Origin of the sequence: Pseudoxanthomonas sp. CCNWLW251 (genome assembly GCF_037402255.1) — a bacterium.
GTDB lineage: Bacteria > Pseudomonadota > Gammaproteobacteria > Xanthomonadales > Xanthomonadaceae > Pseudoxanthomonas_A.
Map to the genome: position 1 here is coordinate 337116 of NZ_JBBEGA010000002.1, position 55938 is coordinate 393053.

A 55938-nucleotide genomic window follows, 5' to 3' on the forward strand; every position below is an offset into this window, starting at 1 on the left:
GCCTGCCTTGCAGCGCCACGCCGTCTGCGTTGACCACGGTGTGCGCGTCGCTGAAACGGCCATGGCAAGGCATCAGCACCACGCCACTTTCATCCAGCCGCTTGCGATAGCTGGCATGGATGCCGGCGATGTAGCGCTGGCGATGGACGATGAACTCCTTCCAGTCCAGCGTGGGCGGCGAGACATCGAAGCCCAGCGATGATGCCAAGGCGATCTTCTGCGACAGTTCGGCCGCCAGCCACATCGCCTTCTTGGGTACGCAGCCCACGTTGACGCAGGTGCCCCCCAGTTCCCTGGGTTCCAGCAACGCCACCTTCGCACCATGCGACGCCGCCCGGAACGCGCCGGCCAGGCCGCCCGAGCCGCCCCCCAACACGATCAGGTCGAATTCCTGCGGCTTCATGCAAATCGCTCCGGTCGGTAGGGCAAGGGATCGAGAGCCGGGGTGCGACCCGTCATCAGGTCGGCCATCAGCTGGCCGGTCGCCGTGCTCATGCTGATGCCGAGCATGCCGTGGCCCGCCGCCATCCACACGTGACGATGGCCGGGCGCGCGCCCCAGCAACGGAAGATCATCCCACGTCATCGGGCGCCACCCGTACCAGCGCTCGAGCACTTCGGCACCGAAGGGCTCACGCAGGAACTCGCGCGCGCCGCGTTCGAGAGCAGCCAGCCGCGTCTCGTTGAGGGTGTCGTCGAGGCCCGAGAATTCCATCGTGCTGCCCAACCGGAAGCCGCTTTCCCACACCGTCACGCAGACCGAGCGATCCTTCAGCACCATCGGGTGACGCGGCACGCGCAGAGGCCGCGCGTAGGTGATCGAATAACCCTTGCCTGGCTGGATGGGCGCCTTCAATCCCAGCGTGCGCGCGAACGCAGGCGTCCAGGCACCCAGTGCGATGACGGCATCATGTCCCGCGCGCGCGCCCTGCGTCGTTGCCAGCCGCACGCCGGTGGAAGTCGTTTCCAGCCTTTCCACGCGACAGTGTTCTTCGATGACACCCCCGCGCTCGCGCACCGCGCGCGCGAGTTCCGCCACATAACGGTCCGGACGCAGCCGCGCATCGCCGGGAAACCGGATGGCGCCCGCGACACCAGGCAGCATGGCGGGCTCCTCGCGCTCGTAATCCTTGCCGCCGAACACCTGCGTGGCAATGCCGAACTCCGCCAGTGCCGCGCATTCATCCACGTACCGTTGGAATCTGCGTGGATCGCGAAACACGTAGTCGAGTCCTTCCTCCTCGAACTCACACTCCAGTCGATAGCGGCTTACCCAGTCCGTCAGCCGGGCCCGCGCGTCATTGAGCAATGCGGCACGCGCCTGCGTGCTGCGACGCCAGTCGCGCAGGTTGCAACGGGCGGCGAAGCGCAGCAGCCAGTGCCACAGCGCGGGATCGACGCGGGGCTTGAGGTAGAGCGGCGCATCCGGCGTGAACATCCACCGCAATGCCTGTGCCACCACGCCCGGCGCGGCCAGGGGTGGCGCGTGACTGGGCGTGATGGTGCCGCAGTTGCCATGCGAGGCGCCGCCGCCGACGCGGGCGACGTCCAGCACGCGCACGCCCCGGCCTGCTTCGAGCAGTGCCAGCGCGGTCGCCAGGCCAATGGCACCGCCACCGATGATCAGGACGTCGTCGCGGGGAATATCCACCCTGTCAGTCTAGTCGCTATCACCCTGCGCGCAGCCGCAAAGGTTGCAGCTCCGCGTACGTCAGCGAACGCCACAGCCATTCGACGGGACCGAACCGGAACCGCGACAGCCAGAGCCGGCTCAACGCCACCTGCAGGCCGAACAGCACCACCGCGAACACCGGTTGCCATGCACGCGGCAACTGCTCGAAATGACCCAGGCCATAGCCGTAGAAGATCCAGGTGCACACCAGCGACTGCATCAGATAATTGGTCAGCGCCATGCGCCCCGCCGGCGCCAGCCAGGCGAACGGCCGTTGCCATGGCACCGAGGCCAGCGCACGCATCACCCAGGCCACATAGCCCAGGCACATCAGCAGGTTCGCCAGCATCTGCAGCGTGAACGCCGTGGACACCCGCAGGTTGAACGTGGCGAAATCCATCGTCGGTTCCAGCGCCACCGAACCCAGCATGGACAGCAACCCCAGCGGCCATGCCACCCAGCGCAGGGTCGCGTACATGCGCGGAAATTCTCCGGGCCGTGCGATGGCGCCACTGCGCACGAACCAGGCGCCCAGCAAAAACAGGCCGAACGCGATGAAGCCGAACATGGTGATGTTGCTGAGCGCCATGCCCGTGCTCTTCAGGCGTTGCCAGGTGGCATCGGCATAGCTGCCACTGCCGTACGCGATGCGCTCGCTGTCGATCAGCGCCCGCATCTGCGTGCCGATCTCGGTCATCGCCTTGTCCCAGCCCTCTGTGCCGTCCAACAGCGACCCCATGCCTCCCATCAGGAACATGAAGCCGATCGGCATGGCATATGCGACCAGGCCGAGGCCGACATACCAGCGGTATGGCATTGGCCGGAACGCAAGCAGCAGGAAGGAACACAGCGCGTACATCATCAGGATGTCGCCGGCCCAGATGAAAAGGGCATGGATCACGCCGAAGGCCAGCAGCACCAGGCCCCGTCGCCAGTACACGCCGGCGAACGGCCGGCCCGCCAGCTCGGCGCGCTGCGACATGATCGCGAAGCCCATGCCGAACAACAGCGAGAACAGCGTGTAGAACTTGCCCTGCACCAGCACATACACCAGCAGGTCGACGATGCGGTCGATCCCCGCAAGCGTCGGGTCCAGGCCGGTGCCCGACGCCATCACCGGCCCCACGAAGCCCTCCATGTTCATCAGCAGGATGCCCAGCAGCGCGAAGCCGCGCAGCACGTCCATCGCTTCGATGCGTTCGGCCACCGCGATGGGCGCCAGGTTATCGGTGATCGTCGCCGCCATTCCCATCCCCTGATGTCTTCGCTCCGATTAGACCATGCGCGGCCCGGGATCCCGCGCAGCCAAAAGAAACGGCCCGCTTTCGCGGGCCGTTCTGGAAGCAGGCATGCCGTGGATCAGTGGTGATGACCGCCGTCGCCGTGCACATGGCCGTGCTCGAGTTCCTCGGCGCTGGCCTCGCGCACTTCCACGATCTCCACGTCGAAGTGCAGGTCCTTGCCTGCCATCGGATGATTGAGGTCCACGTCCACCACGCTCATGCCGACCTTCTGGATGGTCACGGCGCGCGGGCCGAAGTTGGTCTGCAGCACGACCTGCTGGCCCGGCACCAGGCGCTGGTTGCCGAAGTGCTTCTTGGGCACGCGCTGGCTCAGACCGTCACGGCGCTCGCCGTAGGCGTCGGCCGCGGCCACGTCCACCCCGAAGCTCTCGCCGGCTTCGCGGTCCTGCATCGCGGTCTCCAGGCCCGGGATGATGTTGCCGTGGCCGATCAGGATCGCCAGCGGCTCGCGGTCCTTCGAGCTTTCGATCGGCTCCTGGCCGGCTTCGGACACGGTGTAATGGAAACGGACGACGCTGTCTTTTGCGATTTTCATGCGGGACTCTGGACGGGGCCTGCCGGCGGGCAGGACGGGCGCGGCTTGTGGACCGCAAGGGAATGCGGCGAAGATGCGCCGCGATGAAGGCCCGACATTATCCCGGCTTGACCCTGCCCGCGCCACTTCGGCGCTGGGCCGTCCTCCTGCTCTGCGCCGGTCTGATCGCCTTGGCCGGCTGTGGCGGCTCCAAGCCCCAGGTCCGCAAATCGCCACCGCCCCACGCGCAACGCGATTGGCCGGTGGTGCAGGCCGACGATCCCGCCGCCGCCACTTCGGTCCTGATGCGCGCCATCGGCCTGGTCGGCACGCCGTACCGGTACGGCGGCAACACGCCGGAATCCGGCTTCGACTGCAGCGGCCTGGTGACCTACGTCTATCGGGACATGCTGGATGTGCGTCTGCCGCGCACGTCGCGGGAACTGGCTCAGGTGCAGGGACCCAGGATCGAACCACGCCGCCTGGCGCCCGCAGACCTGGTGTTCTTCGGCAGTCGCGGCAACGTGACCCATGTGGGGATCTACGTCGGTGAAGGCCGGTTCGTGCATGCCCCGAGTACGGGCGGTACGGTCCGGCTCGATCATCTGGACGGCCCCTACTGGCGAGACCATTACAGCGGCGCAAAACGGGTCCTTCGTTAGGAATCGGTCAAGTCTGTGACGCGGAACGTTCACACTTAACAAATAAATAACGATTTCTGAACCAAATCGCTCCGATCAGCCGGCATTATCGCCTCTGACTTGTTAAACCCATCCCGCGCGTGACGACCGACGACGACCTGCCAACAGGCCAGCCTGCCGCCACCCACCGCCTGCCGCGGAGGGTTTCCCGACTTCTTGTGGGCCTTGGCCTGTGCGCCATGGCCGCCGTGGTGCAGGCCCAGACTGCCCCGGCCACCGTCGACGCCGCGTCAACGCCGGCGTCCAGTGATGTGGTGGTGGCCCCGGCCGCCAAATCCGTCACCACCAGCGTCAAGGAAAAGGCCGCAGAGGCCGCCACCGCCACCCTCTCCGCCCTGCTCCCGCGTCTGGCTGCCAGCGATACGCTGCCGCTGGTCGACCGCTCGGCCATGGTGGCCGGCGACATCAGCAAGTTGCTGGCCGCGTACGACCTGAGCAAGGAAGGCGTCGTGGCGCAGGAACAGCAGGGGGGCAAGGTACAAGTGGTCCTCCAGCGCGCCCTCGCGTTGATGGGCACGCCCTACCGCTGGGGCGGCACGTCGCCCGACAGTGGCTTCGATTGCAGCGGCCTGGTCGGTTATGTGTTCCGCACGGCACTGGGCATCGAGCTGCCGCGCGTGTCCCGCGACATGGCCGCCAAGGCCGACGCGGAAATGGTCGGCGCGCGCGAGGAGCTGCGCCAGGGCGACCTGGTGTTCTTCGGATTGAAGGGCCGGGTGAATCATGTAGGCATCTACGTGGGCGAAGGCCGCTTCCTGCATTCGCCCAGTCGTGGCAAAGATGTGCGCGTGGACAGCCTGCTCACGGGCTACTGGGCCAACCGCTACCTGAGTGCGCGTCGCGTCGCGATGTAACCGTACGGATGCCAGAGCAACGATGAAGAAGGCCGCCCCGCGCGGCCTTCTTCTTTTCCATCTTCTGTGCGCCGCAGCTTGCATCGCTCGCCGGCTTGCCTCCATCCTCCGACGATTGCGCCATTACCGCGCATCCCGTTTCTTCGCGCCGAAGGGGAGTCGTACGCGATGCAGGCATCACTGCTGACCAATCTGCTGCTGCCGTTGGCCCTGGGCATCATCATGCTGGGCCTCGGGCTGGGACTGACGCTTGAGGATTTCCGTCGCGTGGCGCGCTATCCGCGCGCCGTGCTGATCGGTCTCGCCCTGCAGACGCTGGTACTGCCCTGGGTCGCGTTCGGCCTGGCCCTGGGCTTCGGTCTGCCTGCGGAACTCGCGGTGGGCCTGATGCTGCTGGCCGCCTCGCCCGGTGGCGCCACCGCCAACATCTACAGCCACCTCGCGCGCGGCGATGTCGCGCTGAACATCACCCTGACCGCGATCAACAGCCTGCTCTGCCTGCTGACGCTGCCGGTGATCCTCAACCTTTCCCTGGAGTACTTCCTCGGTGCAGGCCAGTACGTGCCGCCACCGACGAAGAAAGTCGTCGAAGTCGCCGCCATCATCCTGCTGCCGGTTGCCCTCGGCATGCTCATCCGCGCCAAGGCCGCAGGGTTCGCGGCGCGCAGCGAGAAGCCCATCCGCCTGCTGTCGGTGCTGGTGCTGGCCTTGCTCGTGGTCGCAGCGGTGGCACAGGAGTGGAAGACGCTGACCACCTACTTCGCCATCGTCGGGCTGGCCTGCCTGCTGTTCAACCTGATCAGCATGGGCGCCGGCTATGCGGCGCCGCTGGCGTTGCGCCTGCCGAAGAAGCAGGCCATCGCCATCGCCATGGAGATCGGCATCCACAACGGCACGCTGGCGATCTTCATCGCACTCAACGTGCTGCAGAACGCGACCATCTCGGTGCCGGCGGCGGTCTACAGCCTGCTGATGTTCGTCACGGCGGGCGTGTTCGCGTGGTGGGTATCGCGGGACAAGGCCGCAACCGCCTAGGCTCCCCGGCGGCCATCGGCCACATAGGCCATGCTGACCGAGGCGGGCGCCGTTTCGGCGAACCCGAACCGGCTGTAGAGGTGTCTGGCGTCACCGTCGGCGATCAGCATGACGTAGGCGGAAGCGGGCGCATTCGCGCGCAGCCACGCATCCAGGGCGGCCATGATGCGCTTGCCCTGCCCCTGGCCCTGATGATCGGGCCGCACGGCGATGTCCACGACGGCAAACACCGTGCCGTTGTCGCCAATGACGCGCCCCATGCCGATCACGTCACCCGCCTTCACCAGGCTGACGCCGTACAGCGTGTTGGCAAGGCCGCGCTCGGCGGCTTCCTGCGTCTTGGGCGACAGTCCTGCTTCGACCCGGAGCCGACGATAGGTGGCTACATCGGGGAAGGAATCCACTAGTTGGATCGCATCGGCATTCATGGCGTCGAGGCGGCATCATCCCCGAGGCCGACATTGCTCGACGCGCTTTCGTAGATTTCGCGATCCAGCAGACCGGTTTCCTTCGCCACCAGCACCGGCACCAGCATCTGGCCGGTCACGTTCGTCATCGTGCGCATCATGTCCAGGATGCGGTCGATCGCCACCAGCAAGCCGATGCCCTCCAGCGGCAGGTTGGCCGCGCTCAGCACCAGCGTGACCATCACGGTCGCCGTGCCGGGTACGCCGGCCGTGCCGAAGCTGCCCAGCACCGACGCCAGCAGGATGACGAAGTACTGGTTCACCGACAGGTCCAGGCCGAAGTACTGGGCCACGAAAATCGAAGTCAACGCCGGATAGATCGCGCCGCAGCCATCCATCTTGATGCTGGCGCCCAGCGGCACCGCGAACGCGGCATAGTCCTTGTCCACGCCCAGATTGTGGGTGACGCTGCGCAACGCGACCGGCATCGAAGCGAAGCTGGACGAACTGACGAACGCCACCTGCATGCCCGGCGCGGCGCCGCGGAAGAACTTCCACGGGTTCAATCCGTGCGCCAGCAGCAGGCTGCCGTAAACGACGACGATGTGCAGCGCGCATGCCAGGTACAGCGCGCCGATGTAGCTGCCCAGTGGCAACAGTTTCTCGAAACCGTATGTGCCCACCAGCGCGCCGATCAAGCCGAACGTGCCCAGCGGCGTCATCTCCAGCACGAAGCGCGTGACCTGCACCATGGTGTCGCTGGCCTCGCCGGCCAGCTTGCGCAGGCCCGCACTGCGTTCACCCAGCTTGACCAGGGCGAAGCCCAGCAGGCCGGCGAAGAAGATCACCTGCAGGATCTTGCCCTCGGTGAGCGCCTTGAAAGGATTGGACGGCACTATGTCCAGCAGCACCTGCACCGGCGTCGGCACTTCGCGTACCTGGTAGTCCGGCGCCATCATCAAACCGGTCAGGCCCTTGCCGGGCTGCACTACCCAGCCCACCGCCAGGCCCACGCAGACGGCCATCGCCGCCGTGATCGCGAACCACAGGAACGTGCGTCCGCCCAGCGCAGCGACCGACTTCTGCCCGTGCAGGCTGGAGACGGCGTTGATGACCGCGAAGAACACCAGCGGCACCGCGATCATCTTGATGAGCGTGACGTACAGGTCGCCGAGGGGTTTGAGCCAGACCCCGGCCGCCGATCCCAGCCACCATCCCGCCAGCGCGCCCAGCACGAAGCCGGCGACGACGCGCTGCCAGAACGGAATCCTCAACCAGGCCGAGACCAGACTCATCCACCGCGACTCACAAAAACGGACGCGACACCTTAGCCCATGGCTCCGCGCGGGGCGACCATGCCGACGGAATGCCGGGTGTCATGAACAGGACACTGCGCGACCGTCATAATGGGCCGACTGTCCTCCACACGGCTCCTCATGTTCCTGCGTTCCCTCGTATCGCCGTTCGCTGGCTTGGCGTGGCTCACCGTCCTCGCCGGCTGCGCCAGCACCTCGCCCGCCACTCCTTCCCCGCTCGCCGTCGACGTCCCGCCCGTCGCGCACCCGCAGGGCGAGACACCGCAATGGTGGTACCGCAGCGGTGCCGCCAGGGCCGCAGCCAATGGCGCTATGCAGGGACGTGCGAAGAACGTGATCGTCTTCCTCGGCGACGGCATGAGCCTGACCACGGTCGCCGCCGCGCGCATCTTCGAGGGTCAGCGCAAGGGCATGCCGGGCGAGGAGAACCTGCTGAGCTGGGAGCGCTTCCCGCACACCGCTTTCAGCAAGACCTACAACACCGACTCGCAGACCCCCGACTCCGCGGGCACGATGACGGCGGTAGCCACGGGCGTGAAGTCGCACATGGGCGCCATCGGCGTGTCGGCCGGACGCAAGGGCGAATGCACGCCCGACGGCAGCAAGGACCTGCTCAGCTGGCTGACGCTGGCGGACAGCGCGGGACTGGCGACGGGTGTCGTCACCACCGCCCGCGTGACGCATGCGACCCCCGCCGCGACCTACGCGCATGTCTCGCATCGCGACTGGGAAAACGACAGCGACCTGCCAGCGGAAGCAGCCGACGCCGGCTGCAAGGACATTGCACAGCAATTGCTGGCCGCCGCACGCTTCGGACATGGCCCGTCGGTGGTACTGGGTGGCGGGCGCGGCGAGTTCCTGCCCGTGGACGTGCGCGATCCGGAAGAAGACGACAAGGTCGGCCAGCGCCTCGACGGCCGCAACCTGGTCGCCGAGTGGCAACAGGCGCATCCGCAGGGTGCCTATGCATGGAACACGCGGCAGCTGGAAGCCGCTGCGAATGCACCGCAGTTGCTGGGCCTGTTCGAGTACGACCACATGCAGTTCGAGCACGACCGTCGCAAGGACGACCAGGGCGAACCCTCGCTCGCCGACCTGACCCGCGCCGCGATCCGCACGCTCTCGCGCAATCCGGAAGGCTTCGTGCTGCTGGTGGAAGGCGCGCGCATCGACCACGCCAACCACTACGGCAATGCGTATCGCGCGCTCGATGAAACCGTCGCGATGTCGGATGCCGTGCGCGCCGCGACAGAGGCCACTTCACGCGACGACACGCTGATCGTGGTCACCGCCGATCATTCGCACACGCTCAACTTCGTCGGCTATCCCGTGCGCGGCAATCCGATCCTGGGCAAGGTGCGCGGCCAGGGCGGCGAAGACGACACGCCCGGCGACCTCGCGCGCGACCAGACCGGCATGACGTTCACCACGCTGACGTACGCCAATGGTCCCGGTTACACCGGCGCCAGCAACCGCCAGCCGGCAGGGCCGAAGCATTTCCTGCATTCTCCCAGCAGCGTCGAGCCGTCCGAAGGCCGGCCGGACCTGAGTCATGTCGATACCGAGCATCCCGACTACCTGCAGGAAGCCCTGGTGCCGCTGAAGTCGGAATCACACGGCGGCGAAGACGTCGGCATCTGGGCCATCGGTCCCGGCAGCGACGCCTTCCGCGGCACGCTGGAACAGAACGCGATCTACCACGTCATCGTGCAGGCCGCCCCCAAGCTGCGCGCGCGCCTGTGCGCGGCGGGTACGTGTGATGCGAATGGCGTGCCGGTGGAACTGCCGAAGCCGGTGGATTTCGAGAAGAAGTAGATCCTAGACCGGTCTGCGTGGAGGCATCCGGGACACGATGTGCTTCCACTGCCCAAAAAGCGATTGCCCCGAGGCGCCGCCGCAGTTCAAGCAGGTACGGCTACGGTGTCCGGCGCTGGCCGCTGAGGCCTGATCTCCTGCACGATGCGACCCTGCTCCATCATCAGCACGCGGTCGGCACTGGCGATGGTCTCGGGACGGTGGGCGACGATCACCTTGGTCAGGCTCAGGGCCTTGACCGCGTCGTTGACCAACCGCTCCTTCACCACGTCGAGATGGCTGGTGGCCTCGTCGAGGAACAGGAGCTTGGGATTGCGGTACAGCGCCCGGGCCAGGATCACGCGCTGCTTCTGCCCACCCGACAACGAACTGCCCATGTCGCCGATCAGGCTGTGGTAGCCCATCGGCATGGCCGCGATCTCGTCATGGACCGCCGCCAGTCTCGCCGCATGCTCGATGCGGACCTGGTCCACCTCCGGATCGAAGAAGCTGATGTTGTCGGCCACGCTGCCGGCAAACAGTTGGTCGTCCTGCATGACGGCGCCCACGATGGCGCGTACATTGCGTGGACCGATCTTGTGCAGATCGTGCCCGCCCACCCGGACGATGCCCTCCGTGGGTGGTAACAGGCCCAGCAGCACCTTGACCAGCGTGGTCTTGCCGCAACCGGAGGCGCCGACGATCGCCACCGACTCGCCCGTCTCGACCGTGAAGCTGCAGTCCTTCAGCACCCAGGGCTCACCGTCGCCGTAGCGGAACGAGAGGTTCTCTACCTCGATCCGGGTACTGGTCAGGGGCAACACCTCAGGCTGGGTGGCCTGCTCCTCCGGCGGCGTCAGCACGATGTCGGCCAAGCGTTCGCCATGCAGACGCAGCATGCGGAACTCGATCCACTTGTCGATCAGGGCTGCCATGCGTCCGGCGAACTGGTCCTTGTAAGCCAGATAGGCGATCAGCATGCCGACCGAGAACACGTTCTGCAGCGCGAGCGTGGCACCGATCCAGATCACTGCGATGCGCTCGATGCCGAACACCAGTTGGCTGGCACTGTTGAAGCCCAACCCCATCCACGCCAGCCTGACTTCCTGGTTGACGGTGTCGTGCATCAGGTTGTCGTAGGTACTGCGGCGCTGCGACTCCTCGCCCGCTACCTTCAGGCTCTGCATGCCGCGCAACGATTCCAGCAGGTGGGTCTGCTGCTTTGCGCCGGCGACCAGTTGCTGCTCGGTGCGATCCCGGACGGGACGATACGCGATGGCACGGATGCCCAGATACAGGATGACGGCCAGCAATGTCACCAAGGCCAGCTTCCAGCTGTAGAACAGCATCAGACCGAGCGTGACCACCGCCATCAGGCCATCGATGACGGCCTCAACAAAGCTGGTGGTCAGCGTGCGCTGGATGGCCTGCACCGACGACATGCGCGAGGTGATGTCGCCGAGGTGCCGCTTCTCGAAGTAATCCAGTGGGAGTCTGAGCAGATGGGCGAACACGTTACCCATCCATTGCAGCCCCAATCGCGACGACAGGTAAACCACCGACCAGCCACGCAGCAAGCCGATGCCAATCTGCAGCACCAGCGCCAAGCCGAAACCTAGCCCAAGTATCGTCAGCAGGTCGCGGTCGGCAGAGACCAGCACCTGGTCCACCACCCACTGCATGTAGAACGGCGCCAGCACCACGAACACCTGCAGCGCCACGGACAGCAGCAGTATCTGCGCCAGGGCGCGCCACAGGCCGCGTACCGGACCCGTAAGCTGCCTGGCCGTCACGGCGGGCGCCGCCTTCTGCGGCTTGAACTCGGCCGCTGGCGTCAATTCCAGCGCCACACCCGTGAAATGGTCAGACAACTCCTTGAGCGAGAGCTTCCGTTCACCAATAGCCGGGTCCAGAATCGTGACCTTGGACGAACCAACCTTCACCAGCACGACAAAGTGGTTGAAGTCCCAATGCAAGATGCAGGGCAGCGCGAGTCTACCTACGTCTTCTATCTCCAACCGCAGCGGACGCGTGGAGAAGCCAATCTCCTGGGCGATGTGGATCAGATGATTGAGCTTGGCGCCTTTAAGGGAAAGTGGAAAACGATGACGCAGCTCGGCCAAGCCAAAGCGCAGGCGATGGTAGCTAGCCACAATAGCCAAAGAAGCAAGACCGCACTCAGCGGCTTCTGACTGAATAACAACCTTCACACAGCAACCTTACTTTCGGCCAGCTATATACAAATATGAACCAAAAAAGCTCAAGTCAAAGCCTTTGATGATGTCAAACCAATTAAATACGGACTTTTAATAATATCTAAAGATAAAATGTACTAGAAATAATAATCCACAAACTACGAGCAGGAATCCGACCGTTATTTCTACCCTGAATCATATAAAACCTGATAATGCAACGCAACATACAAGTAAGTTATAAAAAATATGTATTGATGCAGACAGAATAACAGGCTTTCGACTGAAAAAATTACCTCCCCAAAACGGGGTGCTAAAAACGACAAATGGCAAGAAAACAAGCAAAGACTGAATCCATGAAAATATTCCGTGAAAAATAGCGATCAAGAATGCACTCAGAACGCAAGCATAAACCTTACTTCGCAAGACTTTTGATAAAGACATCGCCAATAACGACAGCATCAATGTTTCAATAATCGGCGCAATTACCAATATCCCAATGAAATCAATCACGCCAACGGGAGCTTCTCGCGCGTAAGCAGAGACGTCGCCAGCTGCCGACCTTATCGCAATAGCCGCCAATAGGCTTGAAGAGAATGAAATGAAAGCTGCAATAGGCACCCATTTGAATGTCGAAAACAGTCTACTGTAGTAAGCCATATCAACCCTCAACAACATATTCTCAGCTTCCACTTGGCATTACATGAAAAGCAGGCGACGCAGAACGCCGCCTGCCACCACTCAGACTGAAACTCTATGCACCATACACGTTTGCTACGACAGTAGGCTCACCATTCTGGAATGCTTCCCCTCCGCCCTCTCCGTCATCAGTAACGTAGTTATAGGCACCCTTGACACCACTGATAACAGCCTCCGCGACGGCGCTCCAGAAAACGGACCTCAGGCCGCCATCGACATCACAGATCTCAGCTGGGTTCAGCTCGCGCATTTGATTTTCTCCATTTGTATTAAGGCATTCCCTGCCTCTGGGGCCGAGGCACACTCGGCAATTCTATAAATCTCGCTTCGACACGCACGTTCTGCGGAGTGAGGATCAACGATCACTAATTTTTCCCCTGAGCGAGTACAAAGGCTCAAACGCCCATTCGGCCAGCCTCCTCCGCTCACCCAGCACATCCGCGTCCACCAACATCCCTGGCTTCAACGCTTCCGGCTTGCCATAGGCCGTGATCGCCTGTCGCGCCAGCGAGACCGTCACCCGATAGAACGGTTCGCCCTGCTGCCCATTTCCGATCAACGCACCCAGCTCACCGGGGTTCAACGCACTGCGACTGATCGCCGCAACATGACCTTCTTGATGACCGAACTTCTGATATGGAAACGCCTGATAGCGCAGCAGCACACGATCGCCGGGCTCGATGAAGCCGATCGCGCGGCTAGGCACCAACAACTCGGCTTCGAGGCGCCCATCGTCCGGCAATAACGTCATTAACGGCTGACTGGCCTGCACCGCTTGCCCCGGTTTGACCACCTGTGTCGCCACCATGCCCTCGACCGGCGCCTTGACCACCAGCGCACCGCTGGCCTGCGTCTGCACGCGCTCCTGTTCCAGCTGCGCCATTTCACGCTGGAGGCCTGCTTTGCTTGCCTGACCCTGCGCGGGCAGTTCGCGCTCCGCCTGGTGAAATTGCGCGATCAGACGGCGCGTGCCGATGGCCTGACGCTGCAGGGCCTGCATCTGCCCCGTGTATTCCAGCACCGCGGCTTCCTGCTGCTTGATCTGCAGCACGCTGACATACTGTCCACCCTCCAGCCTGCGCAGGCGTTCGAGTGTTTCGTTGGCGATACGAATCTGGTCCTGGCGGGTCGCCACTTCCGATTCGATCTGTACCAGTTCAAGTTGCGCGACTGCCAGTTGCTCGCGTGCACCTTGCGCTTGTGCCTGCAGCTGCCGCTGCTGCGCCTGCTGCGCAGACACGAGGCTCGCTTGCCGCTGGCCGAACTGCTGTTCCAGTGCGACCTGCGTGTCGCCTGATGCCAATGTCGCGCGAGGAACGGTGACCACCGCCAGCGCTGTGCCCATCCCAACACGGTCGCCCTCCACCGCATTCAGCCTGGCCACCACGCCGGTGGCCGGGGCCAGCACGGTGGCGAGTCCCTGCGAGGGCACCAGTTGACCGGTCACGGTGGAGCGACGCGTATAGGTGCCCAGCGTGACGAACAGGACGATGACCGTGGCTGCGGCGACCGCCGCGAGCGTCAGCACCCACAAATTGACCGGCTGCGCCAGCGAGATGCCACCCAACCAGCTGCCGCGCTTGGCTTCCAGGACTTCAGGGCGGAACAGCGGTTGCGTCATTGCGGTCTTGCGTCCTTGAGTACGAAAGGCGTCGACCCCCTCTGGAGCCAGAGCGCGTGGGGGATACCCTTGCGCCAGCCTTCGTCGTCATCCTCTAGCAGCCGCGCCGCCGCGAGCAACACGCGCTTCAGCGCCGCGCGTCAGTCCTGCTGACAGTCACATTTAGTCGACCCTTTCGCATCAATCGCTTGCACATGCACGTCAGCCAGGCTGTACAAGTTGACGTCAGTATCGCTGACGCAAAAATGTTAATTGCGTCCCGGAATCGGGCGGGCTAGCGTGGAGACCCCACAGCGGAACGAGCAACACGGCACATGAAGCTGTCCATGCGCATCCGGATAGCGCGCCAGCGCGCCAGGCTGTCCCAGGAGGCCCTGGCCTTGAACCTTGGGGTCACTCGCAGCGCGGTGGCCAACTGGGAAGGCGCGGACGGCGTTCTACCTGCTTCCGCGCGGCTGGTCCACATCGCCCAGCTGACCAACGTCAGCTTCGAATGGCTGGCCACCGGCCGCGGCCCTCTCGATCATGGCGGCAATGACGACACCCCTACCGTCGAGGGCGAGATGATCCATGACGAGTACGAGCGACGCCTGTTGGCCGCGTTCCGGCGCATGACCGAGCATGCCCGGCTGGAGGTCGTGCTGCATTGCGAAGCTAGGGCTCCACACGCTGCGCGCCAGGGCGCTCGATCGCGTTGATCGGGACGCAAGGCGACGGTTTACGGATGCCGCATTCGCACGGTACCGATACGATTACTGGGTCGCGAGAACGCGGCAGCCCTCAGAACGGCTTCGCCAGCACCAGCCACACCACCGCGATCAAGCCGAACAAGGGCAGCTCGTTGAACCAGCGCAAGGCCGTCGGCGACGGCAGCGTCTTGCCCTTCGCCACGCCCTTCAGCCAGCGGCCGGTGACGATGAAGTGCACCAGCATCAGCGCCACCAGCGTGAGCTTGGCGTGCAGCCAGCCGCCGCTGATGCCGAAATGGAACCACAGCACGCCGCCCAGGATCACCGCGATGCCGAACATGCTGTGGCCGAAGCCGTAGAGGCGGCGTCCCATCAGCTGCAGGCGCGCCTGCACGTCGGCCTGCCCCGTGGTCTCGGCCAGGTTGACCAGGATGCGCGGCAGGTAGAACACCGTTGCCATCCAGGCGATGACGAAGACGAGATGGAAGGTCTTGACCCACAGGTAAAGGCTGGCTTTGTCCACGCTGGCCGCTCCGCCGCTCGAAAGGGTGATGCGGGATTCTCCGCTACTGTCGCAACGACTGTCCAACGCGATGGAATGCCACGGACCCGTCGTTCCAGCGTAAGCTGGAATCCAATTTGATTTTCCCGTTGCTCTGCAGATCAAGGAGAGCAACGGCGCAATGGATCCCAGCTAGCGCTGGCATAACGAGCAACACGCTTGCTTCCCTCTTCCCGAACATACCAATGACCAAGCACTACGACGCCGACTACTTCCAGCGCTGGTATCGCGACGGCGACATCGGCGGCGCGCCGCGGCTGGCGCGCAAGGTGGCGATGGCAGTGGCGGTAGCCGAGTACCACCTGGAACGGCCGATCCGCACGGTGCTCGACATCGGGTGCGGCGAAGGCGCGTGGCGCGCGCCGTTGCTAAAGCTGCGGCCGAAGTTGCAGTACCTCGGTTTCGACAGCAGTGAGTATGCGATCCGGCGCTTCGGGCGCACCCGCAACCTGCATTACGCGCGTTTCGAGGACTTCCAGTACCTGCGCCCCTGCGAGTCGGTCGACCTGCTGGTGTGCTCGGATGTGCTGCATTACGTGCCGACCCGCGAACTGAAGCGCGGACTGCCGGGGCTGGCGGAACTGTGCGGCGGTGTCGCCTTCCTTGAAACCTTCGCGAAAGAGGATGAATTCGAAGGCGACCACGAGGGATTCCAGCCACGCAGGGCAGCGTGGTACCGGGAAGCGTTCAATGGACTGAACTTCCAGTCGATCGGCAACCACTGCTGGCTGGGCCCGGGCCTGGCGGGCGATGTCGCGGTGCTGGAGGCTGCGGATTTCCGGCCGATAACCTGAACAGGCATGCGCGGCGGTACCGGCTTTGCGGTATGCTGCGGCGCAGCACCGTGCACCAAAAGCGGGATTCCGGACAGCCATGACCTTGTACCAACTGCACGAACTCGGACGCGCATGGATGGCGCCGCTGGCCTACATGGCCGAAGCCAACGCACGGATGTTCTCCACGCCGACCAGTTGGCTCTCGAACGTACCGGGGGCCGAGCGCATCGCGGCCGGCAATGAACTCGTCCACCGCATCGGCAAGGATTACGAAAAGCCGGCGTGGGACATCCGCGAAGTCGAGGCGCACGGCCGCACGGTGCCCGTGGTGGAACTGGAGGCGGTGAAGAAGCCGTTCTGCCGCCTGCTCCGCTTCAAACGCTACACCGACGACGCCGACACCATCGCCCTGCTGAAGGACGACCCGGTGGTGCTGGTGGTGGCGCCGCTGTCGGGCCACCACGCCACGCTGTTGCGCGATACCGTGCACACCCTGCTGCGCAACCACAAGGTCTATGTGACCGACTGGGTGGACGCGCGCATGGTGCCCGCGTCGGAAGGCCCCTTCAGCCTCGACGACTACGTCGCCTACGTGGAGGAGTTCATCCGCCATATCGGCGCCGAGAAACTCCACGTCATCAGCGTCTGCCAGCCCACCGTGCCGGTACTCGCGGCGGTGTCGCTGATGGCAGCGCGCGGCGAAGCCACGCCGCGTTCACTGGTGATGATGGGCGGCCCGATCGACGCGCGCCGCAGCCCTACCGAAGTCAACAGCCTGGCCACGCGCAACCCGCTGTCGTGGTTCGAGAACAATGTCATCCACGCCGTGCCGGTGCCCTACCCCGGCGAAGGCCGTCGCGTGTATCCCGGCTTCCTGCAGCATGCCGGGTTCCTTGCGATGAACCCCAGCCGCCATTTCATGTCGCACTGGGATTTCTATGCGGACCTGGTCAAGGGCGACCTGCAGGATGCCGAATCGCATCGCAAGTTCTATGACGAATACAACGCGGTGCTCGACATGCCGGCCGAGTACTACCTGGACACCATCCGTACCGTGTTCCAGGAATTCCTGCTGCCGCGCGGCGAATGGACGGTCAATGGCGAACTGGTGAAGCCGGCCGCCATCAGGAAGACCGCGCTGATGAGCATCGAGGGCGAACTCGACGATATCTCCGGCCAGGGCCAGACCGCCGCCGCGCATGACCTGTGCACCGGTATCGCGAAGGCGCACCACAAGCACCTGACGGTCGAAGGTGCCGGCCATTACGGCATCTTCAGCGGACGTCGCTGGCGCGAGAAGGTCTACCCGCAGGTGCGCGACTTCATCGCCAAGTACGCCGGCTGACGCATCGCTTACTGTGGGAGCGACGTCAGTCACGAAGCCTCCATGTGATCGCCAACTGCATGCCGGCGCAAGAAAAAGGCCGCCCTTTCGGGCGGCCTTTTTTTGTTCGCGACCGAGGTCGCTCCCGCATCATGACCTCACACCACCGGCGTACGCACCAGCAGGTGCTTGGCCAGCCAGCCGTGGAAAAGGCCGGTCAGGCGCGCCAGGTGCAGCGTGGCGAACAGCAGCAGGATGCCGGCCACCGATGCCAACGGCAGCAGCCAGGGCGCTTCGTTGACCAGGCTCCAGCCGCCGAAGTTCAGCACATAGTCGAACGGCAGGAAGTACGCCACAGGCGCTGCGATCAATCCCAGCGACAAGGCCAGCAAGGTGATGGCGACCGAGAAATACAGGATGCCCAGCGGGTGCATCAGCAGCAGGTACAGCATCGCCGTCCAGGTGCGGCCATCGGTGAACAGTTCCTTCAAGCGCGTCATCCACGGCTTGTCGCGCTGCGTGTACAGCGGGCGGCGCGGCATGCGTTCGCCCAGCAACACTTCCACCACCCGACCTTCGACCAGCGACAGCAGGCGCACCGACATCAGGAACAGCAGCAGCAACGGAATGCCGATGATCAGGATCAGCAGGCCGATCGACAGGCTGGCGCCGGTCACCACCCAGGTGAAGTAGAACGTGCCGGTAGCCAGCGACAGCAGCATGTAGAACAAAGCGCCGTAGGTGCGCGGATCGGCGGCGACCCCGAAAAACTGTCCCAGCACCGACTTGCGCTTCGGCGGCAAGGGAGGCCGAAGCGCGCGCGTCACGGTGACTTCGGTCTCGCGATAGATGTCCGCAACTTCCGCTGGTGCGCCGTAACTGCCGGCGACGGAGGCGATCACCTCGGCTTCGGACTTTCCGGGGTTTTCCGCCAGTTCCGAACGCAGGTATTCCTCCGCGTCGTACACGGCGTCCTGGACCATGGCCTTGTCGGCGCCGGCCAGCGCCGCACGCAACTGATCCAGGTACTCGGGGATGGTGGTGGGCAGGCGGCTGCCCGGGGTGGCGGTGGTGTTCATGCAGGAATCCCCTCTAGCACGGAATCGACGGAATCGCGGGTGGCACGCCAGGCGGCGATCCAGGACTGCAGGGTCAGCCGCCCTGCCTCGGTAATGCGGTAGTAGCGCCGTGGTGGGCCGGCAACGGAGGGTTCGACGAAGCTGTCCAGCAGTCCGCCGCCCTCCAGGTTGCGCAGCACCGGGTAAAGCGCGCTTTGCTTGCCGCTGAGCACGCCGTCGCCGACGCGTTCGAGCTGCTTGGCGATCAGGTACCCGTACAGCGGCTCACCCGCCCGGGCCAGGACCGCCAGCAACGCCAGCGACACGGTGCCCGCACTCAGTTCTTTCTGGAACTTCTTCAGTTGGATATCGGGCTCACTCATGGCTCCCCCTCCGCGGCACTCCCGCTAGGTTGGAGACGATGCTATTGCGAAGTTTGATATAGCGGATGTGCCAGTAGTCACTGGGACCGCCGGCCTCCCTACAATCGAGGCATCTCCCGTCCCGGACCCGCCATGCGCCTGACGCCACTGCTGCTCGCCTGCCTGTTCGCCCTTCCCGCCGCGCATGCCGAGGAACCACCGAAGCATCCCAGTGCGAAGGAGATCCTCGATGCATCGCCTGACGCGGACTGGCGCACACTGGAGCCCGCAAACACGTTGTACATGGACCTGCCTGCGGGCCGGGTGGTGATCGAACTGGCGCCGGCATTCGCACCGGAACACGTTGCCAACATCCGCACACTGGCGCGCGAGGGCTTCTGGAACGGCCTGGGCATCTACCGCTCGCACGACAACTTCGTGGTCCAGTTCGGCGATGCGGACGCGGAGGACGCCGCAAAAGCGAAGTCGCTGGGCACCGCGAAGACAAAACTGCCGGCCGAGTTCGCGCGCACGGCAACCGGCCTGGCCTTCGCTCGGCTGCCGGACGTGGATGGCTGGGCGCCAGAAGTGGGCTTCGTGGACGGGTTTCCCGCCGCGCGCGATCCGAAGACGGGCGATGCCTGGCTGGCGCACTGTTACGGCGCGCTCGGCGCAGGTCGCGGCGGTCCGCCCGACAGCAGCAATGGCAGCGAACTCTATGTCGTCACCGGCCAATCGCCGCGCCAACTCGACCGCAACATCACCCTGGTGGGCCGTGTGGTGAAGGGCATGGAACTGCTCAGTGCGATTCCGCGCGGGCCGGAGCCGATGGGCTTCTACGAGAAGGCGGAGGAACGCACGCAGATCACCGCCATCCGCCTGGCCAGTGAAATGCCGGAAAGCGAACGCATGCCGCTGCAGGTGCTGCGCACCGACTCGAAAACCTTCGCCGCCGCCACCGAAGCGCGCCGCAATCGCCGCGATGGCTGGTACGTGCAACCCGCAGGCCACATCGACCTGTGCAACGTGCCGCTGCCCGTACGCGAAGCGAAGCGCTGACGCGCCGGGCATGTTGTGGGAGCGAACGTCAGTCGCGATTGCATGAGGTCAGCCCCGCGAGCCATTCCGCAGCTCAGGACTTGCCGATACGTCATCGCGACTGACGCCGCTCCCGCACCTGCCACTACGACCGCGATCACGCCGCGCGCTGGCTCACCGCAACACTGCCCAGGATCAGCGCGCCCGCCGCCAGCATGGCGGGCGTGACCGGCTCACGCAGGAACAGCCATGCGAAGGCGGCGCCGAACAGCGGGACCAGGTAGGTCACCGTCGAGGCGCGCGCGGGTCCGATGCGGTGGATCAGGCGGTAGTACAGCAGGAACGCGTACCCCGTGCAGACCACGCCGATGGCGATCGCGGCACTCCACGCACCGATGCCGATCGACGCCGTGGGCCAGTGCGTGGCCGCGAACGGAAGCACGAGCAGGGCTGCACACCCCAGTGTGGCCGCTGCCGCAGCGGCGGGAGGAATCCCCGCCAGGTGCCTGCGCACCAGGTTGACCCCCACGCCGTAGAGCAACGCCGCGGTGGAACCCGCGACGACGGCACCGCCCACGCTCAGCCCGCCCGCCTTGCTGGTGGCCAGCACGACCACGCCGACGAACCCTACCAGCAGCGCAAGCGACCGCCGCAACCCGATCTTCTGCCCGAAGAACAGGAACCCCACCAATGCCGCGAACAACACGGTCATGGCATTGCAGATCGCACCGATCGCGGCCGGCGAACGTTGCGCGGCCCACGCGAACAGCAGGAAGGGGATCGCCGAATTGATCGCGCCGATCAGGGCCAGCTTCGGCCACATGCCAGCGCTGAAATGTGCACGCTCGCGCCACAGGAACGGCAGCAGTACCAGCGCACCCAGCGCCAGCCGCACCTCCACCAGCGCGAACGGCCCGAACGGGTTGGCCGCGATCCGCATGAACAGGAACGAGCTGCCCCAGATCGCGCCCAGGGCCAGCAGTTCCAGCGGCGTGCGCCAGTCACGTCCCGCCACCTCGGGGAGCGTTCCCACGGCTGCGTTTCCCTGTGTCATCGCCACACCCTCATTCGTGCCTGCCGCCATTCTGACCCAACGTACGGCCTCCACAAGCGCGTACGATACGGCCAAGCCACAAATTTGGTTTGTGCCTGGAACTGCCATGAGCCTGCGCCCCGCCCTGCTCCCCGCCCTCGGCGTCTTCGCCGCTGCGGCACGCCACCAGAACTTCGCCCATGCGGCCGACGAGCTGCACCTCACCGCCAGCGCTGTCAGCCACCACGTGCGCAAGCTGGAGGCGCTGCTGGGCGTGGTGCTGTTCCAGCGCCATGCCCGTGGCGTGAAGCTCACCGCCGAAGGCCGGCAGCTGGCGGATGCGGCCAACGCGGCGCTGGGCGATATCGATGCGGTGGCGTCGCATCTGCAACTGGCCGGCAAGACCACCACGCTGCGCCTCACCACGCTGCACTCGCTGGCCTACTGCTGGTTGCTGCCACGACTGCCCCGGTTCTGCACGCGCCATCCGCATATCCGACTGCATGTCGATACGGGTATCGCGTTGACGCGGTTCGATGACGAGGGTCCGGAACTGGGCATCCGTCATGGGCCCGGGCACTGGGCGGGCCTGACCGCGCACCACCTGATGGACGACGAACTGTTCCCGGTCGCGTCCCCGGCCCTGCCGGGCATCGACGCCGTGCTGGAGCCGCGCCAGATCGCACAGCTGCCGCTGGTCACCGACCTCGCCTTGCAGGGCTGGCGCGACTGGTTCCGTGCCGCGGGCGTGCGCGGCCTGCGGCTGCCCACCATGCACAGCTTCAACGACAGCACCGACGCGATGCGCGCCGCGGTGTACGGCGTGGGTGCCGCCCTGGCGCGCCGCCACGTTGCGCAACCGTATCTGCAACGCTACGAACTGGTGCGCCTGCCCGGTCCGGCCCTGAAGGCGCGCTTCGCGTACTACGCAGTCCACCCCGCGCACAAACCGCCAAGCGCCGCCGCACAGGCCTTCATCGACTGGCTGAAAGAGGAAGCACGCGACGAACGCACGCCCCTGCCACCGATGCCGGATGACTTCCTGGGACGTCGCGGCGGCTGACCTGCGCGCGACCGGTCAGGGCACGGCCTTCAGTGCCTGCACCACGGCCGGTTTCAGCGCGCGGATGTTGGGGTCACCGGACTGGTCGGCTTCCAGGTGGACACTCATCAGGAACGCCATCAGATCGTGCCGGCGCGCAAGCCATACGCTGTCGGCGTACGCCTGTTCCGGGATGCCCAGCCTTGGCGGCAACGCGCCGAACCAGCGCGTCCACGCCGCCTCGTCCAGCAGGCCACGCCTGGCGGCGTACAGCACCGGCCGCGCCAGTCGCCCCGGCTCGCCGAAGACATAGGCGTGCGCGCTCTCCGGCACGGCCTGTTCCGCGACCGCCTGCAGCAGCGTATCCACCTGCCCGCGGTCCACCTGTTCGTTGAGCACCAGTTGCAGCAGCCAGTCCGCACCATGCGCCACGCCGTGCCGCCAGCCCTCGACAGCGTCGAACCCGCGATAGTCGCGCACCGACGCCAGGTAGGCGGCGGCGCGCGCGACCATGTCGGCGCGCTCGTCTGCAGACATCCATGGCGTCACCCGGTCGGTGCGCGCGACCTCCGACAACACCAGCGCCGCGAAAGGCGGGCCGAACCCTGCGGCGGCATCCTCGCCCAGCATCGCGTACAGGCGGTCGCGCAATGCGCGCCGTTGCTGCACGTCCAGTTGTCCCGCGCGCAGCCAGGTGCTGAGACCTTCGTATGCCACACCATCGCGCACTGCGGGGTCGGGGTCGGCCAGGCAAGCCGGCAGTCCCGCCACCAAGGCAGCGCGCACCTCGCCGGGTACGGCGAATTTCTGTTCCCGCAGCAACCGCAGCGAACCCGGATCCGTGCCTTCGGGCGGACAGGTCGCCTGCGCCGAATACGACAGCAGCATCCCCACCCACGCCAGCCATGCCCATGCACGCATCGTCATCTCCCCGACACTTGTTCCGCCGCCTACCTTGCGGACCCTGCTGGCTGCCAGCGACAACGTACGGGACAGCGCAGGCGAACTACTCCGTCCCCGTCGCGATCAGGCGCCGGCACCATCGAAGGCAGTGACCTTCAATGCGGAAAGGTCCACGCCGGGCAGGCAGCGCACGTTGATGGCCGCCATCTGCGCACCGGTCGCCGGATGCGCGGCCTCGCCGAACGGTGCGATGCCGCAGGTCGCGCAGAAGCGATGCTGGATGTGGTGCTTGTTGAATGTGTAGGTGGACATGTCGGCTTCCGGCGTCTTCAGCACCAGGGCTTCGCGTGGCGCGAACCACAGCAGGCCACCCCGCCGACGGCACAGCGAGCAATTGCAGTCGACGACGTCGGTGATGTCGCCCTCGACCTCGAATGCGATACGGCCGCAATGGCAGCTTCCTTCGTGTTTCATGGTGTGGTTTTCCTTCGTCCGGCGGATCAGCGTATATCGAATGGCATGGGCATGGGGGTGACCTTCGGCCTATCCTGTACGCCTCGACCACGCTGCATTGCAACAGGACTCCCATGCGCAAGACCCTGCTCGCCGCCGCCCTCCTGGCCTCGCTGGCCGCCTGCCAGAAGAGCGAAGCCCCCACCGCCGGCCCGGGTGCCGACACCGCAGCCGCGACCGCTGACACCGCCAAGGCCGATGCCGCCTTCGCCGATCTGTCCAAGCGCGCGCTCGATGGCTGGCTGCAATTGTCGCCCGTCAGCGCCACCCAGATCGGCGAGCACAGGTACGACGGCGAACTGGATGATCTCAGCGCGACCGGTCGCCAGAAGAACCTGGACTTCAGCAAGAAGATCCTCGGCGAACTCGATGCGCTCGACGTCGCCACGCTGTCGCGCGAAAACCAGGTGGATGCCGCCATCCTGCGCAACCAGTTGCAGTACGACATCTGGACTGCCGAGACGCTGCAGAGCTGGGCCTGGGATCCGCAGGTCTACAACAACGTGGCCGGCGGCGCGATCTACGGCCTGATGGCGCGCGAGTTCGCGCCGCTGCCCGAGCGCCTGAAGTCCGCCACTGCGCGCATGCAGAAGATCCCGGCGCTGCTGGCGCAGGCGCGCGAGAACCTCGACCCGGCGCGCGTGCCCAAGGTGCATGCCGAAACCGTCGCCAAGCAGAACGCCGGCATCCTGAGCATCGTCGACACCTTCATCACGCCGAACCTCAAGGACCTGCCCGAGGCCGACCGTGCGCAGGCGCAGGCCGCCGTCGACGGCCTGAAGACCGCCGTGGCCGAACACCAGGCCTGGCTGGACAAGACGCTGGTGCCGAACGCGAAGGGCGACTTCCGCATCGGCCAGGCGCTGTACGACCAGAAACTCCAGTTCGCGCTGCTATCCTCGCTGTCGCGCGCCGACATCAAGCAGCGCGCCGAAGGCGAGCTCAAGCGCGTGCGCGAGGAGATGTACGGCATCGCCCGTACCGTGCTGAAGGACAAGCCCGGTGCACCGGCCCTGCCCGAGACGCCCAGCGCCGACGAGCAGCAGAAGGCGATCGAGGCCGCACTCGAGCTGGCCTACGCCGAACGCCCGGCGCGCGACAAGGTGGTGCCGGATGCGGAAGCCGCGCTGGCGCAGGCCACCGAGTTCGTGCGCAAGCACGACCTGGTCACGCTGCCCGATGCGCCGGTCGAAATCATCGAGATGCCGGAATTCCAGCGCGGCGTGGCGGTGGCCTACTGCGATTCGCCGGGCCCGCTCGACAAGCACCTGAAGACCTTCTACGCCGTCTCGCCGATCCCGGAGGATTGGAGCCAGGAACAGGTCGATTCGTTCCTGCGCGAATACAACAGCCGGATGATCCACCTGCTGAGCATCCACGAGGGCACGCCGGGCCACTACCTGGAAGGCTGGCACTCGGCCAAGTTCCCGTCCACGCTGCGCGCCGTGTTGCGCTCGGGCATGTTCGCCGAAGGCTGGGCGGTGTACACCGAGAAGATGATGGCCGACGCCGGCTACCTCGACAACGATCCGCTGTTCCGCCTGGTGCAGATGAAGTTCTACCTGCGCACGATCGCCAACGCGATCCTGGACCAGGGCGTGCAGGTGGACGGCTGGACGCGCGAACAGGCGATGGACCTGATGGTGCGCCAGACCTTCCAGCAGGAGCGCGAAGCATCAGGCAAGTGGACGCGCGCGCAGCTGACTTCGGCGCAGCTGCCCACCTACTTCGTCGGTGTGCAGGAGCACTTCGACATGCGCAAGGCCGCCGAGGCCAAGCAGGGCGCGCAGTTCAATCTGAAGGCCTACCACGACCAGGTGCTGTCGTACGGCGCGCCGCCGGTGCGCTTCGTCCGCCAGCTGATGCTGGACGAGCCGATCAAGTAATCGACGCGCGCCAGAGGCGACACCGCGAAGGGCGGGCCGCAAGGCCCGCCCTTCTTCATTCGGCCTGCAATGCCGTCGTCGCCACGATCACGCCGTTGGCATCGGCGTAGATCCAGTCGCCCGGCGCGATCGACAGACCGGCGAACGCCACGGGCATGTCCACGTCGCCCAGTCCGCGTTTCTCGGTCTTCATCGGGTGCGACGCCAGCGCCTGCACACCGAGCGGCAGGGCCGCGAGCGCATCGACATCGCGCACGCAGCCGAAGATCAGGAAGCCGGACCACCCATGCTTCACCGCGTTCGCCGCGATCTGGTCGCCCAGCAACGCGCGACGCAGCGAACCGCCGCCATCGACCACGATGACCCGGCCCTCGCCCGGTGTGGCGGCCAGTTCGCGCACGCGCGAGTTGTCTTCGAAGCACTTCACCGTCACCGCCGGCCCGGCGAAGGCGACGCGTCCACCATAGCTGCGGAACACCGGCTCGGCGACCTGCACATCGGGGTACTGGTCGCACAGGTCGGGCGTGGTCCAGGACATGCGGATTCTCCGGCGTGGGGTGGCTCGATGGTAACGCGGCGGCGACGAAGGCCGCGCTATCCTGCGCGCATGGACGATCTCTTCGCTTCTGCACCCCCGGTTTCGACCGACGGTATCCGTGTCGGCATCGGCGGCTGGACCTTCGTGCCCTGGCGCAAGAATTTCTATCCCGATGGCCTGGTGCAACGGCGTGAGCTGGAATACGCCAGCCGCCAGCTCACCGCCATCGAGATCAACGGCACCTACTACAGCGCGCAGAAGCCCGCGACCTACGCCAGTTGGCGCGACCAGACGCCGGATGGCTTCATGTTCTCGGCGAAGGCGCCCAAGCGCATCATGCAATCGCGCTCGCTGGCTTCCACGCGGGTGCAGGTGGAGGATTTCGTCGCCGGTATCGCCGAACTCGGCGCCAAACTCGGCCCACTGGTCTGGCAGTTCGAAGCGGGTCGGCGCGTGGACGCGGACGAACTCGACGCCTTCCTGACGCTGCTGCCTCGCGAGATCGATGGACGCCCGCTACGGCATGCGCTGGAAGTCCGCGATCCCGGCGCGGTGGATGGGGACTTCATCGACCTGGCGCGTCGCCACCAGGTCGCCACGGTCTTCACCGATTCCACCGACTATCCCTCTTTCGCCGACCTCACGGCGGACTTCGTCTATGCACGCCTGATGCGCTCGCAGCCGATCGAGACCGGGTATCCGCCGAAGGAACTGGCGCAGTGGGCCGAACGCGCACGCGCCTGGTCGCGCGGCGAAGACATCGCCGAGCTGCCGCACGTCGGCGAACCCGCGGCCGCGCTGCCGCGGCGCGATGTGTTCGTGTATTTCATCAGCAGCGCGAAGGAACGCAATCCGGCCGCGGCGATGGAACTGATCCGCAAGCTGGCGGGATAGCGCCGTCAGTAGCGCAGCGGACGCTTCACGATGACCCATGCGGCGACGCCGACACCGACCAGACAGGTGAACGACACGTAGTGCGCCGGCGCCAACGGTCCCCAGGCGACGGACAACCATGCGATCAGCGGCGGCGTCAGTCCGCCAAACACCGCGTACGCCACGTTGTACGAGAAGGACAGGCCGGAGAAGCGCACCTCGGGCGGGAACGCCGCCACCATCAGCGTCGGCGTCACGCCCACCACCCCGCAGCAGAAACCGGCCAGCGTGTACCAGGCCACGAACTGCGCCTGGCGGCCCGCCATCAGGGCGCCGTACAACGCGTACGCAGCCGCGCCCAGCCCCAAGGACCCGAACAGCAGCGCGCGCCCCGCGCCGATGCGGTCCACCGCCCAGCCCGCGACCAGGCAACCGAATACCAGCGCCAGCGTCGCCAGGCTGTTGCCCTGGAATGCCACGGCAGGCGCAATGCCGAAGCTGGTCTGCACCAGCGTTGGCGTCAGCAGCACGATCACCACGATGGCGGCGGTCAACTGCCACGAGGCCAGCATCGACAGGATCACCGCGGGCCGGTGTGCGGCCAGCACCTGCTTCACCGGCAGCCGTCGCGCCAGCTGCCGGCGCTCGCGCATCTCGACGAACACCGGCGTCTCCTCCAGCCAGCGCCGCAGCCACACCGCGATGAAGCCGAACGCGCCGCCCAGCAGGAACGGCACGCGCCAGATGCCCTCCTGCACCTGGGCCGCGCTGTAATGCGCGTTGATCCAGGCCGCCAGCAACGAGCCGATCAGGATGCCGGCGGTCAGGCCCGCCGTCAGCGTGGCGCAGGCGATGCCGACGCGACCGCGCGGCACGTGCTCGGCCACGAACACCCAGGCCCCCGGCACTTCACCGCCCACCGCGATCCCCTGCACGACGCGCATCGCCAGCAGCAACAGCGGCGCCAGCGCGCCGACCTGCGCGTGCGTCGGCAGCAGGCCGATCAACAGGGTGGGCACCGACATCATGAAAACGCTGAGCGTGAACATGCGCTTGCGGCCCAGGCGGTCGCCGAAGTGCGCCATCACCACGCCGCCGAGCGGTCGCGCCACGTAGCCCGCCGCGAAGATGCCGTACACCTGCAGCTGTGCCAGCCACGGCGCGGTACCGGGCGGGAAGAACAACGCACCCAGCACCTTGGCGAAGAACACGAACACGACGAAGTCGTAGAACTCCAGCGCACCGCCCAGCGCCGACAGGCCGAGCGTCTTCGCATCGCGCCGGTCGAAGGGACGGTGGATCGGACGCGATGCGTCAGCGACGGTCATGCGGAATCCCTGAATGTCGGTACGGTCGTGGCGCGCGAACATCGCACGCCGCGCGAGACGCGTCCAGCGCTGTCGCCCCCTGCAGGAGCGACGTGAGTCGCGACCGGACGCCTACCGGTCATGCACAGCTGCATCGCCCATAGTCCGTCGGATTGCCAAGTGCCCTGGCGAGCTTGATGCACGGTCGCGACTCACGTCGCTCCTACAGGGGACTTCTACGCCGGCCGAGCAGCCGGTCCAGGCCCACGACGACCAGCCCCAGCACCACGAACACCCCCATGACGCCCAGCGCGTTGACGCCCACGCGCGCCCAGCCAAGCTGGCCCACGTCGATGAAGGGGTACGGATACTCGCCCACCCACGCGCCACGCAGGAACACCCAGCCGACGTAACCCAGCGGGAACAGCAGCCATCCCGCCACGTCGCGCCAGCGCAGCGCCCCATGCGGCACACACGTCAGCCACCACGCCCAGTACGCCAGCGGCACCGCGTAGTGCAGGCCGGTGTCGGCCCACCACTGCGCACCTTGCGGCTGCCACAGGTGGCGCAGGATGAAGAAGTAGATGCTGCCGGTGACGCCGATGTACAACGCGACCGCGCCGCGCACGCGGGCCTGCCCGAAGAAGCCCGACCGCCCCGTCGCCGCGGCGAAGGCGACCAGCGCCACCGCGATATTGCTGAGGATGGTGAAGTAGGTGACGAAGCGCACCGTGCCCAGGACCACGCCGACATTGTCGCGGGTCAGCTGCAGGATCAGGACGTACTGCAGCACCAGCGCCGCCAGGGCAAGCAGCCCCACAAGCGCTGCGAACGTGCGGGGCACGACGGGAAGGCATGTGGGCGACATCGGTCATCCTCGATCCGCGGTCCCGCCAGCTTGCCACGGCGAGCGCCCGGTCGGGAGTGGTCTCATCGCCAGCCGCGCGGCGCTTCGGCGACAATGCACGCATGCCGATGACACCGACCGCCAGGGCCCAGCTGCAGATCCACCTGTGCGTGCTGCTGTGGGGCTTCACGCCCATCCTGGGCAAGCTGATCAGCCTGTCCGCGCTGCCGCTGGTGTGGTGGCGCATGTTGATCGTGGTAATCGCCCTCGCCTTGCTGCCACGCGTATGGCGTGGCCTGCGCGCGATGCCGTTGAAGCTGGCCCTCGCGTATTGCGGCATCGGCGTGATCGTGGCACTGCACTGGCTGACGTTCTACGGCGCGATCAAGTTGTCGAATGCGTCCGTGGCGGTGACCTGCATCGCACTGGCGCCGGCCTTCACCTCGGTGATCGAGCCGTGGCTGACACGCCGGCCGTTTTCCTGGCGCGAGCTGCTGTTCGGCATCGCGGTGTTGCCGGGCGTGGCGCTGGTGGTCGGCGGGATCCCCGACGGCATGCGGCTGGGCGTGCTGGTCGGCGCGATATCCGCGTTGCTGGTGGCGGTGTTCGGGCCGCTCAACAAGCGCCTGATCGACCATGGCGAGCCGCTGACGATCACCGGACTGGAACTTGGCGCCGGCACCATCCTGCTGACATTGCTGGCACCCCTGATGCCGGTCCTGTTCCCCGCGTTCGCCGGCGAACTGTTCGTGCTGCCCGGGCTGAAGGACGGCGTGTTGCTGCTGGTGCTGTCGCTGGCCTGCACGCTGCTGCCGTTCGCGCTGTCGCTGGTCGCGCTGAAGCACCTCAGTGCGTACGGCGTGCAGCTGGTGACCAACCTGGAACCGGTCTACGCCATCATGCTGGCGATCGTGCTGCTGGGCGAGCAGCGCGAGCTGACACCGCTGTTCTACCTGGGCGTCGGCATCATCCTGGCGGCGGTGTTCCTGCATCCGCTGACGCAACGCCCCAGGCGCATCGAGCACCCGGAAGTGCTGGGCACCTCCGAGGCCAAGAACATCGTCGATTGAGCGCGGTCAGCGCGCGACCACCACCGGCACCGGACTGGTGGCGATGACCTTCAGCGCCACCGAACCGACCAGCAGCTGCTTCAACGCGCCGCGCCCGTGGGTACCCATCACGATCAGATCCGCCTTGCCGGACTTGGCCTGCTTGACGATGCTCTCGGCCGGCTCGCCCACCACGATCTTCTCCACGAAGGGCAACTGCGCGCGCTTGAGCGCGGTGCGCGCCTTCTTCAGCGCATAGGCGCCGTTCTCTGCGTGGTAACGCTCCACGCCATCGCTGCCGAGTTCGAGCGCGACCGAGCGCAGCAGCGGCGGATCGACATACAGCAGGGTCACGGTGGGCAGCTCGGCCAACGACTTGCTCAGTTCCACGAGGTGGCGGACAGCCGCCAGTCCGATCTCGCTTCCATCCACGGCCAACAGGATCTTCATCGTCGTTCTCCGCATGGGGCGGGCGCCCGCTGCGCCGCCGATGGGTACAGCATGCGTCAGTCCGTCGCGGCGCGCATTGATCCCGATCAACTCAGGTCGCCACCACCACCCGGTCGCGCCCGCTGCGCTTGGCTTCGTACAGGGCCTGGTCGGCGCGACGGAACATGGTCTCCGCGGTGTCCCCGCCCTGACGGTCCGCCAGACCGATGCTGACCGATACCGGCAGGCCGATGGGCAGCAGGCCCACGCTCTGCCGCATGTACTCGCACTGCAGCCGTGCCTCGTCGCACTTCACGCCGGGCATCAGGATGACGAATTCCTCGCCACCGTAGCGGGCGGCCAGTCCACGTCCGGCCGACTGGGATTTCAGCATGTCCGCCAGCGCCACCAGCACGCGGTCGCCTTCATCGTGGCCATGCAGGTCGTTGATCGTCTTGAAGTGGTCCACGTCGAGCACCGCCACCGCCAGCGGCTCGCCGGACTCCTCGGCCTTGCGCATCGCAGCCTCCAGCGCAGCCGCGAATGCCCGCCGGTTGGGCAGCCCCGTCAGCACGTCGGTGCGGGTCTGCTCGGAGAGATCGGCGTTCTGCTGCTCCAGCTGGTCCTGGTAGAGCTGCATCTGCTGTTCGTACCAGCCGCGCTCGCGCAATTGATGGCTCAGTTGCCGGCTTACGCGGCGCAACTCCAGCAGTTGGGAGACCTGCCGCGAGAGCGCATCCAGTGCGGTGAGCTGGAACGGCTCCAGCTGCCGCGGCTGCGCGTCCACCAGGCACAGCGCGCCCAGGGCGAAGCCATCCGACGTCACCAGCGGTGCGCCCGCATAGAACCGGATGCCGTTCCCGGCGGTGACCAGCGGATTGTCGGCGAAGCGCGCATCACGCGTCGCATCCGGCACCACCGTCATGGCGCCCGGACTGAGGATGGTGTGCGCACAGAAGGACGTTTCCAGCGAAGGGTCCGGGTTGTCCATGCCGACCTGGGCCTTGAACCACTGCCGGTTGCGATCGATCAGCGTGACGGCGGCCATCGGCACATCGCAGATCGCGGCGGCGATCCGGACCAGGTCGTCGAAGGCGCGTTCGGGATCGCTATCGAGAATGTCGAAGCTGCGCAGGGCAGCCAGGCGTTCTTCTTCGTTGTCGGGCTTGAGGGGTCGGCTCATGCCGGCAGGGGATGTGGAGACCGGAGCAGTATGCCGGTGTTCGTGCGCACCGTAAGTCGCCGCCGCGCGACGACGATCACGCTATGCGTCACCAGGTTTCCTGCTGCGGCAGCAGGCCACGCAGTTCCTGATCGGTGAGGTTGCGCCAGCGGCCCAGCTTCAGGTCACCCAGCTTCACGTTGTCGATCCGCACCCGGCGCAACTGGGTGACGCGGTAGTCGAAGGCTGCGGCCATCAGGCGGATCTGGCGGTTCAATCCCTGGGTCAGGGTGATGCGGAAACCGAACCTGGCGATCCGGCTGGTGCGGCACGGCAGCGTCATCTGCCCGTGCACGCGCACGCCGCGCGCCATGCCGCGCAGGAACTCGTCCGTTACCGGCTTGTTGACCGCCACCAGGTACTCCTTCTCGTGGCGGTTCTCCGCGCGCAGGATCTGGTTGACGATGTCGCCGTTGCTGGTCAGCAGGATCAGGCCCTCGGAATCCTTGTCCAACCGCCCGACCGGGAAGATGCGCTGCTCGTGGCCGATGAAGTCGACGATGTTGTCCTTCACCGACGACTCCGTGGTGCAGGTAATGCCGACCGGCTTGTTCAGCACGATGTATACGTGCTTGCGCTTGCCTGCCTTCACCGCACGCGCCTTCAGCGGCTGCCCATCGACCCGCACCTCGTCGCCCTCGCCCACCACGGCGCCCATGCCGGCGGCCATGCCATTGACGGTGACGCGACGTTCCGCGATCAGGCGGTCGGCCTCGCGGCGGGAACAGAAGCCGGTGTCGGCGATGTGCTTGTTGAGGCGGACGGTCATGCCGCCATTATCCGGGATCGGGCGCCCGCCGTCGCCCGCTTCAGGCAGGTTCCGCGTAGGCGGCGGCCGGAACGGACTCCCATGCCGCCATCAGTTCGTCCAGCGGACAGGGCACGTGGACGGCGTAGCCCTGCACGTGCCCGATGCCCACCTCGCGCAGTTGCGCCATCACCGCATCGCTTTCGACCCACTCGGCGATGGTGACCTTGCCCAGCGCCTGCCCCATCTGGCTCATCGAACGCACCAGCGCCAGGTCGACCTCGCCCCGCGCCAGGTCGCGGATGAAGGCGCCGTCGATCTTGAGGATGTCCACCGGCAACCGCTTGAGATAGGCGAACGACGACAGGCCGCTGCCGAAATCGTCCAGCGCGATCCGGCACCCGCGCGCCCGCATCGCATCGATGAAGCGGCAGGCATCGTCCAGGTTGGCGATCACCGCCGTTTCGGTGATCTCGAAGCACAGCCGCGTGGCCACGTCCGGGTGCTGGTCCAGCAGCAGGTTCACGTGCTCCAGGAAAGCGGGGTCGGCGATGGACTGCGCGGACATGTTCACGTGGCACAGATCCACGCGGGCCAGGTGCGCAGGATGCAGGGCGAAGTGGCGGCACACCGCATCGACGACGAAGGCGTCGACCGCCATGCCCTGCCCGTAGCGCTCCATCGCCGGCAGGAAAACCCCCGGCGCATGCAGCCGGCCCTCGCGGTCGCGCAGGCGTACCAGCACTTCGTACTGCAGGCGCTGGCTGCCATCCAGCGCGACGATCTGCTGCGCATACAGCAACAGGCGGTCTTCCGCGATCGCCAGTTGCGTGTGCGCCACCCATTCCAGTTCGTGGCGGCGACGCGAGAGGCTGGGATCGGAATCGCGATAGCAGCGGATGCGGTTGCGCCCTTCTTCCTTGGCGACATAGCACGCGGCATCGGCTGCGCGCAGCAGCCAGTCCACGTCCACTGCCGTGTCATTGATCTCGGCCACGCCGATGCTGCAGTTCAGGCCGAACGTACGGCCGTTCCACTGGAACGAGGACTCGCCCAGCGACGCATGGATGCGCGCCATCGCCGCTTCCGCTTCCTCCAGCGTGGTGTCGTGCAGCAGCACCGCGAACTCATCGCCGCCCAGGCGCCCCAGCCAGTCTTCACGACGCAGCTGCGCCGCCACCCGGGTGGCGAAATGGCACAGGAAGCGATCGCCCGCTTCATGCCCGCAGGTGTCGTTGACCAGCTTGAACTGGTCCAGGTCGATGTAGCAGAGCGTGTGCCGCCCATCGCATCCATGTGCCTGCCCGAGCGCGCTGCCCAGCCGGCGGGCGATCTCGCGCCGGTTGATCAGGCCGGTGAGGTCGTCGTGGCTGGCCTGGTGCGCGATCTCGCAGGCGAGTTCATGTGCTTCGGACACGTCTTCCACCAGCACGAACACCCGCTCCGCGCAGCGCGCGCGCGCCGCGACCACCGACGCCGTCCAGCGCACCCAGCGCACGTCGCCGTCGCGACGCACGAGCCGGCGCTCGCCCGGCTCGAGCATGCGGGTCCAGTCGATGGCGCCGTGGGCATCGCATTGCAGATCGTCGGCATGCAGGACGTCGGACAGGTGCAGCGAGCGGATGTCATGCAGCGGCATCCCCAGGATCTGCGCCAGCGCCTCGTTCGCCTGGGTGAAACGTCCATCGCGATCCAGCTTGAGCATGCCCACCGCGGACTGGTGGAACGCCATGCGGAATTCGCTTTCGGTCTCGCGCACGCGGCGCAGCGTGCTGCGCATGACGTGCAGCGCGTACGCGCAGAGCACGAGGAACGCCACCGCGCTGAGCCCCAGCAGGACGCGCCGCATGAAATGCGCACCCTCCGCCAGCGAGCGCGAGAACGCGAGTTCCTTCGGGCGCACCCGCGCGTCGATTTCCATCAACCTGTGCTGGTAGGCGCGGACGCTGGCATCGTCGCGCGTGGCGCCTGGCGGACGCGACTCGAGTTCGTCGGCCAGCGCTACCAGCTGCTGGATCTCGACTTCCGCCTCGCGCCACAGGCGCACCGATTCGCGGAAGTACGGGGCCTTGCCCAGCATGCGGTACATCCAGACCAGGCGCTCGATGTCCTCCGGCGCGTTCTCGCCCTGCAGGAACCCCGCACGGGCGGCGGCCACGTCGACCGGCGTGCGCTCCAGCGCCAGTCGGCCCGCGCGGTCCCCCAGCGGCACGCGCAGGGCGGCGCGCGCATCGGCCAGGTCGGCGGGCTGCGCATGGCGCGCGTAGCGGTACAGGCTGTGCACGGCACGCTGCTGCGCTTTGGACCAGTGGCTCTCGCCGATGATGTAGGCGGTCGCGCCCGCCTGCGTTTCAAGCACGGCGGCGATCAGCAGTGCGCCCAGCGCGGACAGGACGATGAGCACCGCGACCCGGGCCGGAAGGCGCTGCAGCCCCCGGTCGCGGTCACCGCCGGCCATTCCGCCCGCTAGGGGTGCTTCCCTGTTGTCCACATGTCACTCCTGTTGGTCCACGCGATGGAAGGCATTCGCGCAGGCCTCCATCGTCGTTCATCGGCCCGGCCCCGGTGCGCTTGAGGCCATGGTCATCATTCGACACGGACCGCCGACAAATGGTCGTCCCGCGTCAGTTGCTGTCATCCGGGGCGCCCCCCGCGTCGACTACCTGGTCGCGCCCGGCCCGCTTGGCCCGGTACATCGCCTCGTCGGCGCGACGCAGCAGCGATGCCGCGTCGAGGTCCTCCGGCTCCAGTGTCGCCAGGCCGATGCTGGCGGTGACGAGCAGGCCCTCGATGCCCAGCCCGGCGCCGGTCGCGCGCACCTGCGTACGCATCGCTTCCAGGCGCGCCCGCGCGGTGGCACCGCCTATGCCGGGCAACAGCACCAGGAACTCCTCGCCGCCCATCCGGATCACGTCCGCAGGGTCGCGCACCACCGAGGTCAGGGTGCCCGCCACCGCCACCAGCACGCGGTCGCCGACCGCGTGCCCGTGCACGTCGTTGATGCGCTTGAACAGGTCGATGTCGAGGAAGCCCACGGCCAGCGATTCCTCACCCGCGCGGGCATCGCGCATGTGCTGCTCCAGCCGCTTCAGGCCGGCACGGCGGTTCGGCAGGCCGGTGAGTTCGTCGGTGTCGGCCAGGGCGCGCATCTCGTCGCGCTGGCGGCGCAACTGGCCCAGGCGCAGGTTCAGCACGTACGCGCTGACGGTCAGGAACCAGGTGATCGACAGCTGGATGGCTTCCACGCGGTATTCGATCAACAGGCGGCTGTCGACCAGGTCCATCGCGGCCATCGCCAGGAACGGCATCACGGCGGCGATTGCCGCCATGGCATCGGCGCGCTGGCGGCGCAGGAAACACAGGCCCAGGGCCAGGATGACACCGCAGCCTGCGGAAAACCCCATGTCCACGCCGGTCGCCAGCCGCGACAGGCCTTCCTGCGGCAACCAGGCCACGGCCACGCTGGTGGCGCCGATGCCCGCGACGAGCCAGGGCAGCCAGCGTCGCGTGCCGGGCCAGGCGCGCGCGCCGCCGACCAGCAGCCACATCACGTACAACAGCGTCGGCAAGCCCAGGCAGGAGAACGCGACCAGCCACCGGGATTCGCCGTCGCCGATGGGCAGCCAGGGTTCCGGGTAGCCGCTCAGACCACTGAGCACCGCCTGTCCCAGCACGCTGAGCGCGCACAGCAGGGTGTAACCCAGGAAGACCCGATCACGCGTGCTCAGGAATCCCATCAGTGCCATGAAGGCCAGCGCGATGGCGATGGCCACGCACGCCGTCCGCACCAGCAGGCGCGCGGTGTCGAACTGCTGGACCGGGCTGGGCGCACCGATGCGGACGGTGGGAATCCATCCGGGCTTCAATGGCGTGGCCCAGGCCACCTCGATGGGTTCCCGGTTGCCCGCCGGGGGCACCACCACCATGCCCACGCCGGCACGAAACCGCGAATCGCGCGTGCGGGCGTCGTGCATGCGCCCGCAGACCTCGCGGTCGCCATGGTGCACCCGCACCTCGCCCGCGAAGATGTTGAACACGTTGACCGCCTGCGGGGCACCGGACCACCCTCCCGGCGGTGCGGGGACCTCGACCCGCTCGGTCAGCCCGGCCAGCATCGCGGCCGTGCAGTGCCGCTGCGGTGCCTGTTCGGAGGTCGGCGCACCGGTGACCAGGTAGTCCCTGCCGGCTTCCGGAGCGGCCTGGACCGGGCACGACAGCGCGAAGAGCAGCATCAGCCACCCCGCGATTCCGCCACGTTGATCCCCGTTCCCCCTCACAGACACTCCGGTATGTCGCCGCCCTCCCGATGACCGGTGCGCTGGCTTGCGTCTCCAGAATGCAACTTCCGTGCCACTCGCAGTGCCGGGGGCACCGGCAGAGCCGTCACTCGCGCGGCGGCCCCTTGCGGTGCGGCTTGCCGGCCGGCTTGCCTGCGCCGAACGGCTTGTCGCCGCGTGGCTTGCCCTTGCCTGCGCCTGCGCCCGCGAAGCGGCGTGGCGGCGCGCTGCCGGCATCCTCGCCCTGCTTGTGGATGCGCAGTTGCTGGCCGGACACCCAGACCTTCTTGAGGTGCATCAGCAGCTCGCGCGGCATGCCTTCGGGCAGGTCCAGCGTGGTGTGGTCGTGCTGGATGTCGATGCGGCCGATGTAGCGGCTCTCCAGCCCGGCCTCGTTGGCGATCGCGCCGACGATGTTCGCCGGCTTCACGCCGTGGGCGTGGCCCACCTCGATGCGGTAGGTCTCCATGCCCACTTCCGGCGCACCACGCGGCTTGTCGGCGCGCGGACGGTCGGTGTCGGGACGCTCGATGCGCGAGCGCTCGGGCTTGTCGAAGCTGCGCGCCGGGCGCTCGCCCGGACCGTCCTCGTGGCGGCGCGGACGCTCGTCGCGCTCGCGGCGCGGCGCGTTGCCATAGGTCTCGCTGCGCACCGGGCGCTGTTCGCGCGGGGTGCGCTCCTGCGACAGCAGCAGCGGCGTGTCGCCCTGCACCAGTTGCGCCAGCGCGGCGGCGATGTCGACCGCGGGCACGTTCTGTTCGCGTTCGTAGCGCTCGATCAGCGCGCGGAATTCGCCGGCCTTGCCGGATGCCAGCATGTCGGTGATGCGGGCCAGGAACCTCTCCACGCGGCGGTCGTTCACCGCTTCCACGCTGGGCAGCTGCATCTCTTCGATCGGCTGGCGGGTGGCGCGCTCGATCGAGCGCAGCATGCCCTTCTCGCGCGGGGTGACGAACAGGATCGCATCGCCGGTGCGACCGGCGCGGCCGGTGCGGCCGATGCGATGCACGTAGCTTTCGGTGTCGTACGGGATGTCGTAGTTCAGCACGTGGCTGATGCGTTCCACGTCCAGGCCGCGCGCGGCCACGTCGGTGGCGACGAGGATGTCCAGCTTGCCGTCCTTGAGCTGCTGGATGGTCTTCTCGCGCGCCGCCTGCTGCATGTCGCCGTTGATCGCGGCGGCGGCCAGGCCGCGCGCCTGCAGCTTGTCGGCCAGCTCTTCGGTGGCCGCCTTGGTGCGGGCGAACACGATCATCCCGTCGAACGGCTCCACTTCCAGGATCCGGGTCAGCGCATCCAGCTTGTGCATGCCGCTGACCCACCAGTAGCGCTGGCGGATGTTGGCCGAGGTGGTGGTCTTGGAGGCGATGTTCACCTCGACCGGATCCTTCAGGTAGGTCTGGGCGATGCGCCGGATCGCCGGCGGCATGGTCGCGGAGAACAGCGCCACCTGGCGTGTTTCCGGGGTCTTCTTCAGCACCGTCTCGACATCGTCGATGAAACCCATGCGCAGCATTTCATCGGCTTCGTCCAGCACCAGCGTGGTCAGCCCGGACAGGTCCAGCGAGCCGCGCTCGAGGTGATCGATCACCCGGCCGGGCGTACCGACCACGACGTGCACGCCGCGCTTCAGCGCCTGCAGCTGCGGGTAGTAGCTCTGGCCGCCGTAGATCGGCAGCACGTGGAAGCCGGGAATCTTGCCGGCGTACTTCTGGAAGGCTTCGGCCACCTGGATGGCCAGCTCGCGCGTGGGCGCCAGCACCAGCGCCTGCGGGCTCCCGGCATTCAGGTTGATGTTGGCCAGCACCGGCAGCGCGAACGCCGCGGTCTTGCCGGTACCCGTCTGCGCCGTGCCCAGCACGTCACGCCCGGCCAGCATGGCGGGGATGGTGGCCGCCTGGATCGGGGACGGGGTTTCGTACCCCACCTCGGTGACGGCGGCCATGACCGGTGCCGGCAGGCCGAGATCGGCGAAAAGGAGGGGGGCGGGCGAAGGGGATTCTTGGGACATGCGGATACTCCGGGGCGTCGCGGAGCCGCACGCCGAGCCGCGTATTGTGCGCTTTCGGGGGGCTCCTGTCGCGCTGCAGCACCCGCTGACCCGGCGCCGGCGATGCGGCCGCGTGATTTTCCGGGCCCGTCGGCGAATCACCCTGCACACCGCACAATCGAGCCGATGCCGGAATGGATTCGACCACCGCCATGAATGCCCACAGCCCCATGGACGCCCGCGAGGGCTTCCCGGCGCTGCTGCAGGCCCACCGCGGCATCATCGCCAAGGTCGCCGGCACCTACGCCTGGCACCGCGACGACCGCGACGACCTGATGCAGGACATCGCCACGCAGCTCTGGAAGGCCTGGCCCGACTACGACCACGCGCGCCCGTTCGCCACCTGGATGTATCGCATCGCGCTGAACGTGGCGATCTCGCACGTCCGGAGCCGTACGCGCGGACCGTCGTCCGAGGCGTGGACCGAAGACCATCACGACCTCGCCGACCCGCATGCACATGACCACGAAGGGCGCCAGCAGGTCGACCTGCTGTACCGCTTCATCCAGGCACAGCCGCCGCTCGACCGCGCCCTGTTGCTGCTCTACCTGGAAGAGCACAGCTACCGCGAGATGGCCGACGTGCTGGGCCTGAGCGAAACCAATGTCGCCACCAAGATCAGCCGGCTGAAACAGCGGCTGCGCCAGGAACTCTGACCCGATGACTTCTTCTTACGGAACTATCGCCATGGAAACCGATGAACTGAAACTGGCATGGCAGACGCTGTCGCGCCGCCTGGAACGGCACGATGCCCTGCAGGCCCACGTGCTGCTGGAGCAACGCAAGCAGAAGGCGCTGTCGAGCCTGCGCCCGCTGTTCTGGGGCCAGGTGGCGCAGACGCTGTTCGGCATCCCCTTCATCCTGCTGGCGGCGCTGTTGTGGATCCGAGGCGGGCAATCCGGCGACGGCCTGCCATGGACGACCGTCGTGGCCGGCATCGTCGTGCAGCTCTATGGCATCGCGACCATCGCGATGGCCGGCCAGACGCTGCACCGCATCGGGCAGATCGATTACGCCCAGCCCATCGTCGACATCCAGAAGCGGCTGGCCACGCTGCGGCGCACCTACATCGTCAACGGGATGCTGGCGGGCTTGCCGTGGTGGTTCCTGTGGGTGCCGGTGCTGATGGTGCTGGCCGGACTCGGGGGTACCGACCTGTACGCCCGCGCACCCGGCATGGTGTGGATCGGCCTGCTGGTCGGCGCGGCGGGATTGCTGGCCACGGCCTGGTTCCATCGCTGGTCGCGCAACCCGGCGCGGCCGCGCCTGGCGAAGGCGATGGAAGACAGCATCAGTGGCGCCAGCCTGCGCCGCGCACGCGCCCAGTTCGACGAGATCGCGCGCTTCGAGCAGGACTGAGCCGTCACCCGCGTGGCTTACACTGCGCGCATGCAACGTATCGATTTCGAACTTGACCGCGACCACGTGGAACTCAACCAACTGCTCAAGCTGGTCGGCATTGCCGACAGCGGCGGCCAGGGCAAGGCCATCGTGGCGGCGGGCGAGGTCGCCGTGGATGGCGTGGTGGAATCGCGCAAGACCGCCAAGATCCGCGCCGGCCAGGTCGTCCGCGTCGGCGATGCGGAGATCCGCGTGGTCGCCGGTCCCGGCTGAGCCTCAACGCGAGCGGGTCAGGGCGCGGTGCCCGATACGTCGCCGGGTTCCAGCGCTTCTTCCGCGTCAGCCATGCGGTCGAACTCCGACAACGGACTGTCGGCCGGGCATTTCGCATCGGGAAACTCGAAACGCTCGCGCAGGGTAAGACCGCACGCCTGCATCTGGTCCAGGTCCTTCCCCGCCGCTTTGCACTCGCTGTCGAAGCTGCGCAGGAAGGCGTCGCGGCGCAACACGAAATCCTCGCCGCAGCGGCGCATCAGCTGCAGGCGGTCGAGGTCGTCCTGGGCGGCATTGGTGCCATCCAGGCCGTATTCCTGGAGCTCGTCCTTGCTGAGCAGGCGCAACCTGCGGTTGGGCACCGTCATCATCAGGTCGGCGACGGCGACCGCCACGCCGTTGCGCGACAGATAGTCCTTCACCCGGTCGTAGACGCCGCGCAGTTCCTCGTTCAGTTCGCTGCGCGTGGTCGCGGTGGAACTCATGCGGATGATCCGGTGCACGCCGACCTTGCCGGAGATCATCCGGTTGTCGCCGGCACCGAGCACGAACACGCAGGCACTGTGGCAGACCGAGCCTTCGCGCACCCAGATCGTCCAGCCGCCGCCGCCGATCGCATCGCCCGCCTTGATCGCGTCCTCCACCTGCCCGCCGGCCGAGTCCAGATCGAGGATGCGCTTGTGGATGGCCATGCGCTCGGCGATGTCGGCCACCCGCGAGACCAGATCGGTGAAGTCCGCCGCGATCTTGCCCTGGTAACGCAGGCGCAGCACGCCGCCCTTCTGGCATGCCGACAGCGCATCGACCACGCTGAAGAACGCCAGCGATTCCAGCGGCTCGCCATCGCCCTGCTCGGTGTTGTAGTCGGCGCGGCAACTGACCCAGGCCTTGCCCGACTCGACTTTCGCCAGCGGCCAATCGGTAGGCAGGCCCTCGCGGGAGCCACTCTCGGCAGGCGCGCCACGCGCAGGCGACATCGGTCCGGTGGACACCGCACCGTCGCCACGTTCAGCCTGCTGCGAGGTTGTTTCCGCTGGCGGTGCGGCGTCGGTGGCCGGCGCCTGGGCCATCGCATCGGGCGCATCGCCGTCCGCCTCGCGCGCACCACAGCCGGCCAGCACGAGGCTGGCGGCGAGCAGCAGGGACAGGGGAAGGTGCAGGGTGCGGGACAACATCCGGTCGATCAGGGCGCGACGCCTGCGCACGAAGGCACGGGCATGGGTGAGGGTCGGCCTAGTCTAGTGTCAAACCCGCGGCGCGGGCCCACCGTGCGATGAACCCACCGTCCGTGGCGAGGTCACAGCAACGCCCAGAGTACCTGCAGCAGGCCCCACAGCGAGACGGTCCAGACGATGGTACGGAGGTACGGCACGCCCGCCGCGTACAGCGGCACGTAAGCAAGACGCGCCCAGAAATAGCACTGCGCGCCAAGCGCGGTGCCGGCGTCGCCACGATCGAGCGCCACCACCGCCAGCGTGGCGGCAGCAAAGAACGGGAAGGTCTCCAGGAAGTTGCGCAATGCACGATCCATCCGTGCGGCGACGCCCTCCAGCGGCGGCAGCACGGCATCGCGCGCACCGACATTCCACTTCAATCCACGTTGCCGGGTGGTCAGCGCGGCCCCCAGCAGCACATGCGCCAGTCCCAGTGCGATGGACCAGGCGAGCATCTTCAGTTCAATCGGCATGGTGGACGGCCTCGTGCAAGGTCCGCCCACTCTAGCGCAGCCCCGCGCACGCCCGCGCGCACCTGGCGGCTGCAGTCTTCGCCGTAGTTCACGGCTTGCACGCGGCGCTGGTCCAGGCGCTTGTTGTAGCGCGATGGTGCCGGACGGATCGGCGAAACCTTCGCAGGCTGACGGCGAGCACGCTGCTGCGACACGGCGGTGCCATCTGCGCACGCGGGTGCAATCGGCTCGCCGCCCCCGATGGGAAGGTGGAGGCCCCACCGCACCGCGACCCCGGGTCGCCTTCACCGGACCGGAAGCATGGCCCTGCCACCCTCCCCGCATGACATAGACCTGCAACGCCGGCACGTGATGCTGGCGGGCGCCGCCGTCACCGCCGCCGCGCTGCTGCCCCTGGCGGCGTGCAGCCGCCCGCCGGCGGCTACTTCCGCGACATCCGCGCTGCCTTCCCCTCCCCCCGCCATCGAGAGAACCACCATGGGCCTGTTCACCACCAAAGACGACGTGCAGATCTACTTCAAGGACTGGGGTCCTAAGGACGGACCTGTGGTGACCCTCAGCCACGGATGGCCACTCAACGCGGACAGCTGGGAATCCCAGGCCTACCACCTGGCCGCCAACGGCTTCCGCGTGATCGCACACGACCGGCGCGGCCACGGACGTTCGAGCCAGCCCTGGGACGGCAACGACATGGACCACTACGCCGACGACCTGGCGCAGCTGATCGAACATCTGGACCTGAAGGACATCACGATGTTCGGCTTCTCCACCGGCGGCGGCGAAGTGGCGCGCTACATCGGCCGCCACGGCACCAAGCGGGTGAAGAAGGCCGGCCTGGTATCCGCTGTGCCGCCGCTGATGGTGAAGACCGAGGCCAATCCCGGCGGCCTGCCCATCGACGTGTTCGACGGCATCCGCGCCGGCCTGCTGGCCAACCGTTCGCAGCTGTTCAAGGACATCCCCTCGGGCCCGTTCTTCGGTTACAACCGCCCCGGCGCGAAGCCATCGCAGGGCGTCATCGACGCATGGTGGCTGCAGGGCATGATGGGCGGGCACAAGAACACGTACGACAGCATCAAGGCGTTCTCGGAAACCGATTTCACCGAGGACCTGAAGAAGTTCGACGTGCCGACCGTGATCATCCATGGCGACGATGACCAGATCGTCCCGATCGATGCCGCCGCGCGCGCGTCGGCCAAGCTGGTGAAGGGCAGCCAGTTGATCGTCTACGCCGGCGCCCCGCACGGCATCACCGATACGCACAAGGACAAGCTCAACGCCGACATGCTGGCGTTCGCCAAGGCCTGACGGCCCGGGCAAGGCCTGCGCGGTCCGCACAGCGCGGGCCGCGCACCGGCAGCCGATCTGCCGGGCCGGATCACCCATTGCACCCTCCGTGCTTGCGGGTAGGCGGCGATTTGGGTATCACAGTGCGACGGGGTGTCGGCCCCCAGGGGACAGCATTGGCGATACACCAGGACCTTTGGCGGCCCGTGCACTGGGCGCAACGCTTCGCGGCGGCGTTCGCGTGGCTGTTGGCCGCCACCTTCACCCTGGTGAACATCGGCGGCGTGCACTTCGTCGACGACAGCGTGCCGGTGATCGGCGTGATGGTGGCCATCGCTACCTGGCGCAGCGAGCAGCGCCCGGTGCGCCTCGCCGTCGCCGGGCTGCTGGCGGTGCTGTTCCTGCTGCACCTGTGGCATTTCCATGCGCTCGGCACCTGCCTGGTCCTGGCCGCGACCGCGATCATCGTATGGACGCGGTTGTGGCGTGGCTTCTGGCCCGAGTTCGTCATGCGCGTATTCGCCGCGGCGCTGCTGCTGCTCGCCGTGCAGCCGGTGCTGGGCGCGCTGCAGCCCGGCGGCGTGGCCGAGATCGGCTGGTCGGTCGCGCTGTCGGCGCTGGCGATGTTCCTGCTGGTCTATACGCCATCGCTGCGCTCGGGCCGCACGCTCGACGCAAGTACCGAACTGGCCGCCTTCGTGCTGGCGTTCGCGGCGCTCGCCCTGATCGGCTGGCACGTCCCCGGCAGCCTGGTCGGGAAGATGGGCGTGGCCTATCCGCCCATGCGGCCCATCTCCACGCTCTGCGTGGCGCTCGTGGCGCTGGCCCTGCTGCTGCGCCAGCGCGAACAGGAACGGCCTGCGTGGATCCTGCTGGCCGTGGTCACCGTGCCGTTGCTGCTCACGCTGCTGCAGACGCTCGGGGGCATCGTCACCCCGGCGAATGCCCTCCTGCATCGGCTCGGCTGGCTGCCTCGCCTCACCACACCACTGATCGGAGGCTATACCGACTACGGCGTGCTCACCGCATGGCTGGCGGTCGCCGTGCTGCCGCAGGCACTGGAGCGCTGGGAAAGCCTGCGCTGGGGCATCACCCGCGGTCTCGGCATCGCGATGGCCTCGGTCGCCGGCATGGCGGCGCTGGGCCTGCTGATCCAGTTGCCTTATCACCGTGAAGGCCTGTCGATCTACCAGGTATCGCTGACCGCATCGGCGCAACTGGTGGCGGTGGGCCTGGCACTGGCGGTGGCGGGCGAAAACTCGCTGCGCCATCGCCTGCTCGGCGTCATGCCGATGGCGGCGGCGCTGCTCCTGGGCGGCATGTACTGGGTCGCCGCGACAGCCGATCGCGATGCGATGGCGCGCCGCGTGATGGAAATCCAGACCGCCAGCGCCACGCCCACCTTCCTGCGCGGCATGGAACTGCGGCGCGGTGCATTGCGCCAGTTGTCCGCCGCGCTGGCCGCGGCCCGGCCGGACGCCGCCGAAGTCCTCTTCGACCAGCATGTCGAGGACATGGTGCGCGTCTACGGCGCATTCCGTGTCGTACGCAGCGTGGGCGACGACGGCAGCGAACTGCGGTGGGTGCGGCCTGGCTTCGATGCCCCCGCGGCGCCCTCGCCCGCCGGGCCGGTGGCGGAAGAAGGCCACCTGCAATCGGTCCCCGGCGGCTGGTGGCTGACCGTCGATGTCGCGGGGCGGCGCACGCAGGCCTTCGTCGCGCTGGATGACTTCGTCACGACACTGAGCAAGGCGGTGCTGTCGGACCGCCCCGTCCGCGCCACGGCCGAGGGCATGGCCACGGTGGAACAAGGCCAGCCCGTGGGATCGCCCCTGTCGGTGCAGACGGTCGCGCTGCCGGGCCATGACGTGCAACTGGAAATGTGGTCCCCGCCAGCACTCAGCTCGTTCGTGCTGCCGCGCGCCCTGGTGGTGGGCGGCCTGAGCAGCGGACTGCTGATCGCGTTCGTGCTGTTCCTGCTCGAACTCTCGCGGCGGCGCTCGTCGGAAGCGGCGGAGACTGCGCGTTCGCTGCTGCTGGAGACCGAACGCCGCCTGGATGCGCAGCGGCGGCTGAATGATGCCGCCGCGATGGACAGCGCCACCGGCCTGCCGCGTTTCTCGGCCCAGGCCAACCTCATCACCGAGAGGATCGCAACGCCCTCCATGTCGGGCCACGGCCTGGCGATCATGGACCTGGACGGCTTCGGTATGGTCAACGATTCGTTCGGCCACGACGGCGGCGATGAAGTGCTGCGCCGCATGGGCCAGCGCATTTCCGCGGCATGCGGCGAACAGGGTTTCGTGTACCGCTACGGCGGCGAGGGCTTCCTCGCGCATTTCGCCGACATCGACATCGACCAGCTCACCCGCATCGCCGAAGACATCCGCCGCGCCGTGGGGCAGCCGATCGCGCTGTATTCCACGCATCCCTCCTTCACCGTCACGGCCAGCATCGGCCTGGCCCATTCGCCCGAACACGGCATTGACCTGCAGACCCTCCTGCGCAGCGCCGACGATGCCCGGCACCTCGCCAAGCGCGCAGGCCGCAACCAGGTGCGACTGCCTTCCGCCAGCACGCAGCAGGAAGCCAACGACCGCCTGAGCCGCGTGACCGCCCTGCGCGAAGCCGTCGCCCGCGGCCAGTTGCGACTGGCGTACCAGCCCGTGGTGGCAGGCGACACGCTGCAGCTGACCGGATTCGAGGCGCTCGCACGCTGGCGGCATCCCGCTTGGGGCGAGGTGCCGCCATCGGTGTTCATCCCGCTGGCGGAAAGCGCGGGGTTGATGGAAGACATCGGCCATTTCGTGCTCGAACAGGCCTGCCAGCAGCTGTCGCGCTGGCGTGCGATGGGCCTGCGCACGCTGGGCATGGCGGTGAACCTGTCGCCCAGCCAGCTGGGCCAGCCCACGCTGGCGCCGTGGATCGCCGACTGCCTGCAGCGCCACGCACTGCCCGCCAACGCACTGACGCTCGAACTCACCGAGAGCGTGCTGGTGGAAGACATGGGCGCGGCGCAGCAGATGCTGCAGTCCCTGCATGCGCTCGGCGTGCAGCTCGCGCTGGATGACTTCGGCACCGGCTATTCCAGCATGTCGTACCTGCAGCGCCTGCCGCTGGACATCATCAAGATCGACCGCAGTTTCGTTGACGGCATCGCCGCGGAAAGCACCGACCGCGCCATCGCGCGCACCATTCTCGTGCTCGCCCACGAGATGGGCCTGCGCACCATCGCCGAAGGCGTCGAGACCGCCGAACAGATGCACGCCCTGCAGCAGATGCGTTGCGACGAGATGCAGGGGTATTTCTTCGGCCGGCCGATGGAAGTCGAAGAGGCCACCGCATTGGCGCGCGGCGAGCTGCGCCAGGCACAGACATAGCCGGGCGCGTTTCGCCTTATCCGCGCAGCAGGCCCCTCATCGCCGTCGCAGCGTGGCTGTCCGGGAAGACGCGGGCCTCCAGTGCCGATGTCGCGATGCCCAGGTGGTCACCGATCACGCCTTTGAACAAGCTGCGCAGGTCGGTCGTCGCACGCAGGTCGCGGCCCTCGTTGAGCTGTGCCGGCGCCAGGCCTGGCCAGTCGCCTGCGATGCGCCCTCCCGCCACCGTCCCGCCGGCCAGCATCGCCAGCGTGCCGGTGCCGTGATCGGTGCCGCCGGTGCCGTTGACGGCGGCCGTGCGCCCGAACTCGGTCACCACCATCACCACCGTGCGCGCCCAGAGCGCGCCGATGCCGTCATGGAACTGGCGCAGGCCCTGGTCCAGTTCGGCCAGCTTGCGCGCCAGCACCGGCCCCTGCTGCGCATGGGTGTCCCAACCGGTGTTTTCGACAAAGCCGATGCGCGGGCCATCGGGCGCGGCCATGAAGCGCGCCGCCGCCGCCATCGCCTGCGGCAGGCGCGCCACGTTGCCGCCAGCCTGCATGGCCTGCGCCGCGACCGCCTGTTCGAACGGCTGCGCGAGCTGCGCATCGGCGGCGTAGAGCGGTTGCAGGCGCTGCAGCAGGATCGGATTGACGTCTTCCGGCAATGGCGGCGACCACGTCGTCGCGTCGGCCGGCCCGCGCAGGATCAGCGGCATTACCGTGCCGACCGCAAGTGCACGCGATGACGGCAACGCGGCGACGCAGCGGTTGAGCCAGCCGTTCGAGGCTCCACCGCCCACGGCGGTGCCGCTCTCCAGATTGTCCTGTGCCTCGAAGTGCGAGCGCAGCCGATACGGCGGTGCCACGGCGAGCACCGGCAACCATTCGCGACGGGCGTGGAGTTCATGACTGAAGGCCAGCGCCGGATGCAGCGCGAAATCGCCATCGAGCCGGCGCGCATCCTTCACCATCAGCGCCCCGCGCATGCGCGCCAGCAGCGGGTCGCCGACGGGGATCACCGCGTGCAAGCCATCCAGCCCGCCCCGCAGCAGGACGACCAGCAACCGCGTGTCCTGCGCATCGGCCGCGCCTGCCAGCCGCGGCCATAGGCTGAGCGTGGTCGCAGCACCGCCGGCCGCGAGGAAATGGCGTCGGGTCAGTTTCACTGTCAGCTCCTCCACTGGAAGGCGGGACTGGCGAACAGCAACGCCAGCCCTTCGCGCGGCGATTCGGCGCGGCGCAACGCCAAAGCGGTATCCGCACCCAGCTGCGGACCGAAGACGTCTCCGGCGACGCGCAACGGATCCGGGCCGGTGCCCGTCGCGGTTTCGGCCAGCGTCTGCGCGGCCTGGATGCGCTTCCATACCGCATCGGCGCCACTCCATTCCGCCGCATCGTCGGCGAAGCCGGCGGGTGAGCGCGGCGTGAACGGCGGTTGCCCCAACCTTCCCAGCAATCCGACCAGCGCGCGCGGCTGCTCGCCCGGCAACGTGCCGGTGCTGCGCAGTGCCGACACGACGAACTCGTCCGGTGTCTTCAGCTTGCGTGCGTCGGGCGCCCAGGCGTCGGGGCTGTCGATCATCGCCGCGTACACGGCGCGTAATGCACCGCCGCTGCGCTCCCACGCCCCGGCCATGCGATCCACCAGCGCACGTGGCGGTGCGTCGCTGACGAAATGCCGCGCAAGCTTGCCGCAGACGTGGCGCGCCGTGGCGGGGTGCACCGCCAGGTCGCGCAGGATGGCGCGGCCCTGGGCTTCGCCTTCCGCCGCGTAGCGACGCCCGAGCACGTCGCGCGTGCCCGCTTCGTGCGCGTTGGCGCGGAACCGGAACGCCGTCGCGGCACCCGCCCCGGCGTCGCGCGGCAACGGCACGCTCCAGCCGGTGATCGCGCGCGCGAGTTCGCGCACGTCCTCCTGGGCGTAACCGCCATCGACGCCCAGCGTATGCAGTTCCAGGATCTCGCGCGCGAGGTTCTCGTTGAGGCCTGTGCGCGGCGCATCGTCGTCTCCGTCTTCCCGGCGGCGACGCGCGCGCTGCGCCAGGCGCGACTGTTCGCCCATCGACCGCACGTTGTCCAGGTAACGCAGCATCGCGGGGTGTTGTTCCACCGCGACAAGCAGGTCGGCGAAGGTACCGGTCACGTGCGGGCGGATCGCTTCGCGCTCCATGGGCGCGGCATACAGGGCCGCCGTTCGCTTGTCCGCGGAGACGGCGAAGTGGTTCGACCAGAACCGTACCAGCCGTTCGACGAAGTCCTGTCCGGTGGCGACCGCCTGCCGGTAGCGCCAGCCGAGTTCGTCCAGCTGCGATCGGGCGAAACGTTCGCGGAACCCCATTGCCGCATCGCGGTCGCCATTGCGAGCCGCGCGCCGCGCACGCAGGTAGTCGTATTCCTGCCGAAGGTAGTCCACGCTGGTAGGCAATGCGGCGCGCGGCGCGACGGCTGGCGCCTCGAGCTGGGCATGCAGCCAGCCTCGCGGGTCGTCGACCTGCGCCAGCGTGCCGGGTCGCGCGCCCAGGCCGAAGCGGTTGGCGGCGCTGATGGTTTCGCGGCGGATCATCGCGGAGTTCCGTGGGGCGATACTCCTTCCAACGCGCGGCCCGCATCCGCGTTGACACGCTCCACGTATCGTCAGCGATGTCGAAGCGGTTTCACACGACTGGAGCGCCGACCTGGCCCTCGCGCAATTGCGCCATGAACGCGCGTCCCGCCGGGCCCGGTGGCGTGTCCTTGCGCCACACCGCGCGCATCGGCATCTGCGCGTAGCGTGGATCCGCGTCTGCGATGCGCAGGCGTTTCAGGCGGCCCGCCGCGAGGTCCTCTTCGACGATGTGCATCGGCATGTGACCCCAGCCCAGCCCGGCGCGCAGGAAGGCATGCTTGGCGCCAAGGTCTGCAAGCCGCCACGTCAGCGGCGACTGCACCGCGAAATCGCGACCTGCCGTCAGCGGTGTGCGATCGGTGAGCACCAGTTGCACATGCTGCGCCAATGTCTTCGTCGGAACAGTGCCGCGGATGCCGGCCATTGCATGCGCGGGCGCGACCACGGTGACGAAGGGCACCGACACCAGCGGCTCCACTGCCAGCACGTCCGGCAGTTCCGGCAACGAGCCCACCACGCCGATGCGGCAAGTGCCGTCCAGCACCGGCTGGATCACGCCGCCCAGCACTTCCACGTAGAGCCGCAACGGCGTGTGCGGAAACGCGATGCCGCTGTGCGCGGCGGCGCGCGTCAGTGCGTCCATCGGGAACATGACGTCCACCGCGACCGACAGTTCCGGCTCCAGTCCCTCGGCCATGCTGCGGGCACGCGCCTTGAAGGTGTCCATGTGCCCGGCCACCGCGCGCGCTTCCACCAGCAGCGCACGGCCGGCGTCGGTGAGTTGCGGGTAGCGGGCACGGCGGTCGAACAACGTGACGCCCAGTTGCAGCTCCAGGTTCGCCAGCGTCTGGCTGACCACCGACTGCGCACGCCGCAGCTTGCGTCCTGCGGCGGAGAAGCTGCCCTGCTCGGCGGCGGCAATGAAGGTGCGCAGCTGGTCCAGGGTGACGGCATCGAGCATCTATCGCTCCGAACGATGGATTTCATCGAAATATATAGGCTTCCGGGATGCATGGCGACGGCCTAACCTGCGCTCCGTACCCGCTGCACCCACCACCCCATTCCTGGAGTCCACCATGTCCACCGTTACCGCCACCCCGACCACCACCCGCCTTCCCGCCCTGCGTGGCGCCGCCGACCTTGTCGGCCGCAGCCTGCTCGCCTCGCTGTTCGTCATCTCCGGCCTCGGCAAGCTGGCCGCCTACGCCGGTACCGCCGGCTACATGGAGTCCGTCGGCGTCCCCGGCGCCCTGCTGCCGCTGGTCATCGCGCTGGAAGTGCTCGGCGGCCTGGCCATCATCGCCGGCTACAAGACCCGCATCGTCGCCAGCATTCTTGCGGTGTTCTCCATCGCCAGCGCTGTGCTGTTCCACAGCAACCTGGGCGACCAGATCCAGCAGATCATGTTCCTGAAGAACGTCGCCATCGCGGGTGGTTTCATCACGCTTGCGGCCCGCGGCGCCGGCAGCTGGAGCATCGACAACCGCTGAAGTCGCTTCATGTCCTACCTGGAACGCCGGCACCCGCCGGCGTTCTGCATTCCAGGCCCTGCCCGCACGCCGGTACAAGCGCCCGCCGGAAGCGCATGCCAACGTGTGGACTGACCCGTCCGTGGAGCCGCGCATGCCCGGTCGCCTCCTGCTCGCCTTCGGCCTTGCCATGCTCCCGGCAGCGGGGCCTTCCCATGCGGCGGACGTGGGTCGCCTGCCGGTGACCGCGTTCGCCACGTTGCCGCCCGATGCGCGGCACCCGGAGAGTCTGGACGTCGATCCTGCGAGCGGCGAGGTCTACGTCGGCACCTTCGACGCCCGTTCACCCGAGACCGACCGCGACAACCAGGTGCTGCGTTTCGGCGCCGACGGCCGCCTGCTGGCGCAACGCCGCTTCGGGGCTACCCCACTTACCGGCGTGGCGTATCGCGACGGCCACGTCTACGTACTCAACTTCGGGGCATCGAAACTCCAGCGGCTGCCGGCCCGGTTCGATGCAGACAGCACGGTGGAGGATGTCGCAACGTTCACGGCCCTGTCGCCGACAGCCCCGCCTGCACGCCGTGTCGACAATCCGGATGGCAGCCAGGACACGATCACGTATGGATCGCAGGGTTTCCCGGCGATCAACGGACTGGTGTTCGACCGCGCCGGCACGCTGTATGTCTCCGACTCCTTCCAGGGTGCGATCTACCGCATCGCGAAGGCGACCACATGCCGGCCCTGCACCATCGACGTGTTCGCGCGCGATCCATTGCTCGCGACCACGGGCGCACTGCCGTTCGGCGCGAACGGACTGGCCTTCAATGCCGACGAATCGATGCTCTACATCAACAACGCCGGCGACGGGCGCGTGCTGCGCAAGCGCATGCCGGACGGTGCGATCGACGTGCTGACCGACGGCACTTACGGCGCCGATGGCCTGCTCTTCCACCGGGGATTGCTGTGGGTCGCCGCCAACCAGATCGACACGATCGTGGCACTGGACGAACAGGGGCGCGTGCGCCATCGTGCCGGCGACTTCCTGGGCGTGGATGGCGACGGCACACCGCGCGGCCTGTTGTTCCCCGCAGCGACCGCCGTGCAGGGTCGCCGCATGATCGTCGCCAACCTGGCCCTGCCCCTCACCGCCGCGCGTGGGGATGAGTGGGAGGAGGACGTCACCCGCTGGAACCTCGTGCAGTTCGATCTTCCCGATCCGCCACCGCCTGCCCACTGAGGAACACCCCATGCTCAACATCACGCCCTTCGGCTGGTTCCACACCGCCATCAGCCTGGTCTCGCTGTTCGGCGGCCTGTACGCGCTGCTGCGCTATCACGACATCCGCTATGCGACGCCGCTCGGCAAGACGTACACGTGGTTCACCGTCGCCACCTGCATCACCAGCTTCTTCCTGATGCGGACCGGCAAGCTGAGCGAGGCGCACGGACTGACCGTGCTGACATTGATCGTGCTTGCGTTTGCGGTGCTGCTGGGGCGCAACGCCGTATCCGGCTCGTGGCGGCACGTCGCCGCATCGCTGGGATTCACCCTGACGGTGTACTTCCACTTCATCCCCGGCTTCACCGAAACGCTCACGCGCGTGCCGATCGGCGCGCCGCTGGTCTCCGGGCCACAGGACCCGCTGCTGCAGAAGCTGGTGGGCGGCACCTTCCTGGTGTTCCTCGTCGGCATGGTGCTGCAGGTGCGCGCACTGCGCCGCGGACGCACGACCCTGGCACAGCCTGCGACCTGAGCCAGCGGACGCGCGGCGGCCATGCTGATCGCGCTGCCGGCGCTGGACGCCCTGCTCGCCGCGCACGCGGCGTCGCTGGGCGGCGACGCCATCGCCTATCGCCACCACGCGTACCGGGTGGCGAACTTCTACTGGCTGCTGGCACCCGGCGATGCCCTCGCGCTCGAGAAGCTGAGCATCGCGGTCGCCTTCCACGACCTTGGAATCTGGACGGCCGGCACGTTCGACTACCTGCCACCGTCGCGCCAGCTGGCGCGCGCGCATCTGCATGCCACCGGCCACGCGGACTGGTGCGACGAGGTCGATGCGATGATCGATGCCCACCACCGGATCCGCGAGCTGCCACCCGGCACGCGGGCCAGCGTGGAGGTGTTCCGACGTGCGGACTGGATCGATGTCAGCCGGGGCGCGCGCCGCTTCGGGCTTCCTCGCGATGCCGTGCGCGAGGTGATCGCCGCCTTCCCGAATGCGGGCTTCCACCGGCGCCTGGCGATGCTCACCCTGCAGCGGTTGCGCCGGCACCCGCTGGATCCCTTGCCGATGATGCGCTGGTGACGCGATGGGCCTGTCTCGCCAAGCCGACGAACGGTCGTTGACTTATATAGTTAGGACTCCTAACTTATTGGCCATGATCGATACCCCCTTCCAGCGCAGGCAGGCCACCCGGGGCCTGGAGCAGCTCGCCCACTTGGTGCGCGCGCAATCGTGGCGCCAGGATGGCACGCCTTCGCTGCCGCCGACGCAGGCGGCAGTGCTGCGCATGCTGCAGGGCGTGCAGGACGGCCTGCGTGCCCGCCAGATCGCAGAGCGCCTGGGCGTGTCGCCGGCCAGCCTCAGCGACTCGCTGAAGGCGCTGGAAGGCAAACAGTGGATCCGTCGCACGCCAGACCCCGACGATGCGCGCGCGGCGCGCGTAAGGCTGACCTCCTCCGGCTCGCGCATGGCCACGCAGTTGCAGCGCCCGGACCAGGGCATGGGCTCGTTGGTCGAATCTCTGGGCGAAACCGACCTCGGCGCCCTGCTGCGCGTTACCCAGTTGCTGGTGAACGAGGCGCAGGAACAGGGGTTGGCCACCGGCCTGCGGACCTGCCTGGGCTGCGAGTTCTTCCGCCCCTTCGCCTCGGGCGAACCCGGGGCACCGCATGTCTGCGCCTTCCTCGGTACACCGTTCGGCGATGCCGAACTGCGCGTGGACTGCGCCGAACAGCAGCCCGCCGATGACGCACAACGGCTTGGAAGCGTGGCCCGCTTCCGCCAACCGACTCCGCCGTAGGCGGAAACAAGATGGGCGGCGCCCGACTGCAATCGGACGCCGCCCGGTACCTCCCACCCACCCTGCAAGAGCAAGCAAGAGGAATTCGATTATGCGCCAGAACACATCCCGCAAAAAAACATCCGCCACACGCTTCGCACTGGCCACCGCGCTCGCGCTGGTCGTCGGCGGTCTGCAGGCCCATGACGGCACGTCGCACACCGGCGGCATCAAGCCCGCCGCCGACAAGGCGGTGGTCGCCGATTTCGACATCGTGCACACCAGGATCACCACCGAGAAGAACATCGCCACCTTCCACATGGCCGTGTCCGGCAAGGCCGGCAAGAGCACGCCCGCCGCCACCGGCAAGCTGGCCGGCAGCGATGTGTTCTCCTACGTGTGGCCGACCACGATCGATCCGTACGAAGTCGGCTTCGAGAAAGGCGCCGGCATCCTGGCGATGGCGGTCACCGCGCATCCGGATTTCGACGACACGCCGCTGTACGACGAGAACGGCGACGGCAAGCTCGACAACGACGGCAACCTCTGGCACAGCCACTGGGTCGTGCTGAAACCGAACGAGGCCTGCGGCCCTGGCGCGCTCGCGGTGGTCGACATTCCCGAAGGCAGCAAGCCACGCCTGCCGAAGACGTGGCCGGGTTTCCCGATCCTGCTCGACAGCCCGGGCTGGAGCCCCACGCTCAATGCCGAGACGGTGGAAGTGAAGGTGCCGTTCGACGACATCGGCGTGGTCACCGCGGGCAGCTTCGACGGCGTCACCGCCGGCCTGCGCGTCAATGCCAGCGTGCATGCGCCGCTGCTGTGCGTGGTGGACGTGTTCAAGGTCGCTTCGGGCAACCTGAGCCTGCCCGGCAAACCCAACCAGTAAACCGCTGTACGCGCCACGCGGTGACGGTCCGCTTCCCGGACCGTTCGCCGCCGCGCATCACGAGATCACCCCCATGACAACGCAAACCCGACCGGCGCCACCCTGGCAGGTGGACCGCTGGTTCAACACATCCGACGCCATCACCCTGGAATCCCTGCGCGGCAAGGTCGTCGTGCTGGAAGCCTTCCAGATGCTCTGCCCCGGCTGCGTGTCGCACGGCCTGCCCCAGGCCGCGCGCGTGCATGCCACGTTCCCAGACGACCAGGTCGCCGTGATCGGACTGCACACCGTGTTCGAACACCATGACGCGATGACGCCGGTGTCGCTGCAGGCCTTCCTGCGCGAATACCGCATCGGTTTCCCGGTCGGCGTGGACCGCCCCGGCACGCACGGACCGATCCCCCAGACGATGCAGGCCTACGCGATGCGCGGCACGCCCACGCTCACCCTCATCGATGCGCAAGGACGCATCCGCCACCAGCACTTCGGCCAGGTCAGCGACCTGGTGCTGGGGGCGCAGATCGCGGCGCTGGTGCATGAGGCACAGGCGGGCCCACGTGCCGGTGGAGAGCAGTCCCGGACGGTGGCGGGTGAAAGCTGCGGTCCGGAGGGATGCGCGCTGCCTGCGTGAAGCCCGCTGGCCGGTGGCCACCGGTAGTGGCGTTGGATGAGGCACAGGGGTTTCACGGCGCGTTCGCGCCCGTTGAGTTTGGATAGCACCATGCACCGTTCGGCCACCCCTGCCACCTTCCCGCTGATGCATCGCCTGGCCTTCATGGGCCTGGGGATGACCTTGGCGCTGATCGGTGGCGCGCTGTTCCCGTAACCCGGTTCATCAGACCAGCGAAGGGTCCAGTTCCGCCGCCCAGGCCAGTGCAATCATCCGCTCCTCCGGCGCGAACGTCCGCATCTCGGTCTGCGGCATCAGGTGATCGACCACGCCGGTCACCGCCACCAGCCACCGCTTGTCCGTCACTACCGCCGCCCGCGCGAAGCGCGCGTACTCCCCGCGCTTCGCCAACGCGTAGCGCAGATCCTTGCCGATCACGTCCACCGACAGTCCGTGCAGGTCGCTGATGTCGCCGAGTACGGCGATGCGCGGAAACTGCGCCAGGCGCATTTCGATATCGGCGATGCAGGCGTCATAGTCCTCGCCGGTCAATTGGTCGCTGAAGCGGTAGGCAGCCACGTGCGGTGGGCTGCTCAGGATCTCGATCATGCGAGGCACTCCGTCGAAGGGAGTGCCCGACCATACCCGTCGGCGCCCGCAGGCGCGTCAAGGGCGCTTCACGAAACTGGATCGCGTGCCACGTCGCGCCCCATCATCATCTCGATGACCCGCGCGGAACCGCCTTCGTGGAAACCCGTCTGCGGGGCGAA

General features: G+C 67.3%; 55 protein-coding genes (2 of these 55 running past the window's edge). 24 read left to right on the plus strand and 31 right to left on the minus strand.

From position 1 onward, the window contains the following. The 4 genes from gorA to WBN46_RS08525 all read right to left on the minus strand — a co-directional run. Positions 1–403 carry the beginning of a glutathione-disulfide reductase gene (gene gorA, locus WBN46_RS08510; protein WP_337731145.1) on the minus strand. Its footprint begins 953 nt before the window's first position, so 403 of the gene's 1356 nt are visible here — the first part of the coding sequence; it begins with the start codon at positions 401–403; its stop codon lies beyond the left edge, outside the window. Continuing rightward, entirely contained in the window at positions 400–1650 is a 1251-nt protein-coding gene (locus tag WBN46_RS08515; protein ID WP_337731146.1) for an FAD-dependent oxidoreductase, read from the minus strand. The genes gorA and WBN46_RS08515 overlap by 4 nt, the downstream gene beginning before the upstream one ends. A gap of 19 nt (positions 1651–1669) precedes the next feature. Next, entirely contained in the window at positions 1670–2917 is a 1248-nt protein-coding gene (locus tag WBN46_RS08520; protein WP_337731147.1) for a DUF418 domain-containing protein, read from the minus strand. Positions 2918–3030: 113 nt separating this feature from the next. Then, positions 3031–3510 (minus strand): peptidylprolyl isomerase, encoded by a 480-nt coding sequence (locus WBN46_RS08525; protein ID WP_192201576.1) that lies wholly within the window; start codon positions 3508–3510, stop codon positions 3031–3033. A gap of 83 nt (positions 3511–3593) precedes the next feature. Here WBN46_RS08525 and WBN46_RS08530 point away from each other — a divergent pair, with 83 nt between their 5' ends. The 3 genes from WBN46_RS08530 to WBN46_RS08540 all read left to right on the plus strand — a co-directional run bounded on the left by WBN46_RS08530 (position 3594) and on the right by WBN46_RS08540 (position 6079). Then, positions 3594–4151 (plus strand): NlpC/P60 family protein, encoded by a 558-nt coding sequence (locus WBN46_RS08530; protein ID WP_337731148.1) that lies wholly within the window; start codon positions 3594–3596, stop codon positions 4149–4151. 218 nt (positions 4152–4369) lie between these two features. Further along, positions 4370–5044 carry a C40 family peptidase gene (locus WBN46_RS08535; RefSeq protein WP_192202385.1) on the plus strand — a complete coding sequence of 225 codons (675 nt, stop codon included), beginning with the start codon at positions 4370–4372 and terminating at the stop codon, positions 5042–5044. A gap of 168 nt (positions 5045–5212) precedes the next feature. Continuing rightward, complete coding sequence (locus WBN46_RS08540) at positions 5213–6079, plus strand: bile acid:sodium symporter family protein (RefSeq protein WP_337731149.1); 867 nt, start codon at positions 5213–5215, stop codon at positions 6077–6079. Here the strand turns inward: WBN46_RS08540 and WBN46_RS08545 are convergent. Continuing rightward, positions 6076–6507, minus strand: coding sequence for a GNAT family N-acetyltransferase (locus WBN46_RS08545; RefSeq protein WP_337731150.1), 432 nt, complete (start codon positions 6505–6507; stop codon positions 6076–6078). The two genes, WBN46_RS08540 and WBN46_RS08545, sit on opposite strands and share 4 nt — an antisense overlap. After that, a complete protein-coding gene (locus WBN46_RS08550; RefSeq protein WP_337731151.1) occupies positions 6504–7781 on the minus strand; it encodes a dicarboxylate/amino acid:cation symporter in 1278 nt (425 codons plus the stop codon). The genes WBN46_RS08545 and WBN46_RS08550 overlap by 4 nt, the downstream gene beginning before the upstream one ends. A gap of 141 nt (positions 7782–7922) precedes the next feature. Between WBN46_RS08550 and WBN46_RS08555 the strand changes: the two genes are divergently transcribed. Beyond that, positions 7923–9617, plus strand: coding sequence for an alkaline phosphatase (locus WBN46_RS08555; protein WP_337731152.1), 1695 nt, complete (start codon positions 7923–7925; stop codon positions 9615–9617). 86 nt (positions 9618–9703) lie between these two features. Here the strand turns inward: WBN46_RS08555 and WBN46_RS08560 are convergent, their stop codons facing one another. The 3 genes from WBN46_RS08560 to WBN46_RS08570 all read right to left on the minus strand — a co-directional run bounded on the left by WBN46_RS08560 (position 9704) and on the right by WBN46_RS08570 (position 14108). Then, positions 9704–11806: a peptidase domain-containing ABC transporter gene (locus WBN46_RS08560; RefSeq protein WP_337731153.1), complete on the minus strand. Its 2103-nt coding sequence runs from the start codon at positions 11804–11806 to the stop codon at positions 9704–9706. Positions 11807–11986: 180 nt separating this feature from the next. Further along, positions 11987–12481 carry a hypothetical protein gene (locus tag WBN46_RS08565; RefSeq protein WP_337731154.1) on the minus strand — a complete coding sequence of 165 codons (495 nt, stop codon included), beginning with the start codon at positions 12479–12481 and terminating at the stop codon, positions 11987–11989. Between the two features lie 361 nt (positions 12482–12842). After that, positions 12843–14108: an HlyD family efflux transporter periplasmic adaptor subunit gene (locus tag WBN46_RS08570; RefSeq protein WP_337731155.1), complete on the minus strand. Its 1266-nt coding sequence runs from the start codon at positions 14106–14108 to the stop codon at positions 12843–12845. Positions 14109–14422: 314 nt separating this feature from the next. Between WBN46_RS08570 and WBN46_RS08575 the strand changes: the two genes are divergently transcribed. Beyond that, on the plus strand, positions 14423–14806 hold the full coding sequence (locus tag WBN46_RS08575; protein WP_337731156.1) for a helix-turn-helix domain-containing protein: 384 nt from the start codon (positions 14423–14425) through the stop codon (positions 14804–14806). Between the two features lie 82 nt (positions 14807–14888). Here WBN46_RS08575 and WBN46_RS08580 read toward each other — a convergent pair whose 3' ends face one another. Continuing rightward, on the minus strand, positions 14889–15320 hold the full coding sequence (locus WBN46_RS08580; protein WP_337731157.1) for a CopD family protein: 432 nt from the start codon (positions 15318–15320) through the stop codon (positions 14889–14891). A 224-nt stretch (positions 15321–15544) separates the two neighbouring features. On the opposite strand from WBN46_RS08580, the gene WBN46_RS08585 reads away from it, so the two are divergent. Together WBN46_RS08585 and phaZ are read left to right on the plus strand one after the other, a co-directional pair. Beyond that, positions 15545–16153, plus strand: coding sequence for a class I SAM-dependent methyltransferase (locus WBN46_RS08585; RefSeq protein ID WP_337731158.1), 609 nt, complete (start codon positions 15545–15547; stop codon positions 16151–16153). A 79-nt stretch (positions 16154–16232) separates the two neighbouring features. Then, on the plus strand, positions 16233–17480 hold the full coding sequence (gene phaZ, locus WBN46_RS08590) for a polyhydroxyalkanoate depolymerase (RefSeq protein WP_142124441.1): 1248 nt from the start codon (positions 16233–16235) through the stop codon (positions 17478–17480). A gap of 137 nt (positions 17481–17617) precedes the next feature. Here the strand turns inward: phaZ and WBN46_RS08595 are convergent, their stop codons facing one another. Further along, positions 17618–18538, minus strand: coding sequence for a sensor domain-containing protein (locus WBN46_RS08595; RefSeq protein ID WP_192201589.1), 921 nt, complete (start codon positions 18536–18538; stop codon positions 17618–17620). Beyond that, complete coding sequence (locus WBN46_RS08600; protein ID WP_298121967.1) at positions 18535–18900, minus strand: PadR family transcriptional regulator; 366 nt, start codon at positions 18898–18900, stop codon at positions 18535–18537. Before WBN46_RS08600 ends, WBN46_RS08595 begins: the two co-directional genes overlap by 4 nt. Positions 18901–19032: 132 nt before the next feature. Between WBN46_RS08600 and WBN46_RS08605 the strand changes: the two genes are divergently transcribed. Next, positions 19033–19938: a peptidylprolyl isomerase gene (locus WBN46_RS08605; protein WP_337731159.1), complete on the plus strand. Its 906-nt coding sequence runs from the start codon at positions 19033–19035 to the stop codon at positions 19936–19938. 136 nt (positions 19939–20074) lie between these two features. Here the strand turns inward: WBN46_RS08605 and WBN46_RS08610 are convergent, their stop codons facing one another. After that, positions 20075–20950 carry a DMT family transporter gene (locus WBN46_RS08610; protein WP_337731160.1) on the minus strand — a complete coding sequence of 292 codons (876 nt, stop codon included), beginning with the start codon at positions 20948–20950 and terminating at the stop codon, positions 20075–20077. Positions 20951–21077: 127 nt separating this feature from the next. Here WBN46_RS08610 and WBN46_RS08615 point away from each other — a divergent pair, with 127 nt between their 5' ends. Continuing rightward, positions 21078–22013 carry a LysR substrate-binding domain-containing protein gene (locus tag WBN46_RS08615; protein WP_337731161.1) on the plus strand — a complete coding sequence of 312 codons (936 nt, stop codon included), beginning with the start codon at positions 21078–21080 and terminating at the stop codon, positions 22011–22013. Between the two features lie 15 nt (positions 22014–22028). On the opposite strand, the gene WBN46_RS08620 is transcribed toward WBN46_RS08615, so the two are convergent. Beyond that, positions 22029–22913: a DUF2785 domain-containing protein gene (locus tag WBN46_RS08620; protein ID WP_337731162.1), complete on the minus strand. Its 885-nt coding sequence runs from the start codon at positions 22911–22913 to the stop codon at positions 22029–22031. A 105-nt stretch (positions 22914–23018) separates the two neighbouring features. Then, positions 23019–23369, minus strand: coding sequence for a GFA family protein (locus WBN46_RS08625; RefSeq protein WP_337731163.1), 351 nt, complete (start codon positions 23367–23369; stop codon positions 23019–23021). 113 nt (positions 23370–23482) lie between these two features. Here WBN46_RS08625 and WBN46_RS08630 point away from each other — a divergent pair, with 113 nt between their 5' ends. Continuing rightward, positions 23483–25294, plus strand: a complete 1812-nt coding sequence (locus WBN46_RS08630; RefSeq protein ID WP_337731164.1) for a DUF885 domain-containing protein — start codon at positions 23483–23485, stop codon at positions 25292–25294. Between the two features lie 55 nt (positions 25295–25349). Here WBN46_RS08630 and rraA read toward each other — a convergent pair whose 3' ends face one another. Next, complete coding sequence (rraA, locus tag WBN46_RS08635; RefSeq protein ID WP_337731165.1) at positions 25350–25832, minus strand: ribonuclease E activity regulator RraA; 483 nt, start codon at positions 25830–25832, stop codon at positions 25350–25352. Between the two features lie 69 nt (positions 25833–25901). Here rraA and WBN46_RS08640 point away from each other — a divergent pair, with 69 nt between their 5' ends. Continuing rightward, complete coding sequence (locus tag WBN46_RS08640; protein ID WP_337731166.1) at positions 25902–26726, plus strand: DUF72 domain-containing protein; 825 nt, start codon at positions 25902–25904, stop codon at positions 26724–26726. A gap of 5 nt (positions 26727–26731) precedes the next feature. Here the strand turns inward: WBN46_RS08640 and WBN46_RS08645 are convergent, their stop codons facing one another. Both WBN46_RS08645 and WBN46_RS08650 read right to left on the minus strand, forming a co-directional pair. Beyond that, entirely contained in the window at positions 26732–28033 is a 1302-nt protein-coding gene (locus tag WBN46_RS08645; RefSeq protein WP_337731167.1) for an MFS transporter, read from the minus strand. A gap of 202 nt (positions 28034–28235) precedes the next feature. Further along, entirely contained in the window at positions 28236–28880 is a 645-nt protein-coding gene (locus WBN46_RS08650) for a Pr6Pr family membrane protein (protein WP_337731168.1), read from the minus strand. Between the two features lie 101 nt (positions 28881–28981). Between WBN46_RS08650 and WBN46_RS08655 the strand changes: the two genes are divergently transcribed. After that, positions 28982–29929, plus strand: coding sequence for a DMT family transporter (locus WBN46_RS08655; protein WP_337731169.1), 948 nt, complete (start codon positions 28982–28984; stop codon positions 29927–29929). Positions 29930–29935: 6 nt separating this feature from the next. Here the strand turns inward: WBN46_RS08655 and WBN46_RS08660 are convergent, their stop codons facing one another. The 6 genes from WBN46_RS08660 to WBN46_RS08685 form a co-directional block, all read right to left on the minus strand. Beyond that, positions 29936–30358, minus strand: coding sequence for a universal stress protein (locus tag WBN46_RS08660; RefSeq protein WP_337731170.1), 423 nt, complete (start codon positions 30356–30358; stop codon positions 29936–29938). A gap of 91 nt (positions 30359–30449) precedes the next feature. Then, positions 30450–31520 carry a sensor domain-containing diguanylate cyclase gene (locus WBN46_RS08665; protein ID WP_337731171.1) on the minus strand — a complete coding sequence of 357 codons (1071 nt, stop codon included), beginning with the start codon at positions 31518–31520 and terminating at the stop codon, positions 30450–30452. Positions 31521–31608: 88 nt separating this feature from the next. After that, positions 31609–32328, minus strand: a complete 720-nt coding sequence (locus tag WBN46_RS08670) for a pseudouridine synthase (RefSeq protein WP_337731172.1) — start codon at positions 32326–32328, stop codon at positions 31609–31611. Between the two features lie 40 nt (positions 32329–32368). Continuing rightward, positions 32369–34798 (minus strand): EAL domain-containing protein, encoded by a 2430-nt coding sequence (locus WBN46_RS08675; RefSeq protein ID WP_337731173.1) that lies wholly within the window; start codon positions 34796–34798, stop codon positions 32369–32371. Positions 34799–34931: 133 nt separating this feature from the next. Next, the gene (locus WBN46_RS08680) at positions 34932–36539 is read right to left on the minus strand and encodes a diguanylate cyclase (protein WP_337731174.1); all 1608 of its coding nucleotides are present in this window, start codon (positions 36537–36539) and stop codon (positions 34932–34934) included. A 151-nt stretch (positions 36540–36690) separates the two neighbouring features. Next, entirely contained in the window at positions 36691–38595 is a 1905-nt protein-coding gene (locus WBN46_RS08685) for a DEAD/DEAH box helicase (protein WP_337731175.1), read from the minus strand. Positions 38596–38804: 209 nt separating this feature from the next. Here WBN46_RS08685 and WBN46_RS08690 point away from each other — a divergent pair, with 209 nt between their 5' ends. Genes WBN46_RS08690 through WBN46_RS08700 form a run of 3 tightly spaced genes read left to right on the plus strand, consistent with a single transcriptional unit; the run spans position 38805 to position 40248 of the window. Then, positions 38805–39290 (plus strand): sigma-70 family RNA polymerase sigma factor, encoded by a 486-nt coding sequence (locus WBN46_RS08690; protein WP_337731902.1) that lies wholly within the window; start codon positions 38805–38807, stop codon positions 39288–39290. A gap of 31 nt (positions 39291–39321) precedes the next feature. After that, complete coding sequence (locus tag WBN46_RS08695) at positions 39322–39993, plus strand: serine/threonine protein kinase (protein ID WP_192201608.1); 672 nt, start codon at positions 39322–39324, stop codon at positions 39991–39993. 30 nt (positions 39994–40023) lie between these two features. Beyond that, positions 40024–40248, plus strand: a complete 225-nt coding sequence (locus tag WBN46_RS08700) for an RNA-binding S4 domain-containing protein (RefSeq protein WP_337731176.1) — start codon at positions 40024–40026, stop codon at positions 40246–40248. A 17-nt stretch (positions 40249–40265) separates the two neighbouring features. On the opposite strand, the gene WBN46_RS08705 is transcribed toward WBN46_RS08700, so the two are convergent. Then, a complete protein-coding gene (locus tag WBN46_RS08705; protein ID WP_337731177.1) occupies positions 40266–41423 on the minus strand; it encodes a hypothetical protein in 1158 nt (385 codons plus the stop codon). Positions 41424–41545: 122 nt separating this feature from the next. Next, entirely contained in the window at positions 41546–41935 is a 390-nt protein-coding gene (locus tag WBN46_RS08710) for an MAPEG family protein (protein WP_192201611.1), read from the minus strand. 477 nt (positions 41936–42412) lie between these two features. On the opposite strand from WBN46_RS08710, the gene WBN46_RS08715 reads away from it, so the two are divergent. Beyond that, positions 42413–43243 carry an alpha/beta hydrolase gene (locus WBN46_RS08715; protein WP_337731903.1) on the plus strand — a complete coding sequence of 277 codons (831 nt, stop codon included), beginning with the start codon at positions 42413–42415 and terminating at the stop codon, positions 43241–43243. 185 nt (positions 43244–43428) lie between these two features. Further along, positions 43429–46602 (plus strand): bifunctional diguanylate cyclase/phosphodiesterase, encoded by a 3174-nt coding sequence (locus WBN46_RS08720; protein ID WP_337731178.1) that lies wholly within the window; start codon positions 43429–43431, stop codon positions 46600–46602. Positions 46603–46618: 16 nt separating this feature from the next. Here WBN46_RS08720 and WBN46_RS08725 read toward each other — a convergent pair whose 3' ends face one another. The 3 genes from WBN46_RS08725 to WBN46_RS08735 form a co-directional block, all read right to left on the minus strand. Continuing rightward, positions 46619–47752 carry a DUF1501 domain-containing protein gene (locus WBN46_RS08725; RefSeq protein WP_337731179.1) on the minus strand — a complete coding sequence of 378 codons (1134 nt, stop codon included), beginning with the start codon at positions 47750–47752 and terminating at the stop codon, positions 46619–46621. 2 nt (positions 47753–47754) lie between these two features. Continuing rightward, positions 47755–49149 carry a DUF1800 domain-containing protein gene (locus WBN46_RS08730; protein ID WP_337731180.1) on the minus strand — a complete coding sequence of 465 codons (1395 nt, stop codon included), beginning with the start codon at positions 49147–49149 and terminating at the stop codon, positions 47755–47757. A gap of 91 nt (positions 49150–49240) precedes the next feature. Further along, positions 49241–50152 (minus strand): LysR family transcriptional regulator, encoded by a 912-nt coding sequence (locus tag WBN46_RS08735; RefSeq protein ID WP_337731181.1) that lies wholly within the window; start codon positions 50150–50152, stop codon positions 49241–49243. A gap of 115 nt (positions 50153–50267) precedes the next feature. On the opposite strand from WBN46_RS08735, the gene WBN46_RS08740 reads away from it, so the two are divergent. The 7 genes from WBN46_RS08740 to WBN46_RS08770 all read left to right on the plus strand — a co-directional run bounded on the left by WBN46_RS08740 (position 50268) and on the right by WBN46_RS08770 (position 55189). Next, a complete protein-coding gene (locus WBN46_RS08740; protein WP_337731182.1) occupies positions 50268–50681 on the plus strand; it encodes a DoxX family protein in 414 nt (137 codons plus the stop codon). Between the two features lie 133 nt (positions 50682–50814). Beyond that, positions 50815–51900 (plus strand): hypothetical protein, encoded by a 1086-nt coding sequence (locus tag WBN46_RS08745; RefSeq protein WP_337731183.1) that lies wholly within the window; start codon positions 50815–50817, stop codon positions 51898–51900. A gap of 10 nt (positions 51901–51910) precedes the next feature. Continuing rightward, complete coding sequence (locus WBN46_RS08750; protein WP_337731184.1) at positions 51911–52417, plus strand: hypothetical protein; 507 nt, start codon at positions 51911–51913, stop codon at positions 52415–52417. A 21-nt stretch (positions 52418–52438) separates the two neighbouring features. Then, positions 52439–52972, plus strand: a complete 534-nt coding sequence (locus WBN46_RS08755) for a hypothetical protein (RefSeq protein ID WP_337731185.1) — start codon at positions 52439–52441, stop codon at positions 52970–52972. Positions 52973–53045: 73 nt separating this feature from the next. Then, positions 53046–53690 carry a MarR family transcriptional regulator gene (locus tag WBN46_RS08760; RefSeq protein ID WP_337731186.1) on the plus strand — a complete coding sequence of 215 codons (645 nt, stop codon included), beginning with the start codon at positions 53046–53048 and terminating at the stop codon, positions 53688–53690. A 91-nt stretch (positions 53691–53781) separates the two neighbouring features. Further along, positions 53782–54558: a hypothetical protein gene (locus tag WBN46_RS08765; RefSeq protein WP_337731187.1), complete on the plus strand. Its 777-nt coding sequence runs from the start codon at positions 53782–53784 to the stop codon at positions 54556–54558. Between the two features lie 73 nt (positions 54559–54631). Beyond that, on the plus strand, positions 54632–55189 hold the full coding sequence (locus WBN46_RS08770) for a redoxin domain-containing protein (RefSeq protein WP_337731188.1): 558 nt from the start codon (positions 54632–54634) through the stop codon (positions 55187–55189). 204 nt (positions 55190–55393) lie between these two features. On the opposite strand, the gene WBN46_RS08775 is transcribed toward WBN46_RS08770, so the two are convergent. Both WBN46_RS08775 and WBN46_RS08780 read right to left on the minus strand, forming a co-directional pair. Next, a complete protein-coding gene (locus tag WBN46_RS08775; protein WP_337731189.1) occupies positions 55394–55777 on the minus strand; it encodes an STAS/SEC14 domain-containing protein in 384 nt (127 codons plus the stop codon). A gap of 68 nt (positions 55778–55845) precedes the next feature. Further along, a protein-coding gene (locus WBN46_RS08780) for a sterol desaturase family protein (RefSeq protein WP_337731190.1) crosses the window boundary here: on the minus strand, positions 55846–55938 show its end. It continues 666 nt past the right edge of the window; 93 of the gene's 759 nt are visible here — the last part of the coding sequence; its start codon lies off the right edge, out of view — the gene reads right to left on this strand; it ends in the stop codon at positions 55846–55848.

Excerpts from the sequence above, each read along its gene's own strand:
- WBN46_RS08740 (WP_337731182.1), top strand. The coding sequence starts at position 50,268 with ATGTCCACCGTTACCGCCACCCCGACCACCACCCGCCTTCCCGCCCTG.
- WBN46_RS08600 (WP_298121967.1), bottom strand. The coding sequence starts at position 18,900 with ATGAGTGAGCCCGATATCCAACTGAAGAAGTTCCAGAAAGAACTGAGT.
- WBN46_RS08585 (WP_337731158.1), top strand. The coding sequence starts at position 15,545 with ATGACCAAGCACTACGACGCCGACTACTTCCAGCGCTGGTATCGCGAC.
- WBN46_RS08715 (WP_337731903.1), top strand. The coding sequence starts at position 42,413 with ATGGGCCTGTTCACCACCAAAGACGACGTGCAGATCTACTTCAAGGAC.
- WBN46_RS08745 (WP_337731183.1), top strand. The coding sequence starts at position 50,815 with ATGCCCGGTCGCCTCCTGCTCGCCTTCGGCCTTGCCATGCTCCCGGCA.
- WBN46_RS08640 (WP_337731166.1), top strand. The coding sequence starts at position 25,902 with ATGGACGATCTCTTCGCTTCTGCACCCCCGGTTTCGACCGACGGTATC.
- WBN46_RS08665 (WP_337731171.1), bottom strand. The coding sequence starts at position 31,520 with ATGAGCCGACCCCTCAAGCCCGACAACGAAGAAGAACGCCTGGCTGCC.
- WBN46_RS08690 (WP_337731902.1), top strand. The coding sequence starts at position 38,805 with ATGGACGCCCGCGAGGGCTTCCCGGCGCTGCTGCAGGCCCACCGCGGC.
- WBN46_RS08735 (WP_337731181.1), bottom strand. The coding sequence starts at position 50,152 with ATGCTCGATGCCGTCACCCTGGACCAGCTGCGCACCTTCATTGCCGCC.
- WBN46_RS08655 (WP_337731169.1), top strand. The coding sequence starts at position 28,982 with ATGCCGATGACACCGACCGCCAGGGCCCAGCTGCAGATCCACCTGTGC.
- WBN46_RS08525 (WP_192201576.1), bottom strand. The coding sequence starts at position 3,510 with ATGAAAATCGCAAAAGACAGCGTCGTCCGTTTCCATTACACCGTGTCC.
- WBN46_RS08645 (WP_337731167.1), bottom strand. The coding sequence starts at position 28,033 with ATGACCGTCGCTGACGCATCGCGTCCGATCCACCGTCCCTTCGACCGG.
- WBN46_RS08680 (WP_337731174.1), bottom strand. The coding sequence starts at position 36,539 with ATGCTGCTCTTCGCGCTGTCGTGCCCGGTCCAGGCCGCTCCGGAAGCC.
- WBN46_RS08545 (WP_337731150.1), bottom strand. The coding sequence starts at position 6,507 with ATGAATGCCGATGCGATCCAACTAGTGGATTCCTTCCCCGATGTAGCC.
- WBN46_RS08685 (WP_337731175.1), bottom strand. The coding sequence starts at position 38,595 with ATGTCCCAAGAATCCCCTTCGCCCGCCCCCCTCCTTTTCGCCGATCTC.
- WBN46_RS08700 (WP_337731176.1), top strand. The coding sequence starts at position 40,024 with ATGCAACGTATCGATTTCGAACTTGACCGCGACCACGTGGAACTCAAC.
- WBN46_RS08620 (WP_337731162.1), bottom strand. The coding sequence starts at position 22,913 with ATGCGTGCATGGGCATGGCTGGCGTGGGTGGGGATGCTGCTGTCGTAT.
- WBN46_RS08765 (WP_337731187.1), top strand. The coding sequence starts at position 53,782 with ATGCGCCAGAACACATCCCGCAAAAAAACATCCGCCACACGCTTCGCA.
- WBN46_RS08705 (WP_337731177.1), bottom strand. The coding sequence starts at position 41,423 with ATGTTGTCCCGCACCCTGCACCTTCCCCTGTCCCTGCTGCTCGCCGCC.
- WBN46_RS08615 (WP_337731161.1), top strand. The coding sequence starts at position 21,078 with ATGAGCCTGCGCCCCGCCCTGCTCCCCGCCCTCGGCGTCTTCGCCGCT.
- phaZ (WP_142124441.1), top strand. The coding sequence starts at position 16,233 with ATGACCTTGTACCAACTGCACGAACTCGGACGCGCATGGATGGCGCCG.
- WBN46_RS08755 (WP_337731185.1), top strand. The coding sequence starts at position 52,439 with ATGCTGATCGCGCTGCCGGCGCTGGACGCCCTGCTCGCCGCGCACGCG.
- WBN46_RS08605 (WP_337731159.1), top strand. The coding sequence starts at position 19,033 with ATGCGCCTGACGCCACTGCTGCTCGCCTGCCTGTTCGCCCTTCCCGCC.
- WBN46_RS08775 (WP_337731189.1), bottom strand. The coding sequence starts at position 55,777 with ATGATCGAGATCCTGAGCAGCCCACCGCACGTGGCTGCCTACCGCTTC.
- WBN46_RS08630 (WP_337731164.1), top strand. The coding sequence starts at position 23,483 with ATGCGCAAGACCCTGCTCGCCGCCGCCCTCCTGGCCTCGCTGGCCGCC.
- WBN46_RS08650 (WP_337731168.1), bottom strand. The coding sequence starts at position 28,880 with ATGTCGCCCACATGCCTTCCCGTCGTGCCCCGCACGTTCGCAGCGCTT.
- WBN46_RS08770 (WP_337731188.1), top strand. The coding sequence starts at position 54,632 with ATGACAACGCAAACCCGACCGGCGCCACCCTGGCAGGTGGACCGCTGG.
- WBN46_RS08670 (WP_337731172.1), bottom strand. The coding sequence starts at position 32,328 with ATGACCGTCCGCCTCAACAAGCACATCGCCGACACCGGCTTCTGTTCC.
- WBN46_RS08730 (WP_337731180.1), bottom strand. The coding sequence starts at position 49,149 with ATGATCCGCCGCGAAACCATCAGCGCCGCCAACCGCTTCGGCCTGGGC.
- WBN46_RS08520 (WP_337731147.1), bottom strand. The coding sequence starts at position 2,917 with ATGGCGGCGACGATCACCGATAACCTGGCGCCCATCGCGGTGGCCGAA.
- WBN46_RS08660 (WP_337731170.1), bottom strand. The coding sequence starts at position 30,358 with ATGAAGATCCTGTTGGCCGTGGATGGAAGCGAGATCGGACTGGCGGCT.
- WBN46_RS08550 (WP_337731151.1), bottom strand. The coding sequence starts at position 7,781 with ATGAGTCTGGTCTCGGCCTGGTTGAGGATTCCGTTCTGGCAGCGCGTC.
- WBN46_RS08530 (WP_337731148.1), top strand. The coding sequence starts at position 3,594 with ATGAAGGCCCGACATTATCCCGGCTTGACCCTGCCCGCGCCACTTCGG.
- WBN46_RS08540 (WP_337731149.1), top strand. The coding sequence starts at position 5,213 with ATGCAGGCATCACTGCTGACCAATCTGCTGCTGCCGTTGGCCCTGGGC.
- WBN46_RS08695 (WP_192201608.1), top strand. The coding sequence starts at position 39,322 with ATGGAAACCGATGAACTGAAACTGGCATGGCAGACGCTGTCGCGCCGC.
- WBN46_RS08595 (WP_192201589.1), bottom strand. The coding sequence starts at position 18,538 with ATGAACACCACCGCCACCCCGGGCAGCCGCCTGCCCACCACCATCCCC.
- WBN46_RS08710 (WP_192201611.1), bottom strand. The coding sequence starts at position 41,935 with ATGCCGATTGAACTGAAGATGCTCGCCTGGTCCATCGCACTGGGACTG.
- WBN46_RS08575 (WP_337731156.1), top strand. The coding sequence starts at position 14,423 with ATGAAGCTGTCCATGCGCATCCGGATAGCGCGCCAGCGCGCCAGGCTG.
- rraA (WP_337731165.1), bottom strand. The coding sequence starts at position 25,832 with ATGTCCTGGACCACGCCCGACCTGTGCGACCAGTACCCCGATGTGCAG.
- WBN46_RS08570 (WP_337731155.1), bottom strand. The coding sequence starts at position 14,108 with ATGACGCAACCGCTGTTCCGCCCTGAAGTCCTGGAAGCCAAGCGCGGC.
- WBN46_RS08555 (WP_337731152.1), top strand. The coding sequence starts at position 7,923 with ATGTTCCTGCGTTCCCTCGTATCGCCGTTCGCTGGCTTGGCGTGGCTC.
- WBN46_RS08625 (WP_337731163.1), bottom strand. The coding sequence starts at position 23,369 with ATGAAACACGAAGGAAGCTGCCATTGCGGCCGTATCGCATTCGAGGTC.
- WBN46_RS08535 (WP_192202385.1), top strand. The coding sequence starts at position 4,370 with ATGGCCGCCGTGGTGCAGGCCCAGACTGCCCCGGCCACCGTCGACGCC.
- WBN46_RS08750 (WP_337731184.1), top strand. The coding sequence starts at position 51,911 with ATGCTCAACATCACGCCCTTCGGCTGGTTCCACACCGCCATCAGCCTG.
- WBN46_RS08760 (WP_337731186.1), top strand. The coding sequence starts at position 53,046 with ATGATCGATACCCCCTTCCAGCGCAGGCAGGCCACCCGGGGCCTGGAG.